This window comes from Acinetobacter sp. 1294596 (assembly GCF_000582925.1).
Classification (GTDB): domain Bacteria; phylum Pseudomonadota; class Gammaproteobacteria; order Pseudomonadales; family Moraxellaceae; genus Acinetobacter; species Acinetobacter radioresistens.
On the sequence record NZ_JFCC01000013.1, the window covers coordinates 1 to 57671 of the forward strand.

Genomic DNA, 57671 nt, shown 5'->3' on the forward strand with positions numbered 1-57671 from the left:
CAGGAAATGTCTTTAAACGCTTTGCTATTTGCTGAGGAGACCATAAACAACGGATCGCTTCAACAATAAATTTCCAGAGGATTGAATCGATTTTGAGTTTTCTGTGACCACGTCTACGTCTAGCGAAGGTGTTATCAGAAGCATATCGAGCTTGATAAACGTCATTGATGCTATTTCTTTTAAGCTCACGATAGATCGTACTAGGATGTCTTTTAATGAGTTCAGCAAATTTTCTGGCTGAAAAGCCTTCTTTTCTTGACTCAAGCATTAATGCAGTATGATCTTCAAAGTTAAGATGATGGTATGACAATTTTATATACTCCATAAACCCTTTAAATTAATTAGGTGGTTTATGTCGCACTTCAAGTTTTACTCTGCCCTTTTTAGCCTTTAATTTATTCAATCATGAGTAAATCTGCATTATTTGCCAGTTTTAGAGGACGTAAAGCAAAAATTGAACGGGTATGACGAACCCCCTTCATAGAATATAAATTTTTACGCAAGAAACGCTCATAGTGTTCCGAGTTTTTAACTGCTACTTTGACCAGATAATCATAATCGCCAGTTACCAGATGTGCTTCAACGACTTCAGGCATATTCGCTAAGGCCTCACTAAACTGGTCCAGAATTTCATCATCATGCCGTTCAAGTGTAATTTCGATAAAGAACAGCTCATTAATACCAATGGCTTTAGGATTAATATTGGCAGTATAGCCTTCAATAATTTTTAAAGATTCAAGGCGTTTAAGCCGAGTCCAGCAAGGTGAAGAAGAAAGTCCAACTTGTTCAGCTAGCTGAGCGATAGTTAAACGGCCGTCCTGTCTTAAAGCCGATAAAATTTTTCGGTCTATTTTATCTAATGTGTAATCTGTACTGGTCAAAATTCAAACTATAGAAAATTATTCTGTTAATACTCAATATACTTCATTTTTGTACTGCATATAAGCAAAAGTAATAGGAAATTCGGGAGATATTTTGTAAAATTTAACGATACACTATTGTCATAAAATCAGAGTCAATTGGGTAAAGGCTTTGATTAAACTTATAGCTCTTTTAAATAAGGGTGATTTAAAAGGGCTATGAGTTTCTCTAACTAATTTTATAGAATTAAAAACTTAAAATATAATTTAATAAAATTAATAATTACAAACTTAAACAAAACTGTCTTCGAGTTTAAATTAATTTAAGTTTTTGATAATAATAATAATTTTTTATATAAGTAGTATATTCTTAAAATTTAAAATATAAATAATAAAGATAATTATTATCATTTGTGATATTTTCTTAGTTACTCCGCTCTTTTTGCTTTAACTTCGCATGTTATTTCCCTGCCATGATTAAACGTCGTTACCTGTTTCTTTTGCTTGTTCCTCTTGCTGTTATTTCGTTATTTACAGGTGTGGGAGAAATGAATATTGCCGGATTGCTAGCAGGAAATATTCATGAATGGCAATTATTCTGGACCAGCCGTTTGCCACGCTTAATGGCCATTTTAGTTGCAGGTGCAGGGCTGAGTGTTTGTGGGCTGATTATGCAGTCGCTCAGCCGGAACCGTTTTGTTTCCCCAACTACAGCCGGTCTTTATGATTGTGCCCGGTTAGGTGTTCTCATCTCGATTATCCTGCTGCCAGCCGCTTCTATCTTTATTAAAACCGGTTTTGCAATTTTAGTTACATTGATCGGTGCATTGATTTTTATGAGCATTCTAGCCACACTCAAGCATCGGGATACCGTTTTTGTTCCTCTGGTTGGTATGATCTTTGGCAGTATCATTTCTGCATTTACGACTTTTATCGCTTTGCAAATGGACTTGCTACAAAATCTGGCGGGGTGGTTACAGGGAGACTTTTCAACCATTCTAAATGGTCAATATGAGCTGATCTATTTAAGTGTACCCATTTTAATAGTGAGTTATTTTCTGGCCAACCGCTTTGTCCTGGCAGGTATCGGGGAAGACTTTGCAACTAATTTAGGTCTCAATTATAAACAGACCTTATTTTTAGGACTAATTCTGGTATCTGTCATTACTGGTGTAGTCATCGTCACAGTTGGAGCTATCCCATTCTTAGGTTTGATTGTTCCCAATATTGTAAGTCTGTATCTCGGAGATAACATCCGCAAGACTTTATCGCATACTGCAATTTTAGGGGCTTTACTGGTACTGGTCTGTGATCTGTTTGGACGTATAGTTATTTACCCGTACGAAGTTTCAGTAAGCCTGATTATGGGTGTACTGGGCAGTGTGCTTTTCTTGTGGCTCTTGCTACGGAGGTACCGTTATGCATAACCGTACCAAACTGATGGTTTTGAGCATTGCTGTAATCATTATGGTTACCTTGTATCTCGGCTGGAATCTGGGCACAGGCTGGCAGTTTGCTGTGAAGCTCCGTTTAAAGACAATCATGGCAATTATTGTTGCTGGCATAGCGGTTGGGGTATCTACTTTAGTGTTTCATACTATTGTAAATAACCGCGTAGTGACTCCTCAGGCATTAGGTTTAGACAAGCTATATGAGCTGTCTAAAACCATAATCATTTATTTCTTTGGTGCAAGTACCTTACTGTCAATAAATTTTGTGACTGACTACCTGATTAGCCTGCTATTAATGGTCAGTTTTGCGCTCTTGCTTTACCGTTTTATTTTTCAGAAAGTCGCGCAACAGAATATCTACTTTCTACTTTTGGTTGGCCTGATCTGTTCAACATTGTTTGACAATATGATCACCTTTTTTCAGGTATTGCTCGATCCGGATGAGTTCCAGATAGCTGCTTATGCCGGTTTTGCCAGTTTTAACATAGTGAAAATGGAAACCGTAGGGTTAGCTGTACTCACTATTTTACCAATTTTACTTTATAGCTTTAAACACCATCACCGGCTGAACGTTATGGCACTGGGCCGTGACCATGCTCTTAATCTGGGGCTAGATTACGATAAAACCAGCCGTATTTTGCTGATTTTGGTAGTTCTGGCGCTGGCCTCAGCAACTGCGCTGGCTGGACCTATGATGTTTCTGGGACTGTTGGTACTCAATATTACCTTAGAACTTTTTAAAACCCATCAGCATTATATTCTGCTGCCTGGCATCATTCTGGTCAGTATCCTGTCTCTGGTTATTGGGCAGTTTATTGTCCTGCATGTGTTGAATTTTAAAACGACGCTGAGTGTCATTATTAATTTTGTCGGTGGAATTTATTTCTTCTGGATTTTGTTGAAGGAAAATAAAAAATGGCAATTGAGCTGAAAACTTTAAGCAAAAGCTATCACGGGCAGAGGGTGGTAAATGATGTGTCGCTTACTATTGCCAAAGGACAGTTCACTGCTTTTATCGGGCCAAATGGGGCAGGCAAAAGTACTTTGCTATCAATGATTAGCCGTTTGACTCAGGTTGATACCGGCGACATTCTGCTCGATAGCCAGAATATACAGCAAATGAAAAGTACCGAGATTGCTAAAAAGCTGGCAATTCTTAAACAGTCCAATCATACGGAATTACGTTTAAGTATTGAAGATTTAGTGGCTTTTGGCCGTTTTCCCTATTCACAGGGCCGCTTAAAAGCTGAAGACCAAAAGATTATTGATCAGGCAATCGCCTACATGGAACTAGAACCGTTACGGCATAAACAGCTGAGTGAACTTTCAGGTGGTCAGCGCCAGCGAGCTTATATCTCTATGGTTCTGGCACAGGATACAGATTATATCCTGCTGGATGAACCTTTAAACAATCTTGACATGAAGCACTCTGCACAAATTATGCGGGTACTGAAAGACTTGGCGGTGAATCATGGCAAGTCAATTGTTGTGGTAATACACGATATTAATTTTGCCTCGGTCTATGCCGACCAGATTATTGCCATGAAAGATGGACAGTTACTTTATCAGGGCACACCAGAACAGATTATGCAGGAAAATGTACTACAGCATATTTTTGATTTTGCCATTCCAATTCAGCAAGTTCAGCAACACAAACTTGGTCTGTACTTTATTAGCTAGGAGATAGATATGTTTTTTAACAAGAAGGTACTCGCCATTGCCTTGGCCGCTGTGGTTACTGCATGCAGCAATTCCAATATACCTTCTGAAGGTACAACACAAGCGCAGAGTGCAGATACCTTAAGTTTTAGCAGCAAGGCAGGTAATATTGATGTACCGGCTAATCTTTCAAAAATTGCAGTATTGGATACCAATGCATTAAATACCATTCATGAACTAGGAGCAGATGAGAAGGTGGTAGCTTTACCTAAAGGTACACCTTTACCAGCAGTATTAAACAAGTTTAATGACCAAAAATATGCAGATGTCGGTACAGTAAAAGAACCGAACCTGGAACGAATTGCAGCCAGCCAGCCACAACTGATCCTGATGAGTGGCCGAATGGAAAATCTGGTTGATCAGATCAAACAGATTGCACCTACCTATTTTGTTGATATTGACTATAAAGACCAATTTAACTCTTTTAAACAGCAAACGCTGAATATTGCTCAAATGGTAGGTAAAACAGCGGAGGCTGAAAAGGAACTGGCCGAGCTGGAACAGGATATTGCTGAAATTAAACAAAAGACTAAAGGCAAGACTGCTCTGATCGTGCTGGTAAATAATAATAAAATTGCTGCCTATGGCCCGGGTTCACGTTTTGGTAATATCCATGATCTGTACGGTTTCACTCCAGCTGATCCATCTATTAAAGTAGGGTTACATGGCATGGCAATTTCACATGAATTCATTGCACAGAAAAATCCGGATTATCTATTCGTGATTGACCGCGGCGCAGCTATTACCGACAAAAAGGATGGTGCAAAACATATTCTGGACAATAATATTGTGAACCAGACCAAAGCTGCTAAAAATGGACACATTGTATATCTGGACTCAAGCAACTGGTATTTAATGAATGGCGGACTGGGCGGTATGAAAGATATGCTGAAAGAAGTCGAAACTGCCTTAAAATAAGCTGTCTAAATTTAAAGCAAGAGTGCCAGTCAAGTCATCTTCACAAGTTATTTTTAAAAGTTAAGTGATAAAAAAGCCCCGCAGTGCGGGGCTTAGTCGTATATAGATCGTGCTATATACTGTATGAGGCTCATCTCAAACTGCCTGCATTAAAACATAATTTAAGTTAGCTAGCGAGAATTTTCAGCTAAAAATTAATTTGATATCATTGCAAAATAACTTTTGAATTAAAAGGGACAGCTGCATACAAGCTCTGTCTTATAGAGGCGAAAAATTGACCGCTATTTAAGCAGGTCATTTTTAACTGGTCTCTAAGAGTTTTTGTTTCTTTTCAACAGCGAAAGCAAACAATAAAATAATTAAACCGCCAAGACTGAGCACGAATCCAACCCAGACAGGTGCTAGCCAGCCCATACCATGACTCAGTACCCAGCCTCCTAAAAAGGCGCCCAAAGCATTTGCCAGATTAAAAGCAGAATGGTTCAGGGATGCCGCAACGGCTTGTGCTTCACCAGCAACGTCCATCAGACGGGTTTGTAAAGTTCCACCTAAGCCCATAACAGTCAGGCCGATGAGAAATAGAGCTAGAAACGCAGTATATAGATCAGAAAGCATAAAACTGGCTAACACGAAAGCTAAAGCTGAACTAACCAGAATACCAACAATAGTTTTATTTAAATACCGGTCTGCCAGCCAGCCTGCAACCAGACCGCCAATGACCATTCCTGCTCCCCAGATTGCTAATGCTACAGGCACCACTTTAATATTTGCGCCAGTATACTCAGTCAGAATGGGCGAAACATAACTATAAACCGAGAACATCCCCCCGAAACCGATTGCACCGACGCCTAGTGTCAACCACATCTGAACATTTTTAAGTCCGGCCAGTTCTGTCTTAATACTCGCTGTAGCCTGAACCTGAATTTTTGGAATATAGAGTATGACCACTGCTACAGTTAAAAAAGCAATCAAGGCAGAGAATTCAAAACCGGTGCGCCAGCCAAACTGCTGACCTAGCCAGGTTGCCAAGGGTACGCCAACCACTGTTGCCAGAGTAAGCCCTAACATCATTTGTGCAACTGCCGAAGCACGACGCGAAGGACCGGCCAGCTCTGCTGCGACCAGAGCACCCACACCAAAATAAGCCCCATGCGGTAAACCAGCAATAAAACGTGACAGCATGACAGTTTCAGTACTATGCGCTAAAGCAGTCAATCCATTCGCTATCCCATAAAATAGCATTAAACCTATTAATAATATTTTACGTGGCATCCGGGCGCCTAAAATCGCGATTACCGGCGCACCAATGGTTACGCCTAACGCATAAGCACTAATAAAATACCCGGCAGCTGGAACAGAAATGTTGAGATCTGCTGCAATTTCCTGAATCAGGCCCATAGCAACAAACTCAGTCGTACCAATACAAAATCCGCCAAGTGCTAAAGCGAAAATGGCAAGAAAGAGCGAATAAGATTTTTTTTCGACAGGAGAGTCTTCTACTAGAGGCATAACTACTTAAAAAAATAACAAGAACGCGAATTATAAGGAAAAATAGGTAAAAAATATAAAAAAATAAAAAATCACTTCATATTTAGGTACTATTTTATCTATATATGAGAGTTTATTAATGAGTTTGATCAAGTCAGTAGGGAACTATTAAGTATTTAACGTATCTAACAGAAATATAAGCAAATTAGTTCGAGTTGGAGAAACATGCTAAACCAAATTTGATTTTTAATTAGTCAAAATAAAACTCTATAAAAACTTAAACTAAACAAGCTGATACATAAAGAACTTTCAACTAGTCGCATACTGAGGCTAGAACTTACGAAATAAATGATAAAGAAAATCAGGAAACCAGATGAATTATCAAATCGATGCTTTTGGAACCTTGGTATTAGCTGTACTGGTCTTGTTATTGGGCCGGTTTTTGATTCAAAGAATTAATTTCTTGAGACAGTATAATATTCCTGAACCAGTAGTAGGCGGGTTGATTGCTGCGCTTATTGCTTACCTGCTCCATAATTTTCTTAATATGAGTGTAAATTTTGACAGTAATGTACAGAATATTTTTATGCTCATGTTTTTCTCGTCAATCGGTTTGAGCGCGAGTTTAGTCAAACTGAAGAAGGGCGGCGGGGCCTTGCTGGTATTTCTGGTTTGTGTAGCTTTCTACGTACTTGTACAAAATGCAATTGGTATGAGTCTGGCAACTTTATTAGGACTTGACCCACTCATCGGCTTGATTGCTGGATCAATTACTTTAACAGGGGGTCATGGAACAGCAGGTGCCTGGGGAGAGATTCTGGAAACCGAGTATGGCATTCAGGGAGCGATTGTGCTCGGTATGGCCAGTGCGACATTTGGACTTATTATTGGGGGAGTGATGGGTGGTCCGGTCGCTAAATTTTTAATCCGGCGCCATCAACTGGCAGAAGAAATTCCCTATAACCAGCGTGATGATGAAACACCTCCTGGGCTTGAAACAGATGTTGCGCCGTTCGAGTATCCACGTAAAACCCGATTGATTACTGCCAGTAATGCAGTGACTACGCTTGGTATGTTTGCCTTCTGTATTTATGCTGCTAACTGGATGACTGATATCAGTGCAGGACAATGGTTTGAACTGCCTACTTTTGTTTGGGCGCTGGCCACAGGAGTATTGCTGCGTAATATTCTGGAAAATGTTTTTAAAGTAAATATTTTTGATCGGGCTATTGATGTATTTGGCAATGCTTCATTATCTGTTTTTCTGGCAATTGCTTTGTTATCACTTCAACTCTGGTTACTGGCAGATCTGGCAGGTGCCCTGGTTGTAATACTCATTGCGCAAACAGCAGGGCTTGCCTTATTTACTATTTTTGTGACTTACCGCTTTATGGGTAAAAATTATGATGCTGCGGTTTTAAGTGCGGGGCATTGTGGTTTCGGTATGGGGGCTACACCTACAGCGATTGCCAATATTCAGGCAGTCACCAATACTTATGGCCCATCACACAAGGCTTTTCTAGTAGTACCATTATGTGGAGCATTTTTTGTTGATATTATTAATGCAGTGGTAATTCAGGGCATATTATCTTTCTTCTAATTTTCATTTAAAAAATAGACCTAATTTAAAGGTCTATTTTTTATATTCAGTATAGGCAGGCTATAAATTTAAACCCAAAAGCATATAGCAACTGACAGGCCAGTTGATATCAAATCTCTTTTAATAATTTATAGGTTTTTATATGCATTTAACTGATATTTAAAGATTATAGGGTTGGCATTAAACTATTATGATCGGCTCGCTTTAAGGGGAGAAATTATTATTTATCTTTATAAAATAAGCTATTAACCTAGGTAAATTAGTAGATTTCAATATAATGGGAAGAGCGAGGGAAAGTTAAATATTCTATCTTATTTAATTTTTTAACTGCTTGAAAATATAAAGAATAAAATTAAGTGTAATACTGCCTGAATTAAAAAACCCTCATAAAAAACAAAATTGCCAATTGTAAACAGGCTAAAGCTGGCATGAATCTGATTTTTCTGCTTGTTATCTTCAACCGGCTGAGTTTTTTCCAGAAACCTGTTCTGGCCAGTTTTTCCTTGTCCATAGTCTTTTTCTGCAAATTAATATTCATATTTTACCTTGGTACCCGAGTAGTCAAGAATATTGGTTTAATAAAATATTCATCCTGATTTTTATGAGTAAAATTAACTTATTTAAGAATAATAAAGAAAAATTATGATTGAGTAAAACTAATTAAATTCATGGTATATTGAATTTAATTCATTTAAATATTTTAAGTTTAATTTATGCTTGAGATTCGTCATTTAAAAACTTTACTGGCTTTACGTGAACATGGTTCGCTGGTGGCTGCTGCTAATGATTTATGCCTTACGCCGTCAGCAATTTCTCATCAGTTAAAGGAACTGGATCACTGGTATGGAACTGAAGTAGTAAATCGCCGAAGCCGCCCTGTAACTTTTTCTAATGTTGGACAACGCCTGTTACGACTGGCAGATGATGTTCTGCCACAGATACAACTTGCACAAAGTGATATAACCCGTATTGTTCATGGACAAACTGGGCGTATTATATTTTCTTCAGAATGTCATAGCTGTTTCGACTGGCTAATGCCACTTCTCAACCAGTATCGTCATCAGTACCCAGATGTAGATCTGGATTTTGCTTCCGGGTTTGAAGCTAACCCTCATGATCTTTTGCAAACTGCCGAGTTTGATCTGTTAATTACAGCTGATCCGATTGCTTTAAAAGGGGTGGAATATTTTCCAATTTTTGAGTACGAGTCTCGTCTTGTGCTTGCCAGTACCCATCCACTGGCCCGTGTTGAGCAAATTACGATACAGCAGCTGGCTGAGGAAACCTTAATTACTTATCCGGTCGATAAACACCGGCTAGATATTATGGCAAAACTGTTTATTCCTGCCAATATTCAGCCCAAACACATCCGTACTACCGATTTGACCCAGATGCTGATTCAGCTGGTTGCCAGCGGACGCGGTATAGCAGCTTTACCAGACTGGGTGGTCAATGAATATGAACAGAAAGGCTGGGTCATCAGCCGTCGTCTGGAATGTGCGGGAGAGAAAGGCCTGAGACGGACTTTATATGCGGGTTATCGTACTGAAGAGAAGGAAAAGGACTATTTTGCAGGCTTTTTAAAACAGCTGCAGAAATTCTCTCATCAGCGTACACATTACTATATGTAAGTTAACCTCATGTTTAAGATGTACCAATAATAATAGATAACAGGCCTGCTGCAATTAGTGGGCCGACCGGTACGCCACGTAATACCGCTACACCGGCAACTGTTCCAATTAACAGACCAGCCACGACATCTGGCTGGTTAGACATCAGTTTTACACCGCGTCCACCGAGCCACGCTACCAGTAACCCGATTCCAATTGCCAGTAATGATTTCAAACTTAGAAAAGATTTTAAAATACTTTCGACTGGAATTTTACCGCTGGCGATCGGCGTAAGCACACCAATAGTTAAAATAATAATGCCAATATTTAAACCATGTTGCTGAAGATAGGGGAAAAACTGCTCTAGTGGCGTCATTTTGAAAACAATCAGTATCCCGGCTGCAATAGTGACAGCAGTATTATGACTAAAAATACCACAAGCTAACAAAACCAAAAGAACCATCAGGTTTACATCAAGTTGGGACATCATAAGCAAGTCAAACGTTGGGAGAAACGGACTGCCATTGTACTCTCTTTCCTTAAAGGTGCTAGGGCAGGTTAATGCTTGAGAAACGCAAGTAACTAAGACAGATCGCTAATATCAACTATGCTGTGTTTAACTAAATACTTTAAAAGGCTATAAATATTTTAAAAATAGAGGAAGCTCTGCCTGAATTTCAATATGTTCAATAAAAAATTTTAACTTATATGCTTCACTTTCTAATAGTTACGATCTGCTACTTTTCATATTGTTTAAGATCAAAAAAGAAAATAATAAATTACTTATTTTATTTACCACAAGAGAGCAGATAACAATCATCAGCGCATTCTTGGTGGAACTTAGTTAAAATAAACCGATTATTTTGGAGAATATCTCATGTTGCTGGAAAAAATATTGCAATCTCAAGGCTTTGGTTCACGTAAATATTGCCAGCAACTGATTAAAAGTGGAGCAATTAGTATAAATCACGAAATTTGTGCAGATACTAAAGCAAAATTTGACCTGAAAAATTTTACTTTTGAGGTACATGGTGAAGAGTTTGAATATCGGGAAAAAGTATATATCGCATTAAATAAGCCACAAGGTTATGAATGTTCTCATCAGGCCCAATACCATTTTAGTGTATTTGATTTATTTGATCCTGCGCTTCTTAATCGTGGAATCCAGTGTGTAGGCCGGCTCGATCAGGATACAACCGGGTTGCTGTTGTTGACAGATGATGGTCAATTTCTACAGGCTCTGACACATCCACGTAAACATGTGGCAAAAGTATATGATTTGATAACGGTCGACCCTATTACGCCAGAACAGATCCGATTGCTGGAACAGGGCGTAGAGCTTCGTAATGATGGTATATTTAAAGCAAGCAATATAAAGCAAACTAGTTCTCATCAGTTGAGTCTGGCGATTCATCAAGGTGTCTACCATCAGGTAAAACGTATGCTAGCTGCGGTAGGTAATAAAGTCGAAAAATTGCACCGTAGTAAAATCGGAGAACTTGAATTACCTATGCTTGCCGAAGGAGAATGGACTTATCTGGACCAGACAGAGATTGAACTAGCAAAGTCGCGTATGGTGCCATAGTAAAGTCTATCAAAAAGCTGAATCTAGGTTTTATGTATATAGGCTTGGCATGAAAAATCAATCAGACTTTGTCACTTTCCCCTAAAAGAGCATTGAGCTCTTCAAATAAGTCAGCATCATTCTCATCATCTGGTTGATAGGCTGGAGAAAGGGGAGCAGTTGCGTGCTCACTTTTCATCTTACGCAATTTGGTCAGCTGTTCCATATTAATACTGGGATTTTCAATTGCGAAAGGAATAGATTTGGTCAGTACGACTTGCTTGAAAAAAAGGCGGACTGCCTGTGCTGGTGTAATTCCCAATTGCTTAAAAACTGCAAAAGCCTGTTTTTTTTCTTGTGAGTCAAGTCGGACTTGATAAACTTCCGTTTTCCGCATGAATAATAACCAAGTTAGGAGAAAGAATTTTAGCTGTATTTTAACGCTACAAAATGTATTTTCAACGCTTTATATCAAGTAAATAATTTTTTTGTCATTACAGGTAAATTACAATAGCAGTTCAAATCCTGACTGATAGGTTTTTTTAACTAAATCTACAGGATCAATAAATGTTATTTCTTTAGCTAGTAGCTGCAAGGGCGCTGTAAAATCGTTATCTGATTTGTGCTGAACGATAGGATAAAAACTGTCATTTTGAATAGGTATTCCCAGATGATTTAGATGAACCCGTAACTGATGTTGTTTGCCTGTGCGTGGCTTCAACTGATATTTTGCCCAGTGAGCTCGAACGTCTAAAAGATCAATCAATGTTTCTGTATTAGGCTCTCCCTCCACTATCTGCATAGTATAAAAAGGTTCACCTTTGTCGAGACGCAGTTTTAGGTTTATCGGGAAATTAAGGTCGGGCTTAAAAGGCGCCACGGCATGGTAAGTCTTTTCTACCTTACGTTCAGCAAAGAGCTTCTGATATAAACCACGTGTTTCAGGACGTTTTGAAAAAAGTACTACACCTGCAGTTTCACGGTCGAGTCGATGAATAGGGGTAAGAGTCTCTATTCCGGTCTGTTTTTTCAAACGAACCAATAATGTTTCCTGTACGTACTGCCCGGTTGGGCTCATCGTAAGGAAATGCGGTTTATCGACCACCAAAAATTCATCTGTTTCATGCAAGATGTGATGCTCAAATGGCACAGGTGTTTCCTTGGGAAGAAAACGATAGTAATAAATATGCTGATTTCCCTCATAAATACTATCAACCCTTAGTTTCTGCCCATGTGTCGTATAAACCAGCCCGTCCTCGAAACGCTGCATCCATTCATTCGCATTAATATGCGGAAACTGCTGGGTTAAATGTTCATAGATGGTATTTGCCTGAGATTTTAGTGGCAGAAATACTTTACTGGCGCTAACACCATCGATCATGGGAGGTATAAAAACTGTACTAAAAGGTTTATTCATGAGAGCAATAATATATAGACAATAAGAACTGATCTTTATAAAGACCGGTCAAGATTAAAATTAATGAATATAGTATAGGGCAGCATAGGCTTTAAGGCGGGGCAATGCTATCATAATTGCAAGATTGGAACATGATGTGAGCCTTATGCAGTATACTTTTAGCCTGACTTTAAATAGTGAAGATGATACACAAAAGCTGGCTCAGGTATTGGCTCAGCATTTTAATTCAGGTGTTGTATATCTGGTCGGAGATTTGGGTGCCGGCAAGACAACACTCAGCCGTTATTTTTTGACAGCATTGGGCCATCAGGGTGCTGTAAAAAGTCCTACCTATACTTTGGTCGAGCCTTATACGATACAAGGTCGTGATGTTTTTCATTTTGATTTATATCGTCTGCATGACCCTATGAGCTGGAACTGATGGGGATCCATGATTATCTGGAAATTCCGAATGCGCTGTTTTTATTTGAATGGCCTTCCAAAGGTGGAAGTGAAATTCCGCAAGCTGACCTCATTATTGATATTTTAAAATCAGACGATGACCTGCAACGTCAGGTAAGTATTTCAACTGAATCGGCTGAGCTGTTTAATAAATTACGGGAAAAAATGAATGTCGCATGATGAAAGCGGTTTGCGCCGTATTCATACGCTTGATGCTGCTCTTGCAAACCAGATTGCTGCAGGTGAGGTAATTGAGCGGCCTGCTTCTGTGGTTAAGGAGTTACTGGAAAACTCGATTGATGCTGGTGCTACCGAGCTGATTATCCGGGTCGCCCAAGGTGGCAGTACTCTAATTGAAATTATTGACAACGGACGTGGAATACATCCTGAAGATCTTGCACTGGCAGTGATGCGACATGCAACCAGTAAAATCCAGTCTGCTGAAGACTTATATGCAATAGCCAGCTTGGGGTTTCGGGGTGAAGCCTTGGCTTCAATTGCTGCGGTATCACGCTTGAGTTTATGCAGTAGTCAAGATGACTCAGGTATTGGCTATCAGGTTGAAGTTAATGGTACTGCTTTTGATCACCAGGAGATTCAGGCAGTCGCAGCACAAAAAGGGACGCACATTCGTGTACAGGACTTGTTTTTTAATGTGCCTGCCCGTCGGAAGTTTTTGAAAAAACCGACCACCGAGTTCGGGCATATTGAGGAAATCGTCCGTCGCATGGCGCTTACGCATTTTGATGTGCGTTTCGTTCTTGAACATAATGACAGTATCCGTTTAAACCTGCCAATTGCTGATAGTGGAGAGCTGCGCTCTCAACGTGTCCAGCAGTTGCTGGGTCGCTCATTTACTGAAAATGCTTATTGGATTGATGCGCAAAGTATTAACATGCATCTTTCGGGTTGGCTTGGTCATCCATCTGATGCGCGTCCTCAGGCAGACTTGCAGTATGTCTATGTAAACGGAAGAATTGTAAAAGATAAAACCATCTCACATGCATTACGTATGGCATATGATGGTATTTTGCATGGCCATCAGCATGCAGGATACTTATTGTTTCTGGAAGTCGACCCAGAAAATGTCGACGTGAATGTTCATCCTACAAAACATGAAATCCGTTTTCTAAATCAACGTGAAGTTCACGAATTTGTGCGGCACTATGCAAAAGAAACCTTATCACAGTTCCAAACTGCAACTGCTGACCTTGCCCAAGCAATGAAAGCTGAATCAGTTATACATACCACGACTGGTTCTTATAACCCACAGCCGCGTCACCAGGAACAGTTTCAGTTACATCGTCCGACACAGCCCGAGGCTTCAGCTCTGGGCATAGCAGCTCCCCAAACTGAAATATCTACCGAATTACTGACCGAATTTAAGGCGAGTGCACCGCGTACTGTACAATATGCACCCCAGCGGCCTTATGCCGGCTCTCAGCAGTTAAATAACGCCTTAAAGAGTTATCTGTCACCATTAAGGGAAGAGAGTACTCAAGCGCCTGTTATTCCGGCTGCATCGGTAGTATCGGATCATGTAGATGAATTTCCATTGGGAATTGCAATTGCTCAACTGCATGGTATTTATATTTTGGCACAAAATACTGAAGGTTTAATTATTGTTGATATGCATGCAGCCCATGAGCGGATTTTGTTACAGCAAATGAAATCTGCCTGGGATCAATCTGAATTCTGGATAGCACAGCAATTACTCATTCCTAAAGTTGTTTCAATTACGCGTATGCAGGCAGCACGTATTGAAGAGTTGAAACCACAACTGGAACGTTTGGGGCTGGATATAGACCAGTATGGAGATGAGCAGGTGATAGTAAGAGGTGTTCCTGCTATTTTACAAAAAGCCGACTTCAATACATTAATACCTGAACTTTTAAATGATCTTGACCCAAGTGATGAAGCGCGCGGTCTTACGCAAAAACGTGACCAGATTCTGGCTGGTATGGCGTGCCATGGAGCAGTACGTGCACATCGGCAACTTAGTCTCTCTGAAATGAATGCATTGCTTCGTCAAATGGAACAAACTGAATTTGCCAGCCAGTGTAATCATGGCCGTCCAACTTGGCGTGCGTTTCCTTTAACTCAATTAGATAAATTATTTGCTCGAGGAGAGTAGTTGTACATGTCTAGCGTACTACCCGTCATCAATTTAATGGGCCCAACGGCAAGCGGTAAGACGGCGCTGGCATGTGAGCTGTATGAACAGGGCGGATTTGAACTGATATCTGTTGACTCGGCACTAATTTATAAAGATATGGATATTGGTACAGCCAAACCTACCAAGGAAGAGCAGGCTCTTTATCCGCATCATCTGATCGATATTATTAGCCCACTAGAAGTATATTCAGCTGCACAGTTTGTGGAAGACATCTGTCCGCTCATTGATGATATACACGCCAGAGAAAAAACACCTATACTGGTAGGTGGAACTATGCTCTACTTTAAAGCTTTACTTGAAGGTCTTTCAACTAATCTACCAAATGCAGATCAGGCTATCCGTAAAACTATTGAGCAAAAGGCTGAATACGAAGGCTGGGAAGCAGTCTATGCTGAACTATGTGAAGTAGATCCTTTAGCAGGACAAAAATTTAGAGTAAGTGATAGACAGCGTATAACTCGTGCACTGGAAGTTTTTTATATCACTGGCCAGCCTATTACAAAACTACAGGCCGAACAGCCAAAAAATTTACCATATCGTTACACATTTTATAATCATGCCCTACTACCTAATCGATTAGAATTGCATGAGCGCATTGAGAAAAGATTAAAAAAAATGTGGGAAATCGGATTTTTAAATGAAGTAGAGATATTGATTAAAAAATACGATTTAAATGAAAACTTGCCTTCAATGCGTAGTGTAGGATACCGCCAAGTAATCGATTTTCTATTAAAAAGTGATAAAACTATTAAAAGTAAACATGAAATGGAGGATAAGACCTTATTTGCAACACGACAACTGGCAAAACGTCAATACACTTGGTTACGCTCTTTGCAAGAATTACACCAATTTAAAACTTACGAGACGCTTAAGCAGGCTCAACAAGACTTGCGAAACTGTTATAGATAAAGCAAAATTTAACTACTGTCTTTTTTATAATTTTTAATTGAAAAATAAAGATAGTTTTTTGCGCTGATTTTAATTTTTTTGGAGTTATAAAATGTCTAAAGGTCAAACTTTACAAGATCCGTTCTTGAATTCTCTCCGTAAAGAACGTATTCCTGTTTCTATCTTCCTTGTTAACGGTATTAAGCTACAAGGTCATATTGAATCTTTTGACCAGTATGTTGTTTTATTGAAGAATACTGTAAGCCAGATGGTTTATAAGCATGCGATTTCTACAGTAGTTCCAGCGCGTAATCCTCGTCCTGCAGGTGCACCTGCAGGGGCTCAAGGAGCTGGCGGCTTTGGTGGCGGTCAAGGCAGTGGCTTTGGCGGCGGTCAAGGTGGTGGCTTTGGTGGCGGTCAGGGCGGTGGCTTTGGCGGCGGTCAAGGCGGCGGCTTTGGTGGACAAGGGGGCTTTGGTGGACAAGGCGGTGGCTTTGGTGGACAAGGCGGCTTTGGTGGAGGCCATCAAGGTGGCTTTGGCGGCGCTCAAGGTGGCTTTGGTGGCGGTCAAGGCGGTTTTGGCGGCGGCCAATCGACTTCAGGCTTCGATAATGACTCGAAATTTGAAGATAGCCAAGATGACGATACCAATAATCGTTAATTTATAAGTAATAAAAAAAGCTCCTTAAAAAAGGAGCTTTTTTTATTAATCAAACATTGACTTAAAACTTTTAAGTTTAGTTATTAAAAAAGACACTGTTACCAGTGTCTTTTTTTCAGCTTAACTAGGAGTTACTGTCCAGATTAGGTTGTTTGATTTCAACATAAGCATTGGCACGCAGTTCACGTAGCCAGCTATCAAGCTCGGTTTCAAACTGCCGCTCCCCCATAATTTGGCGAGCCATACGTTCTTGGTATTCTTCTGTCATATCCTGCTGACGAGTATCTGTCACCTGTAAAATATGCCATCCAAACTGGGTCTGGAAAGGAGCACTCACCTGGCCGACAGGAGTGCTTTTCATTTTTTCTTCAAACTCAGGCACCATTACACCAGGGCTTACCCAGCCCAAACTACCACCGTCACGTGCTGATCCAGTATCTGTTGAAAAAGTAGAAGCTAATACTGTGAAATCCTCACCAGCTTTAAGACGATTATAAATATTATCAATCATGTGTTTAGCATTTTCTGGACTGACCACTTCAGATGGCTGAATCAAAATATGACGGGTCTGATACTGAGGGACTAATGCTTTTTGTTCACTTGTCTTACGTTCTAACACTTTTAGAACATGCACACCATCACGTGCCGGAATCAGCTCGGTAGTTTGGCCGACAGGTAAGGCACTTACGCGAGCTGCAAGTTCGGCAGGTATGTCTGCTAGGCTGCGAAAGCCCATGTCTACACCTTCTACCTGAACTTTAGTATCTGAATATTGCTTACTGATAGCCTGAATATCATTACTTGTGTTTAAAGCATTTTTTACTTGCTGCGCAACACTTTCAACATTAGCAGTCTGTTTGTCTTTGGGAGTAATCCGGGCATGAATGACATGGACCTGACTACCCAGTGCCGCCTGACCTTGTGGAGATTTCAGGAAATTCTCTACATCTTGGTCGCTGATTTTGATGCGGGACATAACCTGTTGCTGGCGAAGACGATTAATTGCTAAATCTTCAGCAATACGGTTACGTAATGATTCATATGTTCCTGGAGCCATAGCATCAAGCTTTTGCTGAAAGGCTTCTAGGGTTTTTGTGCCGGACTGACTGGCAACCTTCATCACTGCTTCATTTAAACTCTTTTCATCAGGTTTAACGTTATAGCGTCGTACCTGTTCAAGCTGGGCCTGACGCAAAATCAGCTGGTCCAAAGCCTGTTTTTCCAGAAACGCCTGTGGAGGAACTTCACGTTTCTGGGTTTCCAGCTGATGTTTAAGTTCAGCTACGCCCTGTATCAAATCACTTTTTAGGATGACACCATTGTCCACAATCGCAACAACCTCATCTACAGGTTGTGCAAAGCTTTGCATTGATGAAGAAATGACTAAGGCAAGCGCAGTGGCTTTAAAGAATTGTTTAAAATACTTTGTCTTCATTAACGTTGTGTCCAAGATTGATTAATTTTACTAAAACCTAAAACGCGACTTTCAAGTAAAGAGGCCAGTTTATTATTTAGCCCCCCTAATCCCTTGAGGGTGAACTCGGCCATAACAGCGCGTTTCGGTTTAACACCCGGCTCATTGATGTCATCTAGATCATTATAATAAGAGCGGCCATATACTGACACGCCCCAACAGCAGGATTCATAATTTACACCGAGCAGATATTCACGTGCTACATCCTGATCAATGTCATATTGCACATGGCCCATAATACGCCAATTGTTATAAACAGGTTGTATAAACGATGCAACCACCTGGTCATAGCTGTCTTGGCGGTTTGGAATATCTTTGCGGTAAAAATAGCCAAGATTGTAAAGATTGCCCTGATTACCGGTGTAGTAAACCTGAAAATCTCGCTGCGAGTTTTCACCATTAGACATCCAGGCTGAATTGGCGCTAATTGTGAAATTCTGATTCAGCTGGCTACTCAGGCTGAGTACCGGCCCCGTACGTTTTTCTTGATCCAGCTCATCCTCATTATATAAAGTTACTCTGCGGTCTTCAAAGAAGTAGCTTTGTCCTACACTGGCACGCAGTCTTTCCAAACCTATCTGATCCATCAGGCTGTATGTTACACCCAGAGAAAGAAAATTATTGTCTTCTAAGCGGTCATGTCCGTAAAAGCGGTAAGGGTTGAACAACTGGTCATAACTGATAGAGGCTGTAGTCGTATCAAAGTTTGGATAATCATTCTGATCTTTATACGGCGCATAAGCATAGAAAAGGCGCGGAGAAATACTTTGCAGGAAAGTTCCTTCTTTCTCAAACAGTAGGCCGGTATCGAGTGTAAATTGCGGTACTGCTACACTTTTTGTCAGAGAATCTGCTTCAATACCACGGTCTTCACGAGAGTCGCGATCATAGAAAGTATTAATAGAGCGGAAAGATACTTCCGGAATTACAAAGGACCATGGATTGCGGTAGTTATAACGAACCGCAAATTGGTTATAGATACGGGTACCACTACTTTCCAGAACATCTGAATCATCATTAATTGATTTTTTAAAATAGCCGGTATCATTGTTGAATTCATACTGTAGGCCCTGAGGGTTTCCCCCGACGTAATTCAGCAGGAATTGAGGAAGTCGAGCGTACGGCCGGTCTTCATCCTTAATGTCTTTATCCAGTGTTTGAAAGTCTTCGACCTTAAGTTGAGCTTTCAAGCCTGGAATTTGGTTGCGATAGTTAATTACCCAGGCGCGGCGCTGGTTCAGATCGGTTTTGCTGTTTGGACTTGAATCCAGGTCGGCGAAATAGTCTTTATCAGAGACATAATTATATTCAAGATTGGTTGACCAATACGGGTTAATGACCCAGTCATGTAAAAAATGAAATTCTTTACGGTCTTCATCGTTATATTCTTTGTCAGAAGGAAGATAACCTCCCCAAACACGTCCCTCACCAAAGTTTTCAGTTAAATAGCGGAACTCTCCCTCAGCCATAGGGCCACGATCAGCAAGATAGCGTGGCGTAATGGTCGCATCATAATTTGGTGCAAGATTGAGATATACCGGAACAGAGAGCTCTAGTCCACCGTCATTTGAGAAACCGAACTGGGGGTTTAAAATACCAGTTGTACGCCGGTCATCAATTGGGAAATTGAAGTAGGGCACAGCCAGCACAGGTGTATTTTTTACATATAATTTTGTTCCGGTTGTTACCCCGCGCCCGGTCTCCTGATTAAGCTCGATCCGGTCAGCCTGCAGCCTCCAGGCTGGTGCTTCACCTGGCGGGCAGGTGGTATAACTGGCATTACTGAGTATTGCAACTGTAGGGGAGGTTCGTTCAATTTTCTCTGCATGACCATGAGCATGCTGTTGCTCTGCAATATAAAAACTATTGTTCAGGTCGCCCGTCTGTGTTTTGAGGTTATAGTTAATCTGGTCACTTTGTGCTAGCAGCCCACCTTGAGCCAGTTGTACCCGACCTTGTGCATTCGCATAGGTTTGTGTCTGGTCAAGAGTGACTTTGTCTGCACGAATGCTGCGCCCCTCTTGATCAATTACCACATTACCTTCAAGTGTCGAATCACTTTGCGGATTGTAATAGCCATAATCAGCAGTAATCACAGAGGTGACCTTGTCTGGATCAGGTGCGTTATTGTCCGGACTAACTGGTGTAATCCATGTGCCCTGACAAAATGCAGAACTTAAGGCCTGAGTATTTCTTAGTTGTGCCTCAGGTGCACTTTTGTCAACATAATATTGTTCAAAAAACTGTTGCCCTGGGTAAGCTTCATTAATGCTTTCTTTGAGCTGGTTATTGCTTACTGTTGAAAAGGGTTCTGACTGCTCTGCATAACTTGATATGGAGCTACCACATAAAAGGGTCAAAATAGCAGTCGCTAAAGGATTAAATTTAAACTTATGCTTCATTTGTCTCATTAACCAAGTATGCTTTTCGCAATTAATTATTGTGGCATCATAGAGAAAAAGTGCAGAACTAGCTACACTTAATCCTTTAAAAAACTCAGCCTGTTTTAGATTTTATTGCAAATGAATACACAACGTGAACAATTGATACAAACATGGATTACAACTGTACTGAACTCGGATGAGTTTGAGCTTAATTTTTTAGCAGGTGATGCCAGCTTTCGCCGCTATGCACGTATAAAATATCAGAATAAAAGTTATATGCTCATGGATGCGCCGCCAGAAAAAGAAGACTGTGCTCCATTTGTTCATATAGATGAATTTTTTGCTGCTCATGGAGTGCGGGTGCCGCAGATTATTGCAAAAAATCTGGAACAGGGATTTTTACTGCTGGAAGATTTTGGTGATGTACTGCTTTCTACCCTGCTAAATGAAGAGACTGTAGATCAATATTATTTGCAGAGTTTCAAGCAACTGGTACAGCTGCAATCAATTGACGGAAAAGGCCAGTTTCCGCTTTATTCTCAGGAGAAATTACTGTCTGAAATGCAGTTGCTGACAGACTGGATGCTGCCTGCCTTAAGTATTGTACCCTCTCCGCAAGAACAGAAAATTATTGATCAGACATTTAAATTTTTATCTGAAGCTGCTTTAAGTCAGCCACAGGTGATCGTACATCGTGATTTTCATAGCCGTAACTTAATGAAACTTGAAGATGGGCAAGAGCTAGGGATTATCGACTTTCAGGATGCGGTAATTGGTGCAGATACTTATGACCTTATCTCCATTACCCGTGATGCTTATGTACAGTGGCAACCAGAGCGTGTATATCAATGGTTCAAGACATTTTATGAGCTTTTGCCGGCCAGTACAAAACTGAACCGTACCTTTGAAGACTTTAAGCGTGATGCTGACCTCATGGCCATTCAACGGCACATTAAAATACTAGGTATTTTTGTGCGTCTGTTTGAGCGTGATGGTAAGGCGGGTTACTTAAAAGATCTCCCGCGTGTGATGTGGTATCTGTTAGAAGAAAGTCAGGGCTATACTGAACTTGAAGCGTTTGTGGAATTTATACGTCAGCGTGTGATGCCTGCTTTTACCCAAAAATACGGAATATATGAGGTGGCTGCCTGATGAAAGCAATGATTCTGGCAGCGGGTCTGGGTAACCGGATGCGGCCACTCACACTGACCACGCCCAAGCCTTTACTGGAAGTTGGTGGAAAGCCACTTATAGTCTGGCATCTTGAAAAATTACAGCGTATCGGTGTTCGTGATATTGTCATCAATACGGCATGGCTAGGCGAAAAGCTCGTTGATGCTCTAGGTGACGGTTCAGCCTTTGGAGTCAATATCCTCTGGTCACATGAGGGTGAAGGACTGGAAACGGCTGGTGGAATTATCAATGCTTTACCTCTGCTGGATCATGAGCCGTTTATTCTGGTCAATGGTGATGTCTGGACTACGATGGATTTTGCACCTTTGCTGCAGACTGAGTTAACTGGACATCTTGCACATTTGGTACTGGTTGACAATCCGCCTCAGCATCCTCAGGGTGATTTTATATTATCTCAGGGGCATGCCTATACCTTTGCACAGGCGAAATCTGGTGAGGCACTGACTTATAGTGGTATTGCTGTTCTTTCGCCAGAGCTGTTTGTTGGGCTGGAACCTGGTAAGCGTCCACTTGCCCCGCTATTAAAAGAAGCTATGCAACAGCAACAGGTGAGTGCTGAAAAAATGCAAGGAATCTGGGTTGATGTGGGTACACCAGAGCGTTTGAATGCTCTAGATCAGCAAATTCAGCAGGGCTTGTATGACCAAATGCATAATCACTAGTCATTAGATACTGTGTCATGAACTAGAAATCGGTATACTTCACTTAATTTTTCTGAGATGTTGCTTGTTTATGCATCCGTTTTTCCAAGAGTTAAAACAGGGCAGTCAGGCCTTGGGGCTAAGCTTGAATGATGAGACTTTAGGTCTGTTGCTGCAGTATCAGGATGCACTGGTACTCTGGAATAAAGCCTATAATCTGACAGCAATCCGTGACCCGAAAGAAATGCTGGTAAAACATCTACTGGACAGTTTAAGCATCTTGAAAGATCTGCCGTCTGGACGTCTGCTGGATATTGGTACCGGAGGTGGCATGCCAGGCATGATTATTGCCTTGTGTCAGCCAGAACGTGAATGTGTATTGCTAGATTCAAATGGCAAAAAAATCCGTTTTCTCAAACAGTTTATTGCTGACCTGAAACTAAAAAATGTGATTGCAGTGCAAACCCGTGTAGAAAATGAAGAAAGTATTCATGAGCTTGGCCAGTTTGATGTGATCACCAGCCGTGCATTTGCGTCACTGACAGATTTTGTGTTGGCTTCAGAACCTTATATGCATGGCGGAAGTGTGATTGCCTCTATGAAAGGGTTAGTTCCACATGAGGAAGTCGCTGCTCTTGCAGAAAACTTTTCTTGCCAGATTATTGAACTGCAAGTTCCACGTCTGGATGAACAGCGGCATCTGCTTTTATTAAAACGTATTTAAAAGATTTTTAGGATTGGGGTTAGCATGGCTCAGATTATTGCGATTGCAAACCAGAAAGGTGGCGTAGGAAAAACCACAACTGCCGTCAACTTGGCAGCTTCTCTTGCAGTATTAAAAAAACGTGTATTGCTGATAGACATGGATTCACAGGGCAATGCGACGATGGGCTCTGGTGTGCAGAAAAATGATCTGCTTTATTCAGTTACAGATGTACTGCTGGGTGAAGTATCCATTGAAACGGCAATTACCAAAGCAGAAGTAGGTTATAAAGTTCTTGGGGCCAATCGTGACCTTGCTGGGGTAGAGCTGGCGATCGCTGAACAGCCAGGCCGTGAATATATTTTGCGGGAAGCTTTAAAAGATATTGAAAAGTCTTATGATTATATCATTGTTGATTGTGCGCCTAGTCTGAGCTTGATCACCGTTAATGCGCTTGCTGCAGTGCAGGGTGTCGTCATTCCGATGCAGTGTGAATATTACGCGCTTGAGGGACTGGCAGATCTCACGCAGACAATTGACCGTATTCAGCAGGCGCTTAATCCTGACCTGCAAATTGTGGGTGTATTGCGTACCATGTATGATGCCCGAAATGCCCTGACCCGTGATGTTTCGGCTGAACTGGAACAGTATTTTGGCAAAAAACTCTACGAGACGGTTATTCCACGTAATGTTCGACTGGCTGAAGCACCAGCGCATGGTTTGCCTATCATTTATTTTGAGAAAAGTTCTAAAGGTGCAGTAGCTTATTTGAATCTTGCAGCCGAAATTCTTAAAAAGACCAAGCTAAAAAAAGGAAGTAATGCATGACCACCAAAAAGCGCGGATTGGCCAAAGGCCGTGGTTTAGATGCCTTACTAGGTTCGATTCAAAAAGAGAAGTTGCAGCTAGAAGCTCAATCACTGGATCATGGACAGCTTAAACAGATTGATGTGCATCTGCTTAAGCGGGGTGAATACCAGCCGCGCCGTTTTATTGAGGAAAAAGATCTGCAGGAACTGGCCGCTTCAATTGAGAAGCATGGGGTTATGCAGCCGATTGTTATACGCCCGGTTGATGATGAAAAGCGTCCCTATGAAATTATTGCAGGAGAACGCCGCTGGCGTGCAGCGCAGCTGGCGGGGCTGACTGAAGTACCAGCAATTGTTCGTGACTTAAATGACCAGGTAGCAATTGCGCTTGCCTTGATTGAAAATATTCAGCGCCAGGATCTGAATCCAATTGACCAAGCAATAGCATTACAGCGTTTTCATGATGAATTCGGTTTAAGCCATCAGGAAATAGCCGAAACAGTAGGCAAGGCCCGTACTACCGTAAGTAACCTGTTGCGTTTGCTGAGCCTGGCTGAGCCAGTAAAAGACTTTATGCAACAAGGTTTGCTGGATATGGGACATGCGCGTGCAATCCTGACCCTAAAATCTAAAGATCAGTTAAAAGCTGCTGATACCGTTATTGAAAAAAGTCTTTCAGTCCGTCAGACCGAGCAACTGGTGCGTGAGTGGAACACACCAAAACAGGAAAAAAATAAAACGTCAATGTCAGCTGATCTTGAGCAGCTCACCCAGCGGCTTTCTGAACGTTTCAGTGCAGATGTCAAAATTGATTACAACAAGCAAGGTAAAGGAAAACTGGTGATCCATTATCATTCGCTTGATGAGCTTGATGGTATCTTGAATATCTGTCTGGCCGATTAACAGTTTAAAAATATAAAAAGATAGTTTGATTTGGGGTATACAGCATGTGGGAACTTGTTAAAGCTGGCGGCTGGCTAATGCTGCCGCTCGTCGTATGTTCTATTTTTACCATAGCTATTACATTGGAGCGCTTTATCCGTTTAAAGCGCTCTCAAGTGATTCCTGTAGAGCTGATTTTACGTCATCTCCAAGATATTGCTCCAGTAATCGACAGGTTAAGCCATGCCCCAAACCTGCAGGCTAGCACTTTGGGGCAGATTCTGCTGGCAGGCTATGCGAGTCGGCAAGAAAGTGAGCAGTTTGCACGTGCCCAGATGGAAGCGAAAGCCTCTCAGGAAATTGGGTATTTGGAAAAGAATATTAATTTTTTGGGTACCTTGAGCGCAGTAGCCCCATTACTTGGGCTGCTGGGTACGGTGCTGGGTATTATTGAATCTTTTCTGGTGATTGATCTAGGTACGACCAGTAACCCGGGTCTTATGATACCGGGTATTTCTAAAGCCCTGATTACCACTGCTGCGGGTATGCTGATTGCTATTCCTGCATTATTCGCCTATCGATTCTTTCAAAGACTGGTACAGGAATATGTGGCTGAGCTTGAGCAGCAGTCAACATTATTTCATGCAGCATTGTTCTATAGTAGTACAGCTGGTTCAGAGCTGCGAAAAGTCGGCTAAATAGGTCAAATATCATGAAATTCAAGCGCTCTCAAGTGGAAGATATCCAGATTAACCTGACTCCCATGATCGACTGCCTACTATTTATTCTGGTATTTCTGCTTTTGTCTACGACATTTAATCAGCAAAGCCGTCTTAACCTGACCCTGCCAGATGCACAGGGTGTTCCACCAAAACAATACGATCAAAAAATCGAGGTTATGGTAGACTCTTCCGGCCATTACGCAGTCAATGGACAAGCTTTGTCCAGTAAAGAAGTGGCTGATTTAAGCGCAGCAATCAAGCAGGTTGCTGAAGACCGGCGTGATTTGATGTTTATTATTGCGGCTGATGCCAAGGCCACCCATCAGGATGTAATCCGTGTGATGGATACGGCCGGACAGCTGGGCTTTGTAAATGTCAATATTAGTACCAAGCTCCCTACCCGAGGTTATTAGTGAAGCAAGATTTTAAAGTTTATGCGCGTCTCCTGTCTTATTTAAAGCCTTACTGGGGGGCAGCTTTACTTGTACTCGTCGGTTTTGGTATTAATGCTTCTACAGAGGTATCAGTTGCCAAGCTGCTTGAATATATCATTAATGCCATTCAGCACCAGAACCAGCAGAATTTAAACTGGTTTCCATTTCTGGTTATTATCTTGATTTTTTTCCGTGGATTGGGGCTATTTATTGGCGGCTACTATACAGCTGTCATCTCACGTAGTCTGATTTTTCAGATCCGGCAAGAGGTGTTTGCCAAACTATTGCGTTTACCTGCCCAGTATTATCTGGACAATAACAGCGGGCAGATTACTGCCAAAATCATGTATAACGTGGAGCAACTTACAGCTGCTTCTTCTGAATCTTTAAAAACACTAGTTCAGTACGGTTTCATTACATTAGGCCTAATTGGTTATCTATTATATACCAACTGGCGTTTAACTATCTGCATCTTGATTTTCGCACCACTGATTGGACTGTTGATCCGCAAAGCGGCTAAACGGATGCGCAAGCTTTCCGTACAGGTGCAAAATACTATGGGTGATATTAACCATGTTGTACAGGAAAGTGTAAATGGCAATGCAGTCGTAAAAGGGTTTGGTGGAGAGGCCTTTGAGCAGGAGCGTTTTTATCATCATTCTAATGAAAACCTGAAACGTGGCCTGAAAATGGTCATTGTACAGCAGATGAATAGCCCAATTGTTCAGCTGATCATGGCAATTGCAATGAGTATTATCATCTGGATTGCTTTGCGCCCACAGGTTCTGGGTAATACTTCAGCAGGCGAGTTTGTCGCTTATATTACAGCTGCCGGATTACTGGCTAAGCCGATCAAGTCTCTAACAGATATTAATGAAAAGTTGCAGCGGGGGATGGCTGCTGCCTATTCAGTATTTGAATTACTGGATATGCCTGAAGAAAAAAATACAGGTGATTTAAAACCTGTACTAAAAGGCAATATTGAATTTAATCAGGTAAACTTGACTTATAGTGATGGCTCACAGGCTATTTATGATTTTAGTCTTAATGTAAAAGCTGGTGAGACAGTAGCATTGGTTGGACGTTCTGGTGCAGGTAAAAGTTCTCTGGTGAATTTGCTGGTACGTTTTCAGGAAATCAGTTCCGGAAAAATTTTACTAGATGGCTTCGATATTCAAAAAATCGAACTGACAGCCTTGCGTTCTCAAATCGCAATGGTAAACCAGCAGGTCGTACTATTTAATCGTAGCGTGCGAGACAACATCGCTTACGGCCAGCTACAAGGGGCAAGTGAGGCTGAGATCATTGCAGCTGCAAAAGCAGCCTATGCCCATGATTTTATTATGAGTTTGCCGCAAGGTTATGACACCATTCTGGGTGCACAGGGACTTAATCTTTCAGGTGGTCAGCGTCAACGTATTGCAATTGCCCGTGCTATTTTGAAAAATGCTCCAATTCTGATTCTGGATGAGGCTACCAGTGCACTCGACAATGAGTCTGAGCATTTCATTCAAAAAGCCTTTGATAAGGCTATGCAAGAACGGACCACTATTGTTATTGCACATCGTTTATCTACTATTGAGAATGCAGACCGGATTGTGGTTATGGATAAAGGCCGTATTGTCGAGCAGGGTAACCATCAGGAACTGATGCAAAAGCATGGCGCGTATTATCAGTTGCATCAGCGTAATTTTGAGGAAAACTGATCCATGTCAATGGCCCAGTTGATTCAAGATGCATGGAATAAGCAGGCTGCTTGGCTGATTATTTTAAGACCATTGGCATGCTTGTATCGTGGAGGATTTTTGATAAACCGCTGGTTCTATCAGACAGGTTTAAAGAAAGTCTATCACTCACCTGTGCCGGTTATGGTTATTGGCAATATTACCGTGGGCGGCAGTGGAAAGACACCACTGCTGATTCATCTGGTTAAATATTTGCAGAGTAAGCAGGTGCGAGTGGGGGTGATCAGCCGCGGATATGGAGGCAAAGGACCATTTCCAGCACAGGTTTCTGTTCACTCCACACCTGAGCAGGTTGGTGATGAACCTTGCCTGATTGTACAGTCGACCGGTATACCAATGGCAGTAGGCAGTAACCGGCAAGCTAATATTGAACTGTTATTGCAACATCATTCGCTTGATCTGATCATTAGTGATGACGGGCTACAGCATTGGGCATTGGGCCGGCAAATTGAGTGGGTTGTACTGGATAATAACCGTGGCCTAGGCAATGAAAAACTCCTGCCAGAAGGATACTTACGCGAACCGAAGAGCCGTCTGCAGAAAGCTACTGTAATTGAACATGCTCAGCATCCTCAGTCTGTATTTAATATGCATCTTGAGCCTGGACAGCCTTATTTGCTTAATCCTGGTGCAGGAAAAGAGCAGAGATTTGATGCCACTCTGGAATTTCATGCAGTTGTAGGTATCGGTTTTCCTGAGCGCTTTTATCAGACGCTCGCTTCACTGGGCATTAATCGGATTTATCATCATGCCTACGCAGATCATCATGATTACCAGCTTAAAGATCTGGAATTTGGTGACTTGAAACCGCTGATTACTACTGAAAAAGATGCAGTAAAAATCCGCCAACTTCTAAAGAGTGTTCCAGAATTTAAAAGGCAGATTTGGGTCGTGCCAGTCGATGCGATATTATCTTCTGCTTGTTATGCACTGCTGGAACAACAGCTTGGTCAATATGATATACAGATTTCTTAAGGTCTTTTTATGAAACACATCGTCATCCCTGCACGTTATGCAAGTTCACGTCTGCCAGGTAAACCGCTTCTGGAAATTCATGGACGTCCAATGATTTTACGTGTGGTAGATCAGGCCCGTAAAGTTCAGGGATTCGATGATTTATGTGTGGCAACTGATGATGAGCGTATTGCAGAGGTGTGTCGGGACGAAAATGTGGATGTGGTGTTAACCCGTTCAGATCATCCATCAGGTACGGACCGCTTGAGTGAAGTTGCACGGATCAAGGGTTGGGGAAGTGATGATATTATTGTTAATATTCAGGGTGATGAACCTTTATTGCCGGCTCAACTGGTACAACAGGTTGCACAGCTATTAATAGATCAGCCCCAATGTTCAATGTCGACTTTATGCGAGCCGATTCATGAGCTTGATGAGTTTCAGCGTGACAGTATAGTTAAAGTGGTAAAAAGCCTTCATGGAGAGGCTTTGTATTTTAGTCGAGCCACTATTCCTTATGATCGTGATGCTGCCCGGCAGACTATACCGCAGTTACATACGCAGGCTTTTCGTCATCTGGGGCTTTATGCATATCGTGTGAGCCTGCTGCAGGCTTATGTAGGTTGGGATATGGGACCGCTTGAAAAACTGGAAAGTCTAGAGCAGCTGCGTGTACTGGAAAATGGCCATCGTATTGCAATTGCTGTTGCTATGGCTAACTTGCCACCGGGTGTAGATACTCAGGCTGATCTTGATCGGCTAAATGCATTGGATATTTCCTATTTTGAATAACTGCTGGAACAAGTAATATGGAAAATGTTCTTGAGCAATCCCGGATTTATCCTTGGCAGCAGCCAGTATGGGAAACACTGACACGGCGTTTTCCTGACATCGGTCATGGGCTACTGTTTTACGGCAAATCTGGCTGTGGTAAAGAAGCTTTTAGCCGGCATTTTCTCGCCTGGATACTTTGCCAGAATAAGCAAGCTCAAGGACCGTGTGGGGAATGTAGTAGTTGTCAGTGGTTAAAATCAGATACACATCCCAACTATGTACATATTTCGACCGATGAAGAAAATAAAAAACAGAATGCTAAAATTCGCATTGAAAAAATACGCGATTTACAGCCTTTCGTACAGCAAACTGGTGAGGGCTGGCGCGTTATAATGATTGAGCCAGCTGAAGCACTCAATATTGCTGCGGCAAATGCATTGCTTAAAACTTTGGAAGAACCAGGGGAGCGCATTGTCATTATTTTACTGGCTGATCATTATTTAAAGTTACCGGCAACTATTCGCAGTCGACTGCAGCACTATGCACTGGATCGAATCAGTACTGAACAGGCAGAACAGTATATCCGTCCCAACTTGTCTGACCTGAACCAGCAAAATTTGCAGCTTTTAATGAATCTGTCCAGTGATATGCCTTTACAGGCATTAGAGTTGGCTGACTCTGCATGGTTGCCGAAGCGCCAGGAATTTCTTAAAGATTGGGAAAAACTGGTAGCTCAAAAAAATATGCCGGTATTCTTTGCATCAAAATGGCATAAAGAGCTGACATTTCCTGAATTTATCACTATGTTTGAATACTTGTTGTGTGATCTGATTTGTGTCAAGCTAAATCAAAACCTGAAGAATGTTGATCTTAACCTGAAGCCAGTTGCTGAACATTATTCGCTTGATGTTTTGTTCGAAATCTATTCAGATTTGCAAAAATCCAAGCAGCTTACTGAGCAGAATGTACAGGTTAACTTGGTTCTGGATCAACTGTTCATCAGGCTGATGAATGTTTAAGACTTAAGGGGAAAGTCGATGCAACCACGTATGGGCGGTATTATTCAGGTGAATATACCTGACCGGGCAACCTTGCAGGCCAGTTATATGGGTTTTGTTCAGGGTGGTGGTCTGTTTATTCCATCACAACAGCCAGTAAAAATGGGTGAAGAGGTTTTTGTGCTAGCTACTTTGCCTGGACAAGCTCAGAAAGTACCCTTGACTGGCAAAGTCATCTGGATTTCCCGCAAACAGAATGGAATTCGACCTCAAGGTTTCGGAATTCAGCTAAGTGGCGAGAAAGGAATTTATTATAGAAGTGAAGCTGAAAAGCTGCTTGCCGGTAGCCTGACTTCAGATCGTCCGGGTTATACCGTCTAAAACTGTCGATTTTTAAGCTCACTGGTTGTTATAGGAAAAAATTGTGTTTGTAGATACTCATTGTCATTTAACCCTGCTGGACCTGTCGCCTTATGATGGTGATATTGATCTGGCCATTCAGGCGGCAAAAGATGTAGGGGTATCAAAAATGATGAGTATCTCGGTAAATCTGGATGACCACATTGAGCTTTCGCGAATTGCCATCCGTCATCCTGAGTTGGGCTATAGTGTAGGTGTGCATCCTTGTGAAGATGCCACAGTCATGGCGCGTGCTACGACTGAATATCTGGTTGAGCTAGCACAGGCAGAAAAAGTATGGGCGCTTGGTGAAACCGGTCTCGACTATTTTCACAGTACGGATTTTATTGCTGAACAAAAAGAATGTTTCGCCCGTCATATTCAGGCTTCAAAAATAGTAAAAAAGCCAGTAGTTGTACATACGCGCTCGGCTAAGCATGACACGGTTGATATTATTCGTGCCGAAGGTTCTGAACATGGAATTCTGCACTGTTTTACAGAAGATTGGGAAACTGCCAAGGCAGTCCTGGATTGTGGTTACTATATTTCTTTCTCGGGTATTGTATCCTTTAAAAATGCTCAGGATTTGCGAGATGTTGCCAAACAGGTCCCCCTTGACCGTATTTTGATTGAAACGGATAGCCCGTATCTGGCACCAGTACCTTATCGAGGTAAATCTAATGAACCAAAATATGTTCCATATGTAGCCAAAGCCTTAAGTGATGTATATGATAAACCGCTTGAGGAGATTGCTTTCATAACAACACAAAATTTTGAAAACCTCCTTAATTCAAAGTAAATACACATTGAAAAGCAAAAAGAGAGTAATCGGGTGAAGATGGATCGTCAGGCCCAGTTTCGGGCAAGAGAAGCATTAATATTTCAAGTGGCAGAGCAACTCCTGTTAGAAAATGGTGAGTCAGGCATGACACTTGATGCACTGGCGGCAGAACTCGATTTAGCCAAGGGTACTCTATACAAGCATTTTCAAAGTAAGGATGAGTTGTATATTCTGCTTATTATTCGCAATGAGCGGATGTTGCTGGAAATGATTCAGGATGGCGAAAAATCTTTTCCTGAACACTTGGCTTTTTTCATGTTGCATCATCTGCATCATCCGGAACGTACCGTACTTTTTCATCAGATTGAAGAGCGGCTTTCGATTACCGGACAGGGAATCCACCATCTTTTTAGTGAGCTCTATCAGGTCCGTAAACAGCGAATGCGTATTATTATACGCATGACCGAAAATTATTTGGAATCCATTGGCAGTATCATGACAGTGCGTGACTATCTGGCTTCGATCTGGTCACTAACACATGGCGCGGCAGCAATTTTAAATTCAAGTTTTTATCAGCGTTATCTGGGGTCGCGTGATACTTTAAGAGTGGCCTATATTGATCAGGCTTTGGCACTGCCCAAGCAGGTTAATGAACAATATGCCTGACATGGAATAATCTAATGATCCGTTCATCTTCATCTGCTCATTATGGTTTTACCTTAATCGAACTGATGGTGGTCATTGTGATCATTGGTATTACGACATCTCTTGTTGTAATGAATTTGGATGGTATTGATCAGCGCAAAGCAATGCAGGCTAGAGAAGTTTTTTTACTGGACCTGCAGAAAATCAACCGGGAAGCCAATGACCAGGCACGTATACTCGCACTTGAGACGCGATCAGCTACTGATGTAAATACTTTTGTTTATAACTTGCTTGAATATCAAGCTGCGGCTGATATGAAAACTACTACTGGGTTTTTAGCTCCTACATCAGAAAAATGGCAGAAATATAGTGAGTTTCCTTCCCGACATTTGCCCCCAAATGTCAGCTTTAGTATTCAGCCTCTCGATCATGATTTTCAAAACGCCAGTAATGAAGAGTTATTAGGAAGCCGAGCACCTAAACTGATCTGGCTGGGAAATGGAGAAGTGAGGCCTGTACGCATCCAGTTCTATCTGGAGCAAAGGCCGGTAGGCCATGAAATCGAAATTGATTATTTAGGTAAAATTAGTGAAACCTAAAGGCTTTACATTACTTGAAGTTATGGTTGCGCTAGCAATTTTTGCGATAGCAGCAGTTGCTCTGACAAAAGTAGCCATGCAATATACACAAGCCACCTCAAATGCAATTTTAAGGACAAAAGCGCAATTTGTGGGTATGAATGAAATTGCTCTCATGGAAATGAATCAGGCGTGGCTACAGGGAAAAGAGTCTAAACAGGTAACATCTCAAGGTGAAACCTGGCAAATTGACAAACAGGCAGCTTCCACCATCAGTCCAAATGTACAGCGTATTGAAGTACAAATTAGTCTGTTTAATACAGAGCAGGGTAAGGTTGAAAATGGAATTGCGACCTTGGTGTTTTTTAATCATCCACTCAAAGAAAATACTTCATGAAATATAAACGGGGTTTTACTCTGGTGGAGCTGTTGGTCGCGATTGCGATTTTTGCAGCACTCTCTGCGCTGGGTTGGAAGGTCTTTGATTATCTGATCAAAGTAAAAGAACGAAATAGTATACATGAGCAAAATCTTGCCCGGTTACAGGAAGCTTATCAGCAAATCTTACGTGACAGCCTGCAGCTGATTCCATTAACTGCAAATAATGGAGGAGAGTTGCGTCCTGCACTTGAATTAAACGATCAGCATTTTATTTTTAGTAAAGCTGGTGTAACTGATCCTTTGGGCCAGGGGCTGGGGCCTTATGAGCGGATCGAATATCAATACAGTAGTGCAGACCAGAAACTGTACCGGTTAAAATATCAAAACCTGAATACTTCAACTGCTATTCAGCCCCAGTCAAGTGTGCTTCTTGATCAGGTCGAGCAATACCGGATTAGCGTCTTAAATCCGGCTGAACTAAACAGATGGCCTGAAGGCGTATTGAATCCTGCTTCCCAATCAGAACAGCTTAAAATTCTACCGCGCGGTTTTAAAATCAATCTGACCATAAATGGAACTGAATACGAATGGATTTACAGCCTTTCAAATACAGGTGATTTAAAAGAAAAAACAATAAATCTATCTTAAAAGTAAAAAACTGGGGATTACTATGCGGCAGCAACAGGGTATAGCACTTATTACTATTCTGATGATGGTTGCCTTGGCAACCATTCTGGCTGCCACTATTGCCAAGCGGCAAAGTCAGACAGCAGATAATACCGCTTACCTGATGCGGCAGGACCAATCTTTACTCTATACTAAAAGTGCTGAAGCATTTTTCTCTGAAATCCTGCGACAAGACAAAGAAAATGCTGGAGATATTGATCATTTACAGGAAATTTGGGCACAGCCTATGCCTGCCTTTCCCGTAGAAGATGGTTATATTTCAGGTCGTTTAAAAGATGAAAGTGGAAAGTTTAATTTAAATAATCTGGTTAAGGCAGATGGTACGGTTAATCCGGATGCTCAGGCCTGGTTTGAGCGCTTGCTGGTCCGTGTTGGTCTGCCTGCCGAACTAAGCCAGGCAGTGATTGACTGGCAGGACCCTGACGATCTGACTATAGGTGCTATGGGCGCAGAAAGCAGTTATTATCAAGGTTTGAATCAACCTCATCTTACTCCCAATACCCGGTTTTTTAGTATTGAAGAGCTGAAGCAGGTAAGAGGGTTCGAAGGAAAAAAATACCAATTGATAGCGCCTTATGTAAGTGCATTACCAGCAGAGACCAAAATTAATATCAATACAGCACCTGCTTTGGTTCTTGCCAGTATGGATGAGAAGCTTGATCTGAATGCTGTCACAGATGCTTTGCAGCGTAAGCAAAGTAATATGGAATACTTTAATGCCACAGGCGATTTGTGGGGACTTGAGCCATTCGATCAGATAAGTGCTACCAACAAAGCACAAGTAAATCCATTGCTGGATATAAAGTCAGATTTTTTTAAAGCTGAAATTGAAGTACGGCTCTCAGAACGTAAACGGCAGTTCACAACATACTTTAAACGCGATGAAAACCAGATCTATGTATATTTTCGAAGTCTTGCCCCATTTTAGACTGCATGAATTGTGAGCAGTTATAAAAATAGCTGCGAACTACTTTACTTTTGCTTTATAATTAAAAATATTTGCAGTCAATTACCTATTCGGCGCATGTTAATTCGTAAGTTATTTAAGTTTGAAAACGCTCATATCGTGCGAAATTGCACTTCGGATCGCTGTAAGCGTTCAATTCATGGCCATAGCTACAAGGTTGAGTTGTTACTCAAGGCTAACCGGTTGGATCATGGACAGATGGTCTACGACTTCGGCCTGTTGAAAGGGGTGATTAAAGATCTTTTCGACAGTTTTGACCATGCCATCTGTTTTTGGCAAAATGATGACCAGGAATATATTGCAGCGTGCAAAAAATTTAGTGCGCGCTGGATAGCTCTGCCTGTTTCACCCTCTGCTGAACAGTTTTCGCGCATTTTCTTCTTTCTAGCCCAGCAGGTTCTAAATTCAACCGTTACCCAGAACGGGGAAGGTGATGTTGAGGTTTACTCGGTAATTGTGCATGAAACAGATACAGGTTATGCACAGAGTTTTCAGGAAGATATAGAAAATAGGCAAATGGGTTTATTACAGCTTGAACAGATCGAATTTTCTGAACAGGTTCAGCAAGAATGGGCCGATCCGACCATGTATGAAAGATTGAAACAGGGTTTGAAATTTGAAAATCCTGGAGTTGAGCTGCAGGTCAAGCTTTAAAACTTCGGATATTTTATTTTGGATAAGACTTTAAGGAAAAAGGCATGCAGTTAACTGAGCAGCAAGATGAAAAATTGAGTAAGGTTCAGTTAGACGAAAGTTGGAAATATGCCTTGGCAGATTTTTTGCTGGGTGCCAAGATAGAACACTTGCGTAACTTCTTGCGAGAAGAAAAGAAAGCTCAAAAAACAATTTATCCCCCAAACCCGGAAATATTTAAGGCATTAAATATGACTCCACTTGACCAGGTGAAGGTCGTAATTTTGGGGCAGGATCCTTATCATGGGCCTAATCAGGCCAACGGGTTGAGCTTTTCTGTACATCGTGGTGTAGGTTTACCGCCATCATTACGTAATATTTTTCATGAACTGCATACTGATCTGGGTGTGCCTGAGCCTCACCATGGTGATCTGACCAAATGGGCAAAGCAAGGTGTATTACTGCTAAATAGCGTATTGACTGTTGAGGCAGGTCAGCCAACTTCTCATCAAAAGCAGGGCTGGGAAGATTTTACCGATTATGTGATTGATGTGGTAAATGAACAGCGGGAACATGTTGTCTTTATTTTATGGGGTGCATATGCACAGCGTAAAGGACAGCGAATTAATCAAGACAGACATTTGGTCTTGAAAGCTGCTCACCCTTCTCCTTTGGCAGCCAACCGTGGTGGTTTCTTCGGTTGTAAAGTATTCTCCAAAACAAATAATTATTTAACACAACATGGCATTGAGCCTATAGACTGGCAGCTGGACGCATGACAAATTCTCCCTTACTAAATTCTTATCATCCTGACTTGGTCGTTGAAGCCGCGGACAATGGCTGGCGTATAGTACGTTTAAATCGTCCGAAATCCTTGCATGCTCTGGATGAATCTATCGTTTCTGCATTACTGAAGGCTTTTGAAGATTTTCAGCATGATGATCAGGTCAAGGCTATCTGGTTAGATTCAACAACACCAAAAGCCTTTTGTGCAGGTGGAGATGTTCGTAAACTACGTCAATTAGTCATTAATCATGAAGTAGATACAGCGAACCGGTTTTTTGAACAGGAATACGCACTGGATTTACTCATTCATAATTATGCCAAACCAATTCTGGTCTGGGGAGAAGGTTATGTTATGGGAGGTGGGCTGGGCTTGTTTATGGCAGCACCGTTCCGGCTGGTCACTCCCTATTCGCGGTTAGCTATGCCTGAGATTAATATTGGTTTATATCCTGATGTCGGTGCAAGCCGTTTCTTGGCAGATCGGGGTCCGATAGGTTTATTTACCGGTCTGACGGGTTCAATTATGACCTCTGCTGGCGCTTATGGTATCGGTTGGGCAACCCATATCTGTGATGCACAGCGTGATGTAGTATTACAAAAAGTCATCAGTATTGATTGGAATCATTATCCTGCGGGAAGTTTCCGTGCGATTGATGATACCTTAAACAGCCTGCACCGACCGGTGGCCCCAGGCCCATTACAGAATTCACTTGATGTGATTCATAGTGTCTGCCGGGGTATAAATTTTGAACAGGACTATCAGGCTATTATTGGTTTAAGTGATGCTCGTAGTGACTGGTTGCGTCAGGCAAGCGAAAATCTGCAAAAGGGCTCGCCTGCCACAGCCGCACTTACTTGGCTGTTATGGCAATGGGGGCGTCAGGTTCATTCTTGGAATGAAGTATTTGAGCTTGAACTTCAAATTTCCAACTGGAAAATCCGCCATCCTGATTTTGTTGAAGGAGTACGTGCACGACTGGTGGATAAAGATTTGTCACCTGAGTGGAAACAAAGTGCCGATTTAAGTCTGCGCAGTATCTTGGGTGATCAACCACCAGTAACCACAAATGAAAGCTGGAACAGACTACTTAAACAATATCAGGTGATTGACTGATATATGCAGCAACATGAATTCGATGATCATTACTGGATGCAGCTTGCCTATGAGCAGGCTGCACTTGCAGCGTCAAAAGGAGAAGTTCCGGTAGGTGCAGTAATTGTAAGTAATAACCAGATTATTGGTGTAGGACATAATCAGCCAATTTTCAAGCATGACCCAACAGCTCATGCAGAAATACAGGCTCTTCGAGAGGCTTGTCAATTAACACAAAATTATCGACTGCCAGATGATGCTACTTTATATGTCACTCTTGAGCCTTGTACAATGTGTGTAGGAGCGTTAATCCACGCACGGGTGCAGAGAGTGGTTTTTGGAGCTACTGAGCCTAAAGCCGGGTCACTCGTCAGTGCGCGCCGCTTATTAGAGAGTGGTTATTATAATCATCTATTTCAATTTGAATCAGGCTGTTTACAAGAACAGTGTTCACAACAGCTAAGTGATTTCTTTAAAATGCGGCGTGAACAGAAGCGTCAGCAGAGTAAACTCTGAACTAATCTCCATAAAATAGATACCATCATGGTTTCAGAACTCTTTAAATTATCAATTTTCAATAAAAAACACAGGAAAGAAAATGAATTATATTGAAGTAAAAAAACAGTTTAATGCGCCTGTATCCGAAGTCTTTGAATTGCTCTCCAAGCATTCAACATATAATACAGCATTTGCACCTATACAGGTCGTGCGTAGTAAAGACTCAGCTGATCCGCAGCGTCCGGACGGGGTCGGATCAGTTCGCCGTATGGGATATGGACCAGTCAAACCTCTGCAAGAAGAAATTACACTGCTTGAAGAAAATAAGCGTATTGAATATAAGATTATTAAAAATCCTTTAATCCGACATCATTTAGGCCGAATTGAGTTTGAAGAGCTGGCAGGAGATAAAACTTTAGTGCGCTACCGGATTGAATTGCAGGCAAAGGCACCGTTTGTCAGTAAATTAATACTTGCACAGCTTAAAGGCGCGATTACACTAGGTCTCTCAAAGTTAGCAAAATCAGTTTCTTAATGGAAAATTAATGACAGTTCAAATTATTACTATCGATGGTCCAAGTGGTTCAGGAAAGGGGACATTAGCAGCGAAGCTCGCCGAATATTATGGTTATCATTTACTTGATTCGGGAGCCTTATATCGCCTTTTAGGGCTGTCATTACATAAACGTGACCTGTTTGAAGAATTGGAAAGCAACCTGGCTGGCTGTGCAGATATTGCTGCACAGTTGAATATACGCTTTAAAAGCACTGATCAGGGCACGAAAATCTATTTAGATGATGAAGATGTTACTCAGACTATTCGTACTGAACGGGTTGGAGAATATGCCTCAAAAGTAGCTGCTGTGCCAGAACTGCGCGCAGCCCTGTTTACACGGCAGCGTGATTTTGCACAGCAGCCTGGCCTGGTTGCAGATGGTAGGGATATGGCTACAACTATCTTTCCTGAAGCGCAGGCGAAAATCTATCTGACTGCATCTGCCGAGTCGCGTGCAGAGCGCCGCGTAAAACAGTTGCAGGGTATGGGGCTGGATGTTAAAATAAGCGACATTTTAGCTAATATACAGGCGCGCGACAAAAGAGATATGGAACGTGAAGTTGCTCCTCTTAAGCCTGCACCAGATGCTTATATTATTGATAGCTCAAATTTGAGCATAGATCAAGTGTTTAAGTTGATGGTCGACTATGTCGATGCCCGATTAGCGCATTAAAGAATATCAACAGAAGCATAGCTTGATCAGTTCTTATGGACTATGTGGATGTTTAACTAAACCGGCCTTGTCTGATCCAAGACCGTTGACTTTATCAGGTATATCATGACCGAATCTTTTGCAGCCCTCTTTGAAGAAAGCGAATTAAACCTTAACGTTGAAAAGGGTGCAGTCATCCAAGGTGTTGTAGTAAGCATCGATGCTGACTGGATTACTGTTGACACTGGCCTTAAATCTGAAGGCGTTGTTGACCGTGCTGAATTTTTAAATGACCAGCGTGAACTTGAAGTTCAAGTTGGTGATACTGTAGACGTTGTTGTTGAAGCTCTTGACAACGGTATGGGCCAAACAGTTTTATCACGTGAAAAAGCAAAACGTGCTGAAACTTGGACTAAACTTGAAAAAATCTTTGAAGACGGCGAAATCGTTACTGGTGTTATCTCTGGTAAAGTTAAAGGCGGTTTCACAGTTGATATCGGTCCAGTTCGTGCGTTCCTGCCGGGTTCTCTGGTAGACACTCGTCCGATCCGTGATACAACTCACCTTGAAGGCAAAGAGTTAGAATTTAAAGTAATCAAACTTGATGCTAAACGCAATAATGTTGTGGTATCTCGTCGTGCAGTAATGGAAGCTGAATCTTCAGCTGACCGTGAAGCTCTTCTTGCTCAGCTTGAAGAAGGTCAAACAGTTACTGGTACGATCAAAAATCTTACTGACTACGGCGCATTCGTTGACCTGGGCGGTATTGATGGTCTTCTACACATCACTGATATGGCTTGGAAACGCATCAAGCACCCATCAGAAGTGGTTGAAGTAGGGCAAGAAGTTACTGTTAAAGTGCTTAAGTTTGACCGTGAGCGTAACCGTGTATCTCTAGGCCTTAAACAGCTTGGTGAAGATCCATGGATGGCGATCATGAACCGTTATCCTAAAGGTTCTATCGTTAAAGCTCGTGTAACTAACCTGACTGACTACGGCTGTTTCGCTGAGATTGCTGAAGGCGTTGAAGGTTTGGTACACGTTTCAGAAATGGACCATACTAACAAGAACATCCACCCATCTAAAGTTGTTCAGATCGGTGACGAAGTTGACGTTATGGTTCTTGAAGTGGACGAAGAACGTCGTCGTATCTCTCTGGGTATTAAACAAACTCGTGCTAACCCATGGGAAGAGTTTGCTAAGAACCACGACAAAGGTGAAAAGGTTTCAGGTACAATCAAGTCAATTACTGACTTTGGTATCTTTATTGGTTTGCCAGGTGGTATTGATGGTCTGGTTCACCTGTCTGACATCTCTTGGAACGAACAGGGCGAAGAAGCAATCCGTCGTTACAAGAAAGGTGATACTGTTGAAGCCGTTATCCTGTCTGTAGATGCTGAAGGCAACCGTATCAGCCTAGGTATCAAGCAATTAAACAGCGATCCGTTCAATGATTTCCTTGCTGCTAACGAACGTGGTGCTTTGGTTAAAGGTACTGTAACTGCTGTTGATGCTCGTGGCGCAACTGTGAAGTTGGCTGACGAAGTTGAAGCTACTCTGAAAGCTTCTGAAATCAACCGTGATCGCGTTGAAGATGCAACTAAATTCCTTGAAGTTGGTCAGGAAGTTGAAGCGAAGATCATCAATGTTGATCGTAAATCTCGCTCTATCAACCTGTCTATCAAAGCGAAAGATGAAGCTGAAGAGAAAGAAGCTGTAGCTAACCTGCGTCAGACTTCAACTAATCAAGACAATGGTCCTAAGACGATTGGTGACTTGATCAAGGCTCAAATGAAGTAATATGTAAAAAAGGACATAGTAGTGTAACTACTTAGTACTTTTTATACAAATACTGTAAACGGTAGCGTAGTATTAGTATACTGCGCTACCGTTTTGTATTTAAACAGGTTATTATCTGCAAGAGTTAGAGTAGCTTGATAACTTAAGAGGTCATAGATGACTACTGAAGCACTTAATAAATCCGATTTAATAGAGCGAATTGCCCTGAAAAACCCGCATTTGGCTGAACCTCTTGTTGAAGAGGCCGTAAAAATCATGATTGATCAGATGATTGAAGCGCTGTCTACAGACAATCGTATTGAAATACGCGGATTCGGTAGTTTCGCATTGCACCATCGTGAACCACGTGTTGGCCGTAATCCTAAAACTGGTAAAGCGGTAGAAGTTGCAGCGAAAGCCGTACACATTTTAAACCGGGTAAAGCACTCCGTGACGCAGTAAACGAATCTGCCAATAAATAAACTTAATCATGTGGGGTGTTTATGCGTTATCTCTTAGTCGCCTTATTAATTATTGTATTTGGTTATGCACTTGCACTTGTACTGCAAAATGGAACCGAACTTTCAGTTGACTTGTTATTTACACAAGTTCCAGCTATGCGTTTGGGACTTTTGCTATTATTGACCCTATGCTTGGGAATCATTGCAGGTTTGCTACTTGGTGTGCAAGTATTCCGCGTATTTCAACGCAATTGGGAGATTAAACGCCTTCGCCAAGACATTGAGCATTTACGTAAAGAACAGATTCATACTGCTCAGCTAGCAGCTGCCGAAGCCGCAGCAAGTGCCCGACATGAAAAAACAGTTTTAGATATTAATTCGGAAAGCCAGAATCGTACACCATTATAATTTTTCTAGTTTAACTCTTATAAAATCCAGCTGATTTTATAAGAACCTTAAAAGCTCTTTATTGGAATAAAGAGCTTTTTTTGTTTATGCAAAGCCTATATACCTCAACATACCTGTAACGGTCATTGCAATCATAATGACTATGATAAAAGAATACTTTTTCCATGCAAATACGACTGCAACTAAAACTCCGACTAATTTACTCATGCCACTAAAATGATCTTCAGTAAATAGTGTATTGAATAACGCTAAGCTAAACAGAAGCACACAAGCAGAGTCTGCAAAGAGCTATTGATGAGATTCTTTAAATGTAATGCGACTGGCTAAATAGAACCCAGAATAACGAATCAGATAGGTACCTAATGCAAGAATTATAATCGCTATAAATATATAACTTTCACTATATTTCATTTTGTTTTTCGTCCTATTATTAAACCAAACATAGACACCAAAACAGGAAGACCTGTTGGAAGTAAGGGAATAGAGGCCAAGGAAAGTGATGTACCCAGAAATACTCGATTTCGTGTGGTTTTATTCTTGAGCATTGGCAGGATTAAGGCAAAAAGAATGGCTGGGAATGCTGCATCAATACCAAAAATATAGATATCTGGAATATTTTTGCTAAGCAGATAACCGATAAATACACCAAGCGGCCAAAGCATGCTGATGCCTAAACCACACATCCAGTAGGCCCACTTTTTTGAATGAGTATTTTCTTGGCTGAGGCCGAACATGACACTCTCATCATTCATAATATGGCAAGCAAAAAATTGATAAGTATTTTTTTCAATATAAGTAGCAACTGATAGGCCAAAAGGGAAATGCCTTAAATTAATTAATATACCGGTCAATGCAGCAAAGATTGGATTGGCACCTGATGCAATCAAACCAATGAAGGTAAACTCTGCAGCGCCTGCCAATACAAATATAGATAAAGCTAGAGGAATCCATAAATGTATATGGAAACTGGCTGCAATCGACCCTAAAGAAATGCCTACAATACCGGTTGCCACCGAGATAAGTGTGATAGTTTTAATTAATTTGTTTCGCTCTTCATTGCACATCTTTTGTTTTCTATATCAAACGATCGTACGATATAATAGTTTAATTTTATATTGTTCGTCAAAACGAACATTTGTTTTTTATGGTGAATTATGACATTACCTATTGAGATGGTGGCTAAAGGACTACAAAGAGAAAGACAAAAAGCGGGATTGTCATTGACAGAGGTAGCCCGCCGCGCAGGTATTGCCAAATCAACCTTATCTCAACTGGAAGCTGCGCAAGGAAATCCAAGCTTGGAAACATTATGGGCTCTATGTGTGGCTCTAGATATTCCATTTGCAAAATTAATGGAGGCTAATACTGCACAAACACAGGTTATTCGTTTTGGCGAAGGCCCATCCGTCAGTTCTGAAATTGCTCATTATCAGGCAATATTACTGGCAAACTGTCCCACAGGTGCCAGACGAGACGTTTATATCCTTACTACACATCCAGACGAACCGCGTTGCAGTCAGCCACATTCAATCGGAAGTATAGAACATATTATTATTATGAAAGGTAAGGCTAAAGTAGGCTTAGTTTCAGAACCGATTGTGCTTAATGAAGGGGATTACATTTGTTATCCTGCCGATCAGGCTCATATTTTTGAGGCCTTAGAACATGATACGAGAGCTATTCTGATCTCTGAACAGAGATAAATATGTTTTAGAAAAGATAACCAGGCTTTTTTGCATTATCAATATATTCCTGCTTTGAGCATGGCATGAATCACTTTATAATTGGCCGATTTTTATAAGATGGAATTAAACTTGTGAGTATTATTGTTGCCTTAGATGCAAAAAGCCAATATGACGCCCTGAAAGTTGCAGATCAACTTGATCCATCACTATGTCGTGTCAAGGTAGGCAAAGAGCTTTTTACTCATGAAGGTCCATCAATTGTTAAAACCTTACAAAATAAAGGTTTTGAAGTTTTTCTTGATTTAAAATTTCATGATATCCCGAATACTACAGCTCAAGCAGTGTGTGCCGCCGCTGATCTTGGGGTCTGGATGGTAAATGTCCATGCTTCAGGTGGCCGTAAAATGATGGAAACCTGTGTAGAGCGATTAAGAGCAGGACAGTATCCTACCCAACTGATTGCAGTAACAGTACTAACCTCACAAACACGCGATGATTTGCGTGATATTGGTTTAGATGTTGAGCCTTTTGAGCAGGTTAAACGCTTGGCAAAGCTTACTCAGGAAAGTGGTCTGGATGGTGTCGTCTGTTCTGCCCAGGAAGCTCCACTATTACGTAAGGAACTAGGACAAGATTTTGCACTGGTTACTCCCGGTATCCGTCCTGCCGGTTCAAGTGCGGATGACCAAAAACGTATCGTGACTCCAAAACAGGCTGTGCTTGATGGTTCAACCCATTTAGTAATTGGACGTCCAATTACACAATCGACTGATCCTGCCGGAGCCTTAAAAGAAATTCTAGCCAGCTTATAATTGGGTAATCGTAAGTTTAACTACTGCAGACAAAGCTGATCACTAGTTTATCAGCTTTGTTTTTTGGCATAACCTTCTGAGGATTTAGATCAAGTACAAATAAATTCAAACTTATATTTTTGTTTTATAAAAATATAAAAAAGCTTATTAGTAGAGGTGCCAGTAAAGTTAAGATTAGGCCACTCATCATGGCATGAGGAACATAATGAGTCCCGCAAGACTGTTTGACCATGGCAAGTGTTACATCCATGGAAGTTGCTCCTGCACTAGAAATTGCCGAACGCGGAAAACGCCAACCGATACAATACATCAGTAAAATTGCAAAAACTTCCCGGAACAGATCAGTGAGCAGAGCAATACTGCCAAGCTGTGGAGAGTGAATCTGACTCAGCAGGATGCCAGACATTGAGTACCAGCCATAACCTTGAGCTAAGGCCAGAATTTCATTCGCTGTGTAACTCTGTAATAAAGGAATGCATAATAATGCAGCCAAGCCAGAACCAATAAAAGCCGCTAATGGAACAACCAAAATTTTCCAGCTTAACCAGGCACGGTCAAAATGGGTATGAGCCAGCTCCACACCAATTAGTAAAATAAAAACCAGTAATAGATACCAGCTGTTAAAAGAATATTCATTTCCAGATAATTTAATCAGCCAGCCAATGCCTGCACCCGCCATTAGAGCCAGCAGAGCATAACTGATATTCTTAATTGCCTTTAAAAACAGGTGTAAGGAAATTGAGCCTTTGACACTGCTACGGTCTAGCCATTGATAAGCAAATAAACAGACCAAGAAAGATCCTAATGAGGTCAGTAGAGCAATTAATAAGGCAGGTTTTAAAATATATAAAGGATGTTGTAACTGTTGTAGAGCTTGAAAAAGTTCAAGCGATACACTTATTAATAGCAGATAAGAAAAATACGGCAAGATTTTGAAAATAAGTTTTTGTACAGGAACAGGTAATTTTTTTGCGGATAAAAAGCCTAAACCCAAGGCTAAAAAAATTTGTAAAACCAGAATAAGAGAAGTCATGAATAAGCAGATGCAATCAACACCTGCTTATTATGTCAGGGAAAAATTTAAGCTGCACGGCTTATGGTGCTATTTCCTAAAAAATGATAATCCGCCGGATTTACCTTTCGGGTTTCTAGCCAGTATCGCCAAGTGTAAGTAGGCCATAGGGAAAAGTTTTTGCCGCCATTTTGCTGATACCAGCTAGTGCAGCCAGACTGCCAGACTGTACCTTTAAGCATGTCTTGGACTCGATGATTAAATTGATCCTGTACTTCAGCTTTAACAACGACTGCCTGAGTATGAGTTTTTTCAACCAGCTGAATCAATTGCAAGATATGCTCGATTTGAGATTCAATCATAAATAAAACGGAATTATGCGCCAAAACAGTATTTGGACCTAGTAACTGAAACAGATTCGGGAAACCTTTAGTACTTACCCCATAGTAGCTTTCGGCGCCATCTTCCCAAGCCTTTGCTAATGATTGATTATGCTGGCCAATGCATGGAAAATTCTTTAGGTAAACACGGGGATCAGTGATAAAACCTGTACCATAGATCAGGCAGTCAATTCCTCGGGTCTGACCATCCTGAGTAATAATGCTGTCTTCAGTAATCTCCCGAATCTTATCAGTTACAAGTTCAACATTGCTCCGGTTGAAGGTTGGATAATATTTATTTGATACCAAGATGCGTTTACAGCCCATAATATAATCAGGTGTAAGTTTCTTGGCGATAGTTTTATCTTTAACCTGGAATCGTATAAAAGCGCGGCCTAGTTTTTCTACATAGCGCATAGCAAATGGCTGTACAATTGGAATAACCCGTGATTCATTTGACCAGTACAGCCGGATCCGATGTAATTTCCTGAACCATTCCTGCTGAGCAAAAAGGTTTTTCTCCAACTGGCCATATTTGCGTTCGTCGCGTGGAATGACCCAAGCTGCACTACGCTGCATTACATAGAGCTGTTTCACCTGTGAGGCTATTTCTGGAATATATTGAATGGCGCTGCCGCCTGTACCAATTGATGCAACTGTTTTACCTATCAGATCGTATTCATGATCCCATTGTGATGAATGGAAAATTTTCCCATTAAATTTTTCGATACCTTTTATTTTAGGAATCTGCGGTATATGAAGCGGCCCGGAAGCAAAAATGACAAATTGGGCTTCTATATTCTCCTGCCTATCAATTTCAATATGCCATATATTTAACTGTTCATTATAAAAAGTTCCAGTGATTTCTGTATTGAATTGAATATATTGGCGCAGTTGATAGTTTTCAGTAAGATTTTGTATATATTCAAAAATTTCTGGTGCCTCGGCGTAACGCTTTGACCAGTCTGTTTTTGGCGCAAAAGACAGAGAATACATGTGTGACTGTACATCACAGGCAGCTCCCGGATAGCGGTTTTCGCGCCATGTGCCCCCTACATCTCCTGTTTTTTCAATAATAATAAAGTCATCAATGTTTTGCTGTAATAACCGAATTGCGGCGGCTAAACCACCAAATCCCGCACCAATAATTGCAACTTTTACTCTGCGTCCAGTTACAGGTTCTATATTATTTTTCTGCATTCTCTGCTAAGTCCGTTCTATTTTTATACAAATTATACAGCTTTGCTTATATTGGCCCATGATAGCAGCAACATAAATATTGATAGATTCGGCAATTAAAAAGATGAGATTTTTATAGTAAAACAGACAGGTCAGGGTAAATTGAATTATTCATGAAGCGTTCTATTCTCGGTTTGATGTATTTAATACAAGGTATGCGTAACGCTGGAATTGATGTTGATTCACGGCTCGCAACAATTGGTATCAAGCCGGATGCTTTGGATCCGACTTCTATTATTCATCCCAGCTTGGAATGGGATATACAAAAAGTTGTGGGTGAAGGGGTAAAGCCTGAAACAGGACTATTTATTGGGCAGCATTACGCGCTTGCCGGTTATGGCCCTTTGCTGATGCTCCTTGTAACCAGTAATAATATCCAGACTGCTCTTGAAAAGGGGATCCAATACCAGGGTCTTACTCACCTATTTGGAACTTTAGGCCTTGAAGTCATGGCTCATCAGGTTGCATTGACATATTTGCCAGTAGACCTAAACTCAGATATGGGATTGCTACGTGCCCAATGCGAAATTTCGGGAACTTATAAATTTATTCAAGATATTTATAAAATGATGGGACTGGTTGCACCTACTTTAAGAGTTGAGTTACCTTTTAAAGCACCTGAAGATAAAGAGCAATTACAGCTGTATCAGAATTATTATGGTGCAGATCTGCACTTCGGTTTTAAGCAGGCGAAATTTGGATTAAATTCGCAAGTACTTGAAATCAAAATTCCTTCTGCAGATCCAATTACCCATCGGGTTTATGAAGCTAAATGTATTAGTGAGCTACAACGTTTAAATCATGATGATGCAGTACCTTCACTTATTCAGCGCGTACATGACTATTTAGAGCTGCAAAAGGGGGTAATTCCTACTATGGCAGAGACTGCACAAGCACTTGGTATTCCAGAACGTACCTTGCGCCATCAGCTACAACAGTTCAATACCAGTTATAAAGAAATTAGAGAACAGTTGATTAAAAACAAAGCATTAAAACTGATTGAATATAAAGAGTACTCAATTGAGGTTATTGCTGAGTTACTGGGCTATTCAGAACCGGCCGCATTTAATCATGCCTTTAAGCGCTGGTTCGGACAAAGCCCAAGACAATATGGTAAATAGCCTAAGTTGGGTTATGCCAAAGTTTTATATGTTTCACTATATTCTTCGTTATACTTCCCATTAGCCCATAAAACGTATCAGAATTATATGCTAGAGCTTAAATCATCACACAGTACAGCTTTTTCACCCGTCTCTCCAGCCGAGCATTATTCTCAAGCTTTATCTTCTGGACAATTTTTACCTGATGAAGCACAGGCACAAGCTGTGCAGGAGCTGGACCGGGTCTGGCATGAATTGATTCACCGATATAAGGCTTCTAAGAAAGCATTTCGCCGTTTTCGCCGGCAAACTGCACCGCGTGGTGTATACATGTGGGGTGGGGTTGGCCGTGGAAAAACATGGCTAATGGATCAATTCTTTGAGTCTATTCCATTTCGCCGCAAGTTACGTATGCATTTTCATCACTTTATGCAACATGTACACCGTGAGTTAAATAAGCTGTCTGGCCAGCGTAATCCCCTAGATCTGGTGGCTGACCAGATTTACAAAGATGCAGTTATTATTTGCTTCGACGAATTTTTTGTATCAAATGTCACTGATGCCATGATTTTGAGCGATCTGTTTCAAAAATTATTCCAGCGCGGTATTACGCTGGTAGCGACCTCAAATATTGCACCAGATGGTTTATATAAAAATGGTATTCATCGTGACCGTTTTTTACCTACCATTGAAATGGTCAAAAAAAACTGCGTCGTGTTAAATGTAGATGCTGGAGTAGATTATCGGTTACGGGTGTTAAAACAGGCGCAGCTTTTCAAGGCACCGCTCAGCCACGAAGCACAGCAGTGGATTGCCCAAAGGTTTTCTGCATTGACCCAGACTCAGGTGCAGTCTCAAGAATCAATTATTATCAATAACCGTATTGTAGAGACTATCGGTCATACTGAAGATGTGTTGTGGTGTGAATTTTCAGAACTTTGCCTTAAGCCTCGCAGCCCGTCAGATTTCATTGAAATAGCCAATATTTATAATACGGTACTGGTCAGTAATGTTCCGCATTTAACTGATCAGATTAATGATGCAACCCGACGTTTTATTTATCTGGTTGATGAGTTCTATGATCGGGGAGTAAAACTTTTACTTACCTCTCAAGATGATATTATTAATATCTACCAGGGAGAGAAGTTGGCGTTTGAAATTGAGCGTACCCGTTCAAGATTGCTAGAAATGCAGTCAGATGAGTATCTGCATTCAGAGCACAAGCAAATTCACGGCGCCCAGTAAAATTTTAATCAAGCGTTCTACGGAACGCTTTTTTATTATTTATATTAAATAAAACCGCGCAGTATCGGCATGGTTTTGCTTTAATACGTGTGATCAGTTATTGTAAAAGTTATAAAAGATAGGTAGAAAAGCTGGTACTTAAGTCTAATTTTCGAAACCTCTCTCTTTATCCACTATAAGTAAATTTAAAGCGGCTGAATATAAACGTATTTTAAACTGGCATATATAAAAACTATTGATGTCAATATTTTTTAAACAGAAAATGCTTACTATTTAGGAACGTGATAGTGGTATTCAGCTAAATATAAATCAGTATACTAGAATCTCTTGTGATAAAAAGTAGCAATATCAGGAAAGACAATGACTGCACGTATTCAAAAAGGCAAGTTAGCGATTGCTAAAGAACTCTATGATTTCATCGAAAATGAAGCTTTACCGGGTTCCGGTCTGGACAGTGAAACATACTGGAAAAATTTTGAGCAAGTCGTTGTTGATCTTAGTCCGAAAAATAAAGCGCTTCTTGCAAAGCGTGATGAAATTCAGGCTAAAATTGACGAATGGCATCGCAATAACGAATTTGAACTTGAAGCTTACAAAGCTTTCCTGAAAGAGATTGGCTACTTATTACCAGAAGTAGAAGATTTCCAGATTACCACTGAAAATGTGGATGAAGAAATTGCAGTATTGGCAGGCCCACAGTTGGTTGTACCTGTACGAAATGCCCGTTACTGCCTTAATGCTGCAAATGCCCGCTGGGGTTCTTTATATGATGCACTTTATGGCTTTGATGTGATTTCTGAAGAGAATGGCGCAGAAAAGGGTAAGGGGTATAATCCGGCCCGTGGCGCCAAAGTTATCGAATTTGCTAAAAGCTTTCTGAATGATACTTTCCCGCTTGAGGCAGGCTCGCATCAAGATGCTACACGCTATGAAGTTGAAGATAATCAGCTGGTTATTACTTTAAAAGATGACACTAAAACTACCTTGGCTGAACCGGTTCAGTTTGTAGGTTATAATGGCGAGAAAAGTAATCCGACTGAAATTATTCTAAAAAATAATGGATTGCACGTCATTATCCAGATTGATGCGACTAGTCCGATTGGGCAGACTGATGCAGCTGGTGTAAAAGACCTGGTACTTGAAGCAGCTGTAACGACAATTCAGGATCTGGAAGACTCGATTGCTGCAGTAGATGCAGAGGAAAAAGTAGAAGGCTACCGTAACTGGCTTGGGCTTATGAAGGGTACACTTCAGGAATCTTTCCAGAAAGGTGACAAAACTGTTACCCGTGCTATGAACAAAGACCGTACTTATACAGACCTTGAAGGGAATACGGGTAAAATTCATGGCCGATCATTGATGTTACTGCGTAATGTTGGCCACCTGATGACGAACCCTGCTATTTTGGTAGATGGTGCAGAAATCTATGAAGGCATCATGGATGCACTGGTAACGCCATTACTAAGTATTGCTGATATTCGTGGCGAAAATGAAATCAAGAACTCACGTCAGGGTTCAATGTATATCGTAAAACCAAAAATGCATGGTCCGGAAGAGGTCGCATTTGCGGTAGAACTTTTTGAACGTGCTGAGCAGGCTTTGGGACTGCCGGCAAAAACTCTTAAAATCGGGATTATGGATGAAGAACGCCGTACTTCTGTAAACCTGAAGAACTGTATTGCTCAGGCCAAAGACCGTACCATCTTTATTAATACTGGTTTTATGGACCGTACAGGTGATGAGATTCATACCTTTATGGAAGCAGGTCCATTTGTTCGTAAAGGCGAAATCAAAGGACAAAAATGGTTCCCTGCTTATGAAAACCGTAATGTAATGATCGGCCTGAAAGCAGGATTACGCGGTAAGGCACAGATCGGTAAAGGTATGTGGCCAAAACCAGATATGCTGCTTGACATGTATCGTACTAAGATCGAGCATCCGGAAGCAGGTGCAAGCTGTGCATGGGTTCCTTCTCCAACAGGAGCAGTAATTCATGCAATTCATTATCATCAGTGCAATGTATCTGAGCGTCAGCAAGAATTATTACAGACTGAGCCTTTAGCTCTGGATGATCTGTTGACTCCTCCGCTAGCAGCAAATACAGACTGGACTGAAGAAGAGAAAAAGAACGAACTTGAAAATAACTGTCAGGGTATTCTGGGTTATGTTGTGCGCTGGGTTGACCTGGGTGTAGGCTGTTCAAAGGTTCCAGATATTAATGATGTAGGCCTGATGGAAGACCGCGCAACATTACGTATTTCTTCACAGCACGTTGCGAACTGGTTACGTCATGGTATTGTGAGTCGTGAACAGGTTGAAGAAGTATTAAAGCGCATGGCTAAAATTGTAGACGAACAAAATGCCAATGATCCGCTTTATACTGCAATGTCTGCTGACTTTGAAAATAGTATTGCTTTTAAAGCTGCATCTGACCTGATCTTTAAAGGCGGTGAGCAACCATCTGGTTATACTGAACCTTTACTACACGCTGCGCGCTTAAAACTTAAAGGCTATATAGGTGACTAATCTGAGCCATTAAAAAAAGCCTCTTCGGAGGCTTTTTTATTTAGTTTTTAAATAAATATTTTTCTTATATTCAGGCAGTAGCGACCTGAAAACCTGGACGCTCAGCATAGCGAGCAACCGATAAGTCATCTGCATAAATCGCTGGTCGTTTATGGCTCATGAGGTCTGAAAGCAATTTACCTGAACCACATGCCATGGTCCAGCCTAATGTACCATGCCCAGTATTTAAGAACAGGTTACTCAGGGCAGTTTTACCTACAATAGGCGTACCATCTGGTGTCATGGGACGAAGCCCTGTCCAGAAAGTTGCTTCTTTTAAACGTCCGGCAGACGGATAAAGATCATTCACCACCATTTCCAGAGTTTTTCTTCGTTCTGGAAGCAATTGATAATTAAAGCCTACAATTTCTGCCATACCCCCTACACGAATACGATCATCAAAGCGTGTTACAGCGACTTTGTAGGTCTCGTCCAGTACTGTAGAAACTGGTGCACGCGTAGCATCTTGAATTGGAATGGTCAGTGAGTAGCCTTTTAATGGATAGACTGGAATATGAATTAACCCACGTAATAGCGGAGTAGAGAAAGATCCCATTGTAATTACATATTGGTCTGCTTTAACCAGACCTTCACTGGTTTGGACTGCTGTGACTTTATCTGCTTCAACCACCAGTTTTTCAATAGAAACACCAAATTTAAAAATTACGCCAGCAGCTTTTGCCATTTCTGCAAGATGCTGTGTAAATAACTGGCAGTCACCAGTTTCATCATTTGGCAAGCGTAACCCGCCTGTCAGTTTATGACTGGAATATTTTAAAGCAGGTTCAACTTTCATTAAATCTTTCGCTTCGAGCAACTCAAATGGCACACCAGCTTCTTTTAATACTTCAATATCTTTGGCAGCATTGGCATATTGCTGTTCACTACGGAAAAGCTGTAAGGTTCCTTGCTGACGACTTTCATAAGCAATACCTGTAGTCTTCCGTAATTCTTTCAGACAGTCACGACTATATTCAGCAATACGAACCATACGGCTCTTATTTTCCTGATAATGCTGAATATTGCAGTTCTTTAGCATTTGCCACATCCAGGCAATCTGGAAACTGGTTCCATCTGGACGAATAGACAGAGGAGCATGTTTTTGAAACATCCATTTAATGGCTTTAAGTGGCACCCCTGGCGCTGCCCAAGGTGTAGCATAGCCAGGAGAGACCTGTCCGGCATTTGCAGCACTGGTCTCCAGCGCTGCTCCAGGCTGTCGGTCAATTACGGTCACTTCATGCCCTGCTTGGGCTAGATACCATGCAGTTGTGACACCAATTACACCACTTCCTAAAACGACGACTTTCATGATCTTCTCTACTCATTGCAGCCTGAATCTGGCCTGTACATGGAGCTCTACCAAACGCGGTATATATGACTGATTTTTAAAGCAAGCAGTCCGTGGGTAGTAACGGTATAACTGAGTTTCAGGGTAAACATTTAAAATGTGAAAGGGTCACTAAAAAAATCCCTTTTTCCAGTTATGCTCTCAGTTTACATCTGGGGTTTAGTTCTGATAAATTCAAATAAACTTATCTTTAGATATAAAATTACTTACGTAAATGAAAATTAAAAATCTGAACCAGATTACTGATTTTGATATCAAGTTATTGAGAATTTTCAAGACAGTATGCTAATGTGGGAGCTTTACTTCAGCAGAGAGTGTTCTTGGAATTAGCCGCTCAGCCATTAGTCTGCATATGAGTGATTTGGAAAATCGTCTGGGGCTCAGGTTATGCCAGCGTGGCCGTGCCGGATTTTCTCTTACCGATGAAGGTAAGGAAATCTTGAACTATAGTGAAACGCTAATCGCTTCTATTGAGGAGTTTAAGCTTAAGGTTAACCAGATTCATAAAAAGTTAAAAGGCGAGTTTAATATTGGAATTATTAACAATTTAATTAATTTGCCAAAGCCTTATATCACTAATACGCTTGAGCAACTTACCAGTGAAAGCCCTGATGTGCAGATTAACATCAGTATGAGTACCCTAGCAGATATTGAATGCAAGGTGATGGATGGCCGCTTACATGTAGGGGCAGTCCCGATGGTTACTCCATTATCGGGACTGGACTATTTGAATCTTTATGAAGAAAGTTCTTATCTTTATTGTGGAGATCGGCATCCATTATTTTCTTCTACCGAACGATTAAAAGAACAAGATTTAAGCCAGTGGAATGCAGTAATGCCTAACTACAGTATTAATTCACAAGCATTACAGCTCTACCAGCTGCTGCATTGTTCTGCAACTGCAAGTGACCGAGAGGGAATTGCTTTTTTAATTTTAACCGGAAATTTTATGGGATTTTTACCTGATCATTATGCAAGAAAATGGGTAGAAAGCGGTCAGATGAAACCTGTGCTCGAGCAGCGCATGCATTATAGTACACCGATCTGCATGATTACCAGAAAGGGCAGGCGACATAATATGATTCTGGAATCTTTTCTCGAAAAGCTGAAAAATAATATTAATGAGCAGAATAATTCCGGGTTAACGATAACGAACTAGATGGAACCCATATGTCAGCTTAAATAGCAAACAGGATTTGCTATTTCATTGACTATTCTAGAAGTTGTTTTAATTTGACTGCATGAGGACTGTCTTCTGGTAAAAGTTCAAGCAGACGCTCAATTGCATCAGTACGTTCAGGAACACGACTAATCAGGCGAAATAACTGGTCAATGTCTTGCAAGTTATGAATCATATGGCTTAAGCGCGCATCAAAGCAGTCACGCCAGGCACACAGGAAAGGACTTTCTGTCTTACTCAGGAAATTGCCCTTGTACAAGGCCAATACTGTAACAGTAAAGCCCAGATTCAATGCCTGTTCAGCCATAAGAAAATCTGCCTGAACCTCACAGTTCAGTTTGTAAGGGCGTGATTGGATACAGTCGTGTAACAGACTGCGCATCTGGGATAATTCTGCTTTTAGCGTCTTCTGGCTAACCTGCCTGTCTCCATAAAGGGCATAGTGTAATTCGTCCAAACTGATCCCATCTGGACACAATGCCAGAATACACAGTATTTCAATTTGCCGGTGCGTCAGCTGTAAAATATGATGATTAAACTGAACTTTTGAACCACCCAGCACTTTAAGATAAAGCACATTTTGCTGTTCAAGCCGGATGGCGCGTTGCACCAGATCTGCACAGCGCTCTACGGCGAGTACGCCTAAAGAATTATGCTTCTCATACTTGGTTGAAAGGTTAATAATGCCATGGAACTGGCCGCTTTGCGGGTCGATGATGGGCGCTGCGTAGCATACCCAGTCACGCACGCTATTCATCTGGTTTTCATGTGAGTACACACAACTGGCAGCATGGGTATTTAACGCAAGGCCAATAGCATTGGTGCCTACGGACTGGGTAGACCACTGGCCACCTTCAAAAAAATGCACCTGTTCTGCAGAAGAGCGCATAGAGTGACTGCTCCAGGTCCAGAGCAGAGTGCCATGCTGGTCTGTAATTCCGATTGCCATGCTGGCATCTTCTGCAATTCTCAAGAGTTCAGAATGACACTGATCTAATGAGCGACCGAAGAGTGTTTCACGCCAACCATGATTCAGATTCAGTACTGGGGCCGCATCTACTGAAACGGGAGGCACATGATGTGCTACAGCATTCTTTAAAAAAGCTGATGAATAATGAGAAACAGGATTTAACACGGGTAATTTTTTAATCATATGCATATCATGGTCCTTCATGATGAGGCAAAAATGCAGCTACCTGAGCTGGTTACTGTTGTTATTTTCCCCTACCTTAAACCTTGATGCTCTAATCTGCTATCCGACAAAAGGCTGACGCCAGCATACACATCTTTAAACATCAGTCTGGTATATGTACCAATATAGTCAGACTGTTTTTAAAAGAAATGGCCGATTCAGACTGATCTGTTTAAAATAGTTACAGAATATTCCTGCATAAGATCAACCTGTCTGTTTGTATTTAGGGTAACTGCTTTCTGCTGAAAGGTTGCGGTACAGGTTTCCCTAAATATTGCTGATCGGCAAAATAACTGGAACATACCATAGGCGCACTCCAAATATTTTTAAATCCTAAAAAATCGCCATAACGCTGATAATGCTCAAATTCTTTTAAGCTCACAAAACGATGGATAGGAGCATGAGCTTTAGAAGGCTGTAGGTACTGTCCGATGGTGACCAAATCCACATAATGATCTTTTAAATCATTTAACAGCGCAATAACCTCTGCCTCAATCTCTCCAATACCTACCATCAAGCCACATTTGGTCGGAATCTCAGGACATAAAGTTTTAAATTTCTTTAACAGATTAAGAGAATGCTGATAATCTGATCCAGGCCGCAAGGCCCGGTACAAGCGGGGCACTGTCTCTATATTGTGGTTAAATACATCTGGTGGAGACTGGCTAAGGATAGACAAGGCAAGATCAAGCCGCCCTCTAAAGTCCGGAACCAATATTTCGATCCGGGTATTCGGACAGCATTTACGTATCTCCTGAATACAATCTACAAAATGTTGGGCGCCTCCATCTTTCAGGTCATCCCGGTCTACAGAAGTAATTACCACATAACTTAAATTCAGGTTTGCGACGGTCTCGGCAAGATGCCGAGGCTCAGCCGGATCTAGGCTGTTCGGACGGCCGTGGGCTACATCGCAAAAAGGACACCGTCTGGTACAGATATCACCCATTATCATAAAAGTTGCAGTACCGCTACCAAAACATTCTGGCAGGTTTGGACACGCCGCTTCTTCACATACCGTATGTAGTTTCTGCTGACGCAACAGCCCTTTAATACGGCCAATCTCTTCAGGTTGACTGATTTTTGCCCGTATCCATTCGGGTTTTGTCGGCATAACATCTGTTGCAATAACCTTAACAGGTATACGTGCCAGTTTATCTGCACCCCGAAGTTTTTTTTCATGCTTAAAATTCTGTTGTAAATCCATTTAAATATATCCTGATTTAATAATAAGTCTTAAAATAAATAAAAAAAGATTAATATTTAAAAAAATATTTTTAAAATAAAAATCTAACTTTTAAATAAAATTAGGATTATAAAATATATGAGGTTGGTTAAAGGTTTGTTTTTAAGTTGTTGTTTAAAATAATAAAAAATTACATTTATTTTTTAATAAATAAATTATTGTTTTTGAAAAAAATAAGTAAGTTTTATTTTAATGAATAATTTTAGTCTAATATTAATTTTAGAATAAATATATTTAATTGGAGGTGTGAGTTATTCACTGTTCCCTTGATTTTGATCAAGATAAAAAGGAAAAGGATATGCAATTAACGGAAGAAAAATTACTGGCTGCATATAAGAGTATGCGCGATATTCGTGAGTTTGAGGACCGGCTTCACGAAGAAAATACCATGGGTGATATTCCTGGATTTATTCACCTTTATAGTGGTGAGGAAGCAGTTGCAGTCGGTATTTGTGAAAATCTGACCGATAAGGATTACATTACCTCCACCCACCGGGGCCATGGGCACTGTATTGCTAAAGGATGTGATATTCATGCCATGATGCTTGAGATTTTCGGTAAAGATGCCGGCCTGTGTCGTGGTAAAGGTGGTTCAATGCATATTGCAGACCTCGACAAGGGATGCTGGGTGCAAACGGTATTGTAGGAGGTGGACCTCCTTTAGCAATTGGAGCAGCTTTAACTGCTAAAACTTTGAAAACCGGTGGTATAGGTCTGTCATTTACGGGTGATGGGGGGTCAAATCAGGGCCTCACTTTTGAAGCGATGAATATGGCTGTAGTATTGCAACTTCCAGTCATATTTATATTTGAAAACAATGGCTTTGGTGAAGGTACCGGTCATGACTATGCAG

55 protein-coding genes and 5 pseudogenes (1 of these 60 running past the window's edge) are annotated in these 57671 nt (G+C 41.2%); 45 read left to right on the forward strand and 15 right to left on the reverse strand.

Annotated elements, in window-relative coordinates:
• Both J502_RS06825 and J502_RS06830 read right to left on the reverse strand, forming a co-directional pair.
• Positions 1-325 (reverse strand): helix-turn-helix domain-containing protein (locus tag J502_RS06825; protein ID WP_034683543.1); only part of this gene is annotated, 325 nt, incomplete at its 3' end.
• 70 nt (positions 326-395) lie between these two features.
• Positions 396-881 carry an Lrp/AsnC family transcriptional regulator gene (locus J502_RS06830; RefSeq protein WP_005014761.1) on the reverse strand — a complete coding sequence of 162 codons (486 nt, stop codon included), beginning with the start codon at positions 879-881 and terminating at the stop codon, positions 396-398.
• 452 nt (positions 882-1333) lie between these two features.
• Here J502_RS06830 and J502_RS06835 point away from each other — a divergent pair, with 452 nt between their 5' ends.
• From J502_RS06835 to J502_RS06850, 4 genes are read left to right on the forward strand one after another with little or no spacing between them, the layout of a single operon-like run.
• Positions 1334-2287: an ABC transporter permease gene (locus tag J502_RS06835; RefSeq protein WP_005014758.1), complete on the forward strand. Its 954-nt coding sequence runs from the start codon at positions 1334-1336 to the stop codon at positions 2285-2287.
• On the forward strand, positions 2280-3242 hold the full coding sequence (locus J502_RS06840) for an iron chelate uptake ABC transporter family permease subunit (RefSeq protein WP_005014756.1): 963 nt from the start codon (positions 2280-2282) through the stop codon (positions 3240-3242). The genes J502_RS06835 and J502_RS06840 overlap by 8 nt, the downstream gene beginning before the upstream one ends.
• Positions 3227-3991 (forward strand): iron ABC transporter ATP-binding protein, encoded by a 765-nt coding sequence (locus J502_RS06845; protein ID WP_005014752.1) that lies wholly within the window; start codon positions 3227-3229, stop codon positions 3989-3991. The genes J502_RS06840 and J502_RS06845 overlap by 16 nt, the downstream gene beginning before the upstream one ends.
• Before the next feature lie 9 nt (positions 3992-4000).
• A complete protein-coding gene (locus J502_RS06850) occupies positions 4001-4948 on the forward strand; it encodes a siderophore ABC transporter substrate-binding protein (RefSeq protein WP_005014751.1) in 948 nt (315 codons plus the stop codon).
• A 300-nt stretch (positions 4949-5248) separates the two neighbouring features.
• On the opposite strand, the gene J502_RS06855 is transcribed toward J502_RS06850, so the two are convergent.
• Positions 5249-6457, reverse strand: a complete 1209-nt coding sequence (locus J502_RS06855) for an MFS transporter (protein WP_034683545.1) — start codon at positions 6455-6457, stop codon at positions 5249-5251.
• A 352-nt stretch (positions 6458-6809) separates the two neighbouring features.
• Here J502_RS06855 and gltS point away from each other — a divergent pair, with 352 nt between their 5' ends.
• Both gltS and J502_RS06865 read left to right on the forward strand, forming a co-directional pair.
• Entirely contained in the window at positions 6810-8036 is a 1227-nt protein-coding gene (gene gltS / locus J502_RS06860) for a sodium/glutamate symporter (protein WP_005014746.1), read from the forward strand.
• A 713-nt stretch (positions 8037-8749) separates the two neighbouring features.
• Positions 8750-9667: a LysR family transcriptional regulator gene (locus J502_RS06865; protein ID WP_005014745.1), complete on the forward strand. Its 918-nt coding sequence runs from the start codon at positions 8750-8752 to the stop codon at positions 9665-9667.
• A 13-nt stretch (positions 9668-9680) separates the two neighbouring features.
• Here the strand turns inward: J502_RS06865 and J502_RS06870 are convergent, their stop codons facing one another.
• Positions 9681-10136, reverse strand: a complete 456-nt coding sequence (locus J502_RS06870) for a DUF441 domain-containing protein (RefSeq protein ID WP_081403948.1) — start codon at positions 10134-10136, stop codon at positions 9681-9683.
• Positions 10137-10523: 387 nt separating this feature from the next.
• Between J502_RS06870 and J502_RS06875 the strand changes: the two genes are divergently transcribed.
• Positions 10524-11231, forward strand: a complete 708-nt coding sequence (locus tag J502_RS06875) for a pseudouridine synthase (RefSeq protein ID WP_005014742.1) — start codon at positions 10524-10526, stop codon at positions 11229-11231.
• A 61-nt stretch (positions 11232-11292) separates the two neighbouring features.
• Here J502_RS06875 and J502_RS06880 read toward each other — a convergent pair whose 3' ends face one another.
• Entirely contained in the window at positions 11293-11607 is a 315-nt protein-coding gene (locus J502_RS06880; protein WP_005014739.1) for a type II toxin-antitoxin system RelB/DinJ family antitoxin, read from the reverse strand.
• Between the two features lie 108 nt (positions 11608-11715).
• Positions 11716-12627 (reverse strand): pseudouridine synthase, encoded by a 912-nt coding sequence (locus tag J502_RS06885; RefSeq protein WP_005014738.1) that lies wholly within the window; start codon positions 12625-12627, stop codon positions 11716-11718.
• Between the two features lie 145 nt (positions 12628-12772).
• On the opposite strand from J502_RS06885, the pseudogene tsaE reads away from it, so the two are divergent.
• From tsaE to hfq, 4 genes and pseudogenes are all read left to right on the forward strand, one after another.
• A pseudogene (tsaE, locus tag J502_RS06890) lies at positions 12773-13248 on the forward strand (tRNA (adenosine(37)-N6)-threonylcarbamoyltransferase complex ATPase subunit type 1 TsaE).
• Positions 13238-15202, forward strand: coding sequence for a DNA mismatch repair endonuclease MutL (mutL, locus tag J502_RS06895; protein ID WP_005014736.1), 1965 nt, complete (start codon positions 13238-13240; stop codon positions 15200-15202). Before tsaE ends, mutL begins: the two are co-directional and overlap by 11 nt.
• A 6-nt stretch (positions 15203-15208) precedes the next feature.
• On the forward strand, positions 15209-16153 hold the full coding sequence (miaA, locus tag J502_RS06900) for a tRNA (adenosine(37)-N6)-dimethylallyltransferase MiaA (protein ID WP_005014735.1): 945 nt from the start codon (positions 15209-15211) through the stop codon (positions 16151-16153).
• A gap of 91 nt (positions 16154-16244) precedes the next feature.
• Positions 16245-16793 carry an RNA chaperone Hfq gene (gene hfq / locus J502_RS06905; RefSeq protein WP_034672301.1) on the forward strand — a complete coding sequence of 183 codons (549 nt, stop codon included), beginning with the start codon at positions 16245-16247 and terminating at the stop codon, positions 16791-16793.
• Between the two features lie 124 nt (positions 16794-16917).
• On the opposite strand, the gene J502_RS06910 is transcribed toward hfq, so the two are convergent.
• Positions 16918-18228, reverse strand: coding sequence for a peptidylprolyl isomerase (locus tag J502_RS06910; RefSeq protein ID WP_034683549.1), 1311 nt, complete (start codon positions 18226-18228; stop codon positions 16918-16920).
• Positions 18228-20669 carry an LPS-assembly protein LptD gene (locus J502_RS06915; protein ID WP_034683550.1) on the reverse strand — a complete coding sequence of 814 codons (2442 nt, stop codon included), beginning with the start codon at positions 20667-20669 and terminating at the stop codon, positions 18228-18230. Before J502_RS06915 ends, J502_RS06910 begins: the two co-directional genes overlap by 1 nt.
• Before the next feature lie 120 nt (positions 20670-20789).
• Here J502_RS06915 and J502_RS06920 point away from each other — a divergent pair, with 120 nt between their 5' ends.
• From J502_RS06920 to J502_RS07050, 27 genes and pseudogenes are all read left to right on the forward strand, one after another.
• On the forward strand, positions 20790-21803 hold the full coding sequence (locus J502_RS06920) for an aminoglycoside phosphotransferase family protein (protein ID WP_034683553.1): 1014 nt from the start codon (positions 20790-20792) through the stop codon (positions 21801-21803).
• Positions 21803-22507, forward strand: a complete 705-nt coding sequence (murU, locus tag J502_RS06925; RefSeq protein WP_034683554.1) for an N-acetylmuramate alpha-1-phosphate uridylyltransferase MurU — start codon at positions 21803-21805, stop codon at positions 22505-22507. The genes J502_RS06920 and murU overlap by 1 nt, the downstream gene beginning before the upstream one ends.
• A 70-nt stretch (positions 22508-22577) precedes the next feature.
• Entirely contained in the window at positions 22578-23210 is a 633-nt protein-coding gene (gene rsmG, locus J502_RS06930; protein WP_034683557.1) for a 16S rRNA (guanine(527)-N(7))-methyltransferase RsmG, read from the forward strand.
• A 24-nt stretch (positions 23211-23234) separates the two neighbouring features.
• Positions 23235-24017 carry a ParA family protein gene (locus J502_RS06935; RefSeq protein ID WP_034683560.1) on the forward strand — a complete coding sequence of 261 codons (783 nt, stop codon included), beginning with the start codon at positions 23235-23237 and terminating at the stop codon, positions 24015-24017.
• Positions 24014-24901, forward strand: a complete 888-nt coding sequence (locus tag J502_RS06940) for a ParB/RepB/Spo0J family partition protein (protein ID WP_005014719.1) — start codon at positions 24014-24016, stop codon at positions 24899-24901. Before J502_RS06935 ends, J502_RS06940 begins: the two co-directional genes overlap by 4 nt.
• 44 nt (positions 24902-24945) lie before the next feature.
• Positions 24946-25578, forward strand: a complete 633-nt coding sequence (locus J502_RS06945) for a MotA/TolQ/ExbB proton channel family protein (protein WP_034683561.1) — start codon at positions 24946-24948, stop codon at positions 25576-25578.
• Between the two features lie 14 nt (positions 25579-25592).
• Positions 25593-26015, forward strand: coding sequence for an ExbD/TolR family protein (locus tag J502_RS06950; protein WP_005014717.1), 423 nt, complete (start codon positions 25593-25595; stop codon positions 26013-26015).
• Complete coding sequence (gene msbA / locus J502_RS06955; RefSeq protein WP_034683563.1) at positions 26015-27742, forward strand: lipid A export permease/ATP-binding protein MsbA; 1728 nt, start codon at positions 26015-26017, stop codon at positions 27740-27742. The genes J502_RS06950 and msbA overlap by 1 nt, the downstream gene beginning before the upstream one ends.
• A 3-nt stretch (positions 27743-27745) precedes the next feature.
• Entirely contained in the window at positions 27746-28756 is a 1011-nt protein-coding gene (gene lpxK / locus J502_RS06960) for a tetraacyldisaccharide 4'-kinase (protein ID WP_005014713.1), read from the forward strand.
• A 9-nt stretch (positions 28757-28765) separates the two neighbouring features.
• Entirely contained in the window at positions 28766-29527 is a 762-nt protein-coding gene (kdsB, locus tag J502_RS06965) for a 3-deoxy-manno-octulosonate cytidylyltransferase (protein WP_005014710.1), read from the forward strand.
• Positions 29528-29544: 17 nt separating this feature from the next.
• Entirely contained in the window at positions 29545-30528 is a 984-nt protein-coding gene (locus J502_RS06970; RefSeq protein ID WP_005014708.1) for a DNA polymerase III delta subunit-related protein, read from the forward strand.
• An 18-nt stretch (positions 30529-30546) separates the two neighbouring features.
• Complete coding sequence (locus J502_RS06975) at positions 30547-30888, forward strand: PilZ domain-containing protein (protein ID WP_005014707.1); 342 nt, start codon at positions 30547-30549, stop codon at positions 30886-30888.
• Positions 30889-30931: 43 nt separating this feature from the next.
• Complete coding sequence (locus J502_RS06980; protein WP_005014702.1) at positions 30932-31705, forward strand: TatD family hydrolase; 774 nt, start codon at positions 30932-30934, stop codon at positions 31703-31705.
• 39 nt (positions 31706-31744) lie between these two features.
• On the forward strand, positions 31745-32353 hold the full coding sequence (locus tag J502_RS06985; protein ID WP_005014700.1) for a TetR/AcrR family transcriptional regulator: 609 nt from the start codon (positions 31745-31747) through the stop codon (positions 32351-32353).
• A gap of 14 nt (positions 32354-32367) precedes the next feature.
• Positions 32368-32931: a prepilin-type N-terminal cleavage/methylation domain-containing protein gene (locus J502_RS06990; protein ID WP_005014699.1), complete on the forward strand. Its 564-nt coding sequence runs from the start codon at positions 32368-32370 to the stop codon at positions 32929-32931.
• The gene (gene gspI / locus J502_RS06995; RefSeq protein WP_034683567.1) at positions 32921-33307 is read left to right on the forward strand and encodes a type II secretion system minor pseudopilin GspI; all 387 of its coding nucleotides are present in this window, start codon (positions 32921-32923) and stop codon (positions 33305-33307) included. The genes J502_RS06990 and gspI overlap by 11 nt, the downstream gene beginning before the upstream one ends.
• Positions 33304-33939, forward strand: a complete 636-nt coding sequence (gspJ, locus tag J502_RS07000; RefSeq protein ID WP_005014695.1) for a type II secretion system minor pseudopilin GspJ — start codon at positions 33304-33306, stop codon at positions 33937-33939. The genes gspI and gspJ overlap by 4 nt, the downstream gene beginning before the upstream one ends.
• Positions 33940-33961: 22 nt before the next feature.
• A complete protein-coding gene (gspK, locus tag J502_RS07005; protein ID WP_034683569.1) occupies positions 33962-34906 on the forward strand; it encodes a type II secretion system minor pseudopilin GspK in 945 nt (314 codons plus the stop codon).
• A gap of 96 nt (positions 34907-35002) precedes the next feature.
• Complete coding sequence (locus J502_RS07010) at positions 35003-35599, forward strand: 6-pyruvoyl trahydropterin synthase family protein (protein ID WP_005025581.1); 597 nt, start codon at positions 35003-35005, stop codon at positions 35597-35599.
• A 44-nt stretch (positions 35600-35643) separates the two neighbouring features.
• Positions 35644-36357, forward strand: coding sequence for a uracil-DNA glycosylase (gene ung / locus J502_RS07015; RefSeq protein WP_005025584.1), 714 nt, complete (start codon positions 35644-35646; stop codon positions 36355-36357).
• The gene (locus J502_RS07020) at positions 36354-37478 is read left to right on the forward strand and encodes an enoyl-CoA hydratase/isomerase family protein (protein ID WP_005014691.1); all 1125 of its coding nucleotides are present in this window, start codon (positions 36354-36356) and stop codon (positions 37476-37478) included. Before ung ends, J502_RS07020 begins: the two co-directional genes overlap by 4 nt.
• Positions 37479-37481: 3 nt before the next feature.
• Positions 37482-37973 carry a tRNA adenosine(34) deaminase TadA gene (gene tadA, locus J502_RS07025; RefSeq protein ID WP_034683570.1) on the forward strand — a complete coding sequence of 164 codons (492 nt, stop codon included), beginning with the start codon at positions 37482-37484 and terminating at the stop codon, positions 37971-37973.
• An 82-nt stretch (positions 37974-38055) separates the two neighbouring features.
• Positions 38056-38490, forward strand: coding sequence for an SRPBCC family protein (locus tag J502_RS07030; protein ID WP_005025590.1), 435 nt, complete (start codon positions 38056-38058; stop codon positions 38488-38490).
• A 10-nt stretch (positions 38491-38500) separates the two neighbouring features.
• A complete protein-coding gene (gene cmk, locus J502_RS07035; protein WP_034683572.1) occupies positions 38501-39184 on the forward strand; it encodes a (d)CMP kinase in 684 nt (227 codons plus the stop codon).
• Positions 39185-39289: 105 nt separating this feature from the next.
• Positions 39290-40963, forward strand: a complete 1674-nt coding sequence (gene rpsA / locus J502_RS07040) for a 30S ribosomal protein S1 (RefSeq protein WP_005014687.1) — start codon at positions 39290-39292, stop codon at positions 40961-40963.
• 156 nt (positions 40964-41119) lie between these two features.
• A pseudogene (locus J502_RS07045) lies at positions 41120-41424 on the forward strand (integration host factor subunit beta).
• Positions 41425-41445: 21 nt separating this feature from the next.
• Complete coding sequence (locus J502_RS07050) at positions 41446-41811, forward strand: lipopolysaccharide assembly protein LapA domain-containing protein (protein ID WP_034670049.1); 366 nt, start codon at positions 41446-41448, stop codon at positions 41809-41811.
• An 84-nt stretch (positions 41812-41895) separates the two neighbouring features.
• On the opposite strand, the pseudogene J502_RS16520 reads toward J502_RS07050, so the two are convergent.
• Both J502_RS16520 and J502_RS07055 read right to left on the reverse strand, forming a co-directional pair.
• Positions 41896-42222, reverse strand: a pseudogene (locus J502_RS16520) (AzlD domain-containing protein).
• A complete protein-coding gene (locus J502_RS07055; protein ID WP_034670048.1) occupies positions 42219-42875 on the reverse strand; it encodes an AzlC family ABC transporter permease in 657 nt (218 codons plus the stop codon). Before J502_RS07055 ends, J502_RS16520 begins: the two are co-directional and overlap by 4 nt.
• Positions 42876-42965: 90 nt before the next feature.
• Here J502_RS07055 and J502_RS07060 point away from each other — a divergent pair, with 90 nt between their 5' ends.
• Complete coding sequence (locus J502_RS07060) at positions 42966-43514, forward strand: helix-turn-helix domain-containing protein (RefSeq protein ID WP_034670047.1); 549 nt, start codon at positions 42966-42968, stop codon at positions 43512-43514.
• Positions 43515-43627: 113 nt separating this feature from the next.
• The gene (gene pyrF / locus J502_RS07065) at positions 43628-44308 is read left to right on the forward strand and encodes an orotidine-5'-phosphate decarboxylase (protein ID WP_005025601.1); all 681 of its coding nucleotides are present in this window, start codon (positions 43628-43630) and stop codon (positions 44306-44308) included.
• 124 nt (positions 44309-44432) lie between these two features.
• Here pyrF and J502_RS07070 read toward each other — a convergent pair whose 3' ends face one another.
• Positions 44433-45341 (reverse strand): LysO family transporter, encoded by a 909-nt coding sequence (locus J502_RS07070; protein WP_005014679.1) that lies wholly within the window; start codon positions 45339-45341, stop codon positions 44433-44435.
• A gap of 47 nt (positions 45342-45388) precedes the next feature.
• A complete protein-coding gene (locus J502_RS07075; protein ID WP_034670045.1) occupies positions 45389-46900 on the reverse strand; it encodes a flavin-containing monooxygenase in 1512 nt (503 codons plus the stop codon).
• 152 nt (positions 46901-47052) lie between these two features.
• Here J502_RS07075 and J502_RS07080 point away from each other — a divergent pair, with 152 nt between their 5' ends.
• From J502_RS07080 to J502_RS07090, 3 genes are all read left to right on the forward strand, one after another.
• Positions 47053-48060 carry a helix-turn-helix domain-containing protein gene (locus J502_RS07080; RefSeq protein WP_034670044.1) on the forward strand — a complete coding sequence of 336 codons (1008 nt, stop codon included), beginning with the start codon at positions 47053-47055 and terminating at the stop codon, positions 48058-48060.
• An 87-nt stretch (positions 48061-48147) separates the two neighbouring features.
• On the forward strand, positions 48148-49284 hold the full coding sequence (gene zapE / locus J502_RS07085) for a cell division protein ZapE (RefSeq protein ID WP_034670043.1): 1137 nt from the start codon (positions 48148-48150) through the stop codon (positions 49282-49284).
• Positions 49285-49644: 360 nt separating this feature from the next.
• Positions 49645-51810, forward strand: coding sequence for a malate synthase G (locus tag J502_RS07090; RefSeq protein WP_005014675.1), 2166 nt, complete (start codon positions 49645-49647; stop codon positions 51808-51810).
• 70 nt (positions 51811-51880) lie between these two features.
• Here J502_RS07090 and J502_RS07095 read toward each other — a convergent pair whose 3' ends face one another.
• On the reverse strand, positions 51881-53161 hold the full coding sequence (locus J502_RS07095) for a D-amino acid dehydrogenase (RefSeq protein ID WP_034683575.1): 1281 nt from the start codon (positions 53159-53161) through the stop codon (positions 51881-51883).
• A gap of 253 nt (positions 53162-53414) precedes the next feature.
• On the opposite strand from J502_RS07095, the pseudogene J502_RS07100 reads away from it, so the two are divergent.
• Positions 53415-54359, forward strand: a pseudogene (locus tag J502_RS07100) (LysR family transcriptional regulator).
• A 52-nt stretch (positions 54360-54411) separates the two neighbouring features.
• Here J502_RS07100 and J502_RS07105 read toward each other — a convergent pair.
• Positions 54412-55539, reverse strand: a complete 1128-nt coding sequence (locus J502_RS07105; protein ID WP_034683576.1) for a sigma-54-dependent transcriptional regulator family protein — start codon at positions 55537-55539, stop codon at positions 54412-54414.
• 256 nt (positions 55540-55795) lie between these two features.
• Positions 55796-56779, reverse strand: a complete 984-nt coding sequence (lipA, locus tag J502_RS07110; protein ID WP_034683578.1) for a lipoyl synthase — start codon at positions 56777-56779, stop codon at positions 55796-55798.
• Positions 56780-57116: 337 nt separating this feature from the next.
• Here lipA and J502_RS07115 point away from each other — a divergent pair.
• Positions 57117-57671, forward strand: a pseudogene (locus tag J502_RS07115) (thiamine pyrophosphate-dependent dehydrogenase E1 component subunit alpha); it runs 407 nt beyond the window's last position.

Coding starts and splice junctions, on each gene's coding strand:
- J502_RS06835 (WP_005014758.1), top strand. CDS start 1,334: ATGATTAAACGTCGTTACCTGTTTCTTTTGCTTGTTCCTCTTGCTGTT.
- J502_RS06840 (WP_005014756.1), top strand. CDS start 2,280: ATGCATAACCGTACCAAACTGATGGTTTTGAGCATTGCTGTAATCATT.
- J502_RS06845 (WP_005014752.1), top strand. CDS start 3,227: ATGGCAATTGAGCTGAAAACTTTAAGCAAAAGCTATCACGGGCAGAGG.
- J502_RS06850 (WP_005014751.1), top strand. CDS start 4,001: ATGTTTTTTAACAAGAAGGTACTCGCCATTGCCTTGGCCGCTGTGGTT.
- J502_RS06855 (WP_034683545.1), bottom strand. CDS start 6,457: ATGCCTCTAGTAGAAGACTCTCCTGTCGAAAAAAAATCTTATTCGCTC.
- gltS (WP_005014746.1), top strand. CDS start 6,810: ATGAATTATCAAATCGATGCTTTTGGAACCTTGGTATTAGCTGTACTG.
- J502_RS06865 (WP_005014745.1), top strand. CDS start 8,750: ATGCTTGAGATTCGTCATTTAAAAACTTTACTGGCTTTACGTGAACAT.
- J502_RS06870 (WP_081403948.1), bottom strand. CDS start 10,136: ATGATGTCCCAACTTGATGTAAACCTGATGGTTCTTTTGGTTTTGTTA.
- J502_RS06875 (WP_005014742.1), top strand. CDS start 10,524: ATGTTGCTGGAAAAAATATTGCAATCTCAAGGCTTTGGTTCACGTAAA.
- J502_RS06880 (WP_005014739.1), bottom strand. CDS start 11,607: ATGCGGAAAACGGAAGTTTATCAAGTCCGACTTGACTCACAAGAAAAA.
- J502_RS06885 (WP_005014738.1), bottom strand. CDS start 12,627: ATGAATAAACCTTTTAGTACAGTTTTTATACCTCCCATGATCGATGGT.
- mutL (WP_005014736.1), top strand. CDS start 13,238: ATGTCGCATGATGAAAGCGGTTTGCGCCGTATTCATACGCTTGATGCT.
- miaA (WP_005014735.1), top strand. CDS start 15,209: ATGTCTAGCGTACTACCCGTCATCAATTTAATGGGCCCAACGGCAAGC.
- hfq (WP_034672301.1), top strand. CDS start 16,245: ATGTCTAAAGGTCAAACTTTACAAGATCCGTTCTTGAATTCTCTCCGT.
- J502_RS06910 (WP_034683549.1), bottom strand. CDS start 18,228: ATGAAGACAAAGTATTTTAAACAATTCTTTAAAGCCACTGCGCTTGCC.
- J502_RS06915 (WP_034683550.1), bottom strand. CDS start 20,669: ATGAAGCATAAGTTTAAATTTAATCCTTTAGCGACTGCTATTTTGACC.
- J502_RS06920 (WP_034683553.1), top strand. CDS start 20,790: ATGAATACACAACGTGAACAATTGATACAAACATGGATTACAACTGTA.
- murU (WP_034683554.1), top strand. CDS start 21,803: ATGAAAGCAATGATTCTGGCAGCGGGTCTGGGTAACCGGATGCGGCCA.
- rsmG (WP_034683557.1), top strand. CDS start 22,578: ATGCATCCGTTTTTCCAAGAGTTAAAACAGGGCAGTCAGGCCTTGGGG.
- J502_RS06935 (WP_034683560.1), top strand. CDS start 23,235: ATGGCTCAGATTATTGCGATTGCAAACCAGAAAGGTGGCGTAGGAAAA.
- J502_RS06940 (WP_005014719.1), top strand. CDS start 24,014: ATGACCACCAAAAAGCGCGGATTGGCCAAAGGCCGTGGTTTAGATGCC.
- J502_RS06945 (WP_034683561.1), top strand. CDS start 24,946: ATGTGGGAACTTGTTAAAGCTGGCGGCTGGCTAATGCTGCCGCTCGTC.
- J502_RS06950 (WP_005014717.1), top strand. CDS start 25,593: ATGAAATTCAAGCGCTCTCAAGTGGAAGATATCCAGATTAACCTGACT.
- lpxK (WP_005014713.1), top strand. CDS start 27,746: ATGTCAATGGCCCAGTTGATTCAAGATGCATGGAATAAGCAGGCTGCT.
- kdsB (WP_005014710.1), top strand. CDS start 28,766: ATGAAACACATCGTCATCCCTGCACGTTATGCAAGTTCACGTCTGCCA.
- J502_RS06970 (WP_005014708.1), top strand. CDS start 29,545: ATGGAAAATGTTCTTGAGCAATCCCGGATTTATCCTTGGCAGCAGCCA.
- J502_RS06975 (WP_005014707.1), top strand. CDS start 30,547: ATGCAACCACGTATGGGCGGTATTATTCAGGTGAATATACCTGACCGG.
- J502_RS06985 (WP_005014700.1), top strand. CDS start 31,745: ATGGATCGTCAGGCCCAGTTTCGGGCAAGAGAAGCATTAATATTTCAA.
- J502_RS06990 (WP_005014699.1), top strand. CDS start 32,368: ATGATCCGTTCATCTTCATCTGCTCATTATGGTTTTACCTTAATCGAA.
- gspJ (WP_005014695.1), top strand. CDS start 33,304: ATGAAATATAAACGGGGTTTTACTCTGGTGGAGCTGTTGGTCGCGATT.
- gspK (WP_034683569.1), top strand. CDS start 33,962: ATGCGGCAGCAACAGGGTATAGCACTTATTACTATTCTGATGATGGTT.
- J502_RS07010 (WP_005025581.1), top strand. CDS start 35,003: ATGTTAATTCGTAAGTTATTTAAGTTTGAAAACGCTCATATCGTGCGA.
- ung (WP_005025584.1), top strand. CDS start 35,644: ATGCAGTTAACTGAGCAGCAAGATGAAAAATTGAGTAAGGTTCAGTTA.
- J502_RS07020 (WP_005014691.1), top strand. CDS start 36,354: ATGACAAATTCTCCCTTACTAAATTCTTATCATCCTGACTTGGTCGTT.
- tadA (WP_034683570.1), top strand. CDS start 37,482: ATGCAGCAACATGAATTCGATGATCATTACTGGATGCAGCTTGCCTAT.
- J502_RS07030 (WP_005025590.1), top strand. CDS start 38,056: ATGAATTATATTGAAGTAAAAAAACAGTTTAATGCGCCTGTATCCGAA.
- cmk (WP_034683572.1), top strand. CDS start 38,501: ATGACAGTTCAAATTATTACTATCGATGGTCCAAGTGGTTCAGGAAAG.
- rpsA (WP_005014687.1), top strand. CDS start 39,290: ATGACCGAATCTTTTGCAGCCCTCTTTGAAGAAAGCGAATTAAACCTT.
- J502_RS07050 (WP_034670049.1), top strand. CDS start 41,446: ATGCGTTATCTCTTAGTCGCCTTATTAATTATTGTATTTGGTTATGCA.
- J502_RS07055 (WP_034670048.1), bottom strand. CDS start 42,875: ATGTGCAATGAAGAGCGAAACAAATTAATTAAAACTATCACACTTATC.
- J502_RS07060 (WP_034670047.1), top strand. CDS start 42,966: ATGACATTACCTATTGAGATGGTGGCTAAAGGACTACAAAGAGAAAGA.
- J502_RS07070 (WP_005014679.1), bottom strand. CDS start 45,341: ATGACTTCTCTTATTCTGGTTTTACAAATTTTTTTAGCCTTGGGTTTA.
- J502_RS07075 (WP_034670045.1), bottom strand. CDS start 46,900: ATGCAGAAAAATAATATAGAACCTGTAACTGGACGCAGAGTAAAAGTT.
- J502_RS07080 (WP_034670044.1), top strand. CDS start 47,053: ATGAAGCGTTCTATTCTCGGTTTGATGTATTTAATACAAGGTATGCGT.
- zapE (WP_034670043.1), top strand. CDS start 48,148: ATGCTAGAGCTTAAATCATCACACAGTACAGCTTTTTCACCCGTCTCT.
- J502_RS07090 (WP_005014675.1), top strand. CDS start 49,645: ATGACTGCACGTATTCAAAAAGGCAAGTTAGCGATTGCTAAAGAACTC.
- J502_RS07095 (WP_034683575.1), bottom strand. CDS start 53,161: ATGAAAGTCGTCGTTTTAGGAAGTGGTGTAATTGGTGTCACAACTGCA.
- J502_RS07105 (WP_034683576.1), bottom strand. CDS start 55,539: ATGCATATGATTAAAAAATTACCCGTGTTAAATCCTGTTTCTCATTAT.
- lipA (WP_034683578.1), bottom strand. CDS start 56,779: ATGGATTTACAACAGAATTTTAAGCATGAAAAAAAACTTCGGGGTGCA.